Raw genomic sequence first — 57671 nt, forward strand, 5'->3', positions numbered from 1 at the left:
ATGGCTGACATCCTGATGCGGCACAAAATGGGAAAAGCATCCAAATGGATCTCACTTTACGAATCCAATACTGTCAGACGTTCTTTGATGGATACTGCCTCCGCGAATTCGTTTGTTACAGACTCCGCAGCGGCCGGTTCAGCTTGGGGAGGTGGGCATAGGGTAAATAATGGTGCACTCAACATTGGTCCTAATGGGGAAGAACACGAGCCTATTTTACAAAAATTCAAAAGCGAAGGAAAAGCAGTAGGATGTGTTACCTCTGTACAAATCACTCATGCCACTCCTGCTTCATTTTGTGTCAATCAAAATAGCAGAAGTGCTATGCCTGCAATCGCTGAGGATTACTTGAAGTTGAATTTTGATGTCATGATGGGCGGTGGTAGAGAATTTTTCGATCCGGAAAAAAGAGTAGATGGCAAAAATCTCTTTGGAGACTTTAATAAAAATGGAGTCCAAGTGGTAAAAACAAAAGAGGAAATGCTGAGTGCCGGCCTTGACAAACCTATTTTGGGTCTCTTTTCAGAAGATGGTCTTCCCTATGCTGTGGACCGGGAAAACAATGAAGAACTAAAAAAGACAGTTCCTAGCTTGGCAGAAATGACCAAAAAAGCTATAGCAGCTTTGAATCAAAACGAAAATGGTTTTGTCATGCAAGTAGAGGGCGGTAAGGTAGATTGGGCAGCACATGGTAATGATGCCGCAGCCTTATTGTATGATCAGGTTGATTTTGATGAGGCTGTTGGTGTGGCCATGGATTTCGCCATGAAAGACAAAAACACACTTGTAATCATCACTACAGATCACGGAAACTCAAACCCAGGCTTGTTCAATCCTGGACCTAAGAATGTGAAATTCGAGTCCAACTATGAAACAAAGGCATCTAATCAATGGATTCTCAATCAAATCAAGCCGGATTCATCCCCTTCTCAGATCATAGATATGATAGACCATTATCAAAAGGTAACTCTGAAAAATGAAGAGGTTGAACAATTGCTGTCAGGCTTTCAGCTCGGCTCCGATGGGCTTTATAATCCGGGGAACCTTCCCTTTGCCCTGTATGCAAAAATCTTATCAAATCATAATGCAATAAGCTGGGCACACACCAACCATTCGGGGGATTATGTAGAATTGGCCATGTATGGTCCGGGGAGTGAAAATTTATCAGGCATGGTCAAAAACTATGAATTACATAATTTTATGCTGGAAGCAGCTGGAGTAGAAAGGAAACGTTTTGCTTAAAACTTTTTTCTAATGGTAGGTCAAGGTTTAAATCAGTTTTAACCCTTGACCTACTTTATCTTTAATTGCCTTTTGGTTCAAAACAATCCACTTCAACAGAAAATTTTTTAATAAAATCAAGCTTTTGCTAACTTGTAGAGCCGGGCGATGAATTTTGACAATACGAGGATAAAGTAAAATGTTGAAGATGCTGTGTATCAAAAAGACGATAATTATTAGATGTAGCCTGGCTGTTTCTGTTTTTTTATGTCAGCTTTCAATCTTGGTGTTGGTCGCTTGTTATACTAATCCTGAATTTGATGATCCACTTTGTGGCAATATCCAGCGTTCCAAAATTCAAGATATCAAACAAGTCTTTTTTAACCCGTTCACGAATGGGCGCTTTGCAATGGAAGAGGATACTGTCAATATAGAGGCCTTCAGATACAATTTTGAACTTGAATTTGAAGCCATTCAATCTGCCCTGATTTATTTCCCTGGATTTAGTTTTGCCTTGGATTGTGAACCTAAATTCAACGTAGAAAACATTTCCAATATCAGCATTATCCTTAGGGAGAATTATGATGATTTTCCAGCAGGAACAGATATTTCCTACCTGTTTCTTTTACCAGATGGTTCTCAGTTGAGCCGTTTTAGAGATTTTTCAGCTATGCAGAAATTCTTCAGCCTCAAGTTGGACTATATCCCGGAAAAATCAGAAAGTCTTGAAACTACTTTAATCATCTTTCTGAGATCAGGTGACCAAATCAGAAAAGCATCAACTTCACCGGTCTTATCCAAGTAAAAAGATCAGTTTAAAGCTTTATCAGCCGCATCCGGATCATATTTTAGCTTGCCCAGTCCATACAAGTATAGAACCTTGGAATACCTGAGCATCAGGGGAACAAGGAGGATATTGGCTACTAAGACTGTCCACACATAAACCATAACCTCCGGGTCATCAAAAAAATACGATAATATGATAAAAACATTTACAACAAGAGCAACTGAAAATGCATAACTGATATACATCGCTCCATAAAAGAAATCAGGTTCCGGAGTAATGGTGGCATCGCAAATAGGACATTTGCCATGAATATCTGACAATTTGCGGTAGCTGAATACCGATGTAGGAAATAAATCACCTTCTCGGCATCTGGGGCACTTCGCCTGAAGCATTGCCATACTTAAACTTCTGTTTCTCATTTTCTAAATTTTACATTACCGGCCAGCATCAAGTCCAAAGATCTCTGGAAGATAAGATACGCGAACATAAGCATTTTTAATTTGCGTCCACCTTATTGGACTCTAATCCCATATCATAGTTTTCAAACCACTAAATTACTGAATAGATCATAGATTAGCGTGACAAGTGTCACAATTAAAAAACCATTAGAATAATAGATAAGTTGGCTTGACCGCATGATTTTTGCTATTTTTGTAATATGCTTCAAAGGTTGAAAGAAAATATTCTTTGTAAATTCATAGTTTACCTGCTATTGGTAAACTTTATCAACCTGTCTGCAAACTTTTACCATGCCTCTGTAATTGACTCTCCACTTTTAGAACATCATGACCCAATAGATTCCTTGGCAGAGCTAGTCCTGGAATATGTATTTGAAATGGATGACGAAACAATTCCTGACACAGAAATCCCGCATGAAAAGAAAAAATTCTCAGATATTAAACTTCATTTAGAGAAATCCGGCAATCTGCTTGACCGGGTTTACGGTGATATTAAAAGCATTAAAGGAGATTACTACTTTGAGGTTTTTGAATCTATCCCCACTGAGAAAGACTCCCCCCCTCCCCGGTTGGTTTAATTTTTATCTATAATCAGAATTCGGTTTTAACGGAATTCTATACTTCATATTCCTCAACTGAGAGGGATAAAATTATTTATATCAAAAATCCAAAACCAATGAAAAATACAATCCTCTTGGGGCTGGTTTTCTTTTGGGGACCATTTATCGTAAATGCCCAAGATAAAATCCAGTCTGAGGAAACAGAAATAAAAAATGACAGCCTTGATCAAAAAGGGCTGATAGAAGAATTGAAATACATCAAACAGCCAGGCTTAGCCAATGCTGCATCAAAAATTTATTCAGCAGATAGAAGGTATTCTATCAGTGGTTTTACGGAAATCAATTCAGTTACATACTTGGGAGAAAAAAACCGGGGAGATGACATAGAATTGTACTATACCAATCTTTATAGACTTGGGTTCTATTTCGGTTATAAGATAACTGATAAGTTCATTTTCAACTCTGAAATCCAAGCCGAATTGCTACATGATGGCTTTAGGGAAGTGGGGACTGAACTTAATTTCGAATGGATGTTCGATTATCTCTTTCACCCAAGTTTCAATGTAAGGGTAGGTAATTATCCTGTTCCTGTAGGTTACACCAATATCAATGAGGAACCCATTGCCTTCTATTCTGTAAATAGGCCTGAAGTGGAAAGAATTATCCTTCCCACACAGTGGCTGGAAACCGGTGTGATGTTCTATGGTAATTTCCTTGACAATCAATTCGAGTACAACCTTGGCCTTACCAAAGGGCTTGATGCGACAAGCATGGTAGAAGGCACTTGGATAAGAAGGGGTAGGTTTCATGGATTGGAAATACCGAAGGCTTGGGCAGGAAATGGTAAACTTGAATACGTAGGAAATGATGCAGTCAAACTTGGCTTATCCGGATACTTTGGTAATGCCAGCCGCGGAAATGAAACTCCTACAGGTGAAACCTTTTCTCCAAATGTTTCGCTTTACTCCCTGTTTGCAGGGTATGAATGGGGAGATTTCTCTGTTTTCGGATTGGCAATGAAAGGATCTACTTCGCAGACGGACAGGATATTTCAGTTTGATAACCAAGTAATTGGCGAAGAGACTTTCGGATATTACGGAGAATTCCGTTGGGACCTTTGGTCAGCTTTTGACACTATAAAAGACTGGAAGTTACCACTATGGATCCGGTACGAAAGGTTGGATACACATGCCGCTGTAGCAAGTAGTTTTGAGAATAGAGTCTTCGACCGTCAAAACCTGGAGATTATCAGTATAGGTGCCAATCTGCGTCCAAAAAGAAATTTGGTTTTTAAGGCCAATTATCAATTCAGGGAGAATCTTTCAGAAAGCATTATCCCTGAAGCCAATAGATTGGAACTAGGGATTGGGCTGATTTTCTAGATAAAATCAGCCCCTCTGAAAAAAGAGGCAGGCATAAAAAATTGATTGTAATCAGTATTTTATTTAGCCTAGAATTTATCAATTTTGCGCGATTATTTAAAAAAATAAAAATGAAGAAGTTTCTGATTGCAATGCTTGTCTTTTTAGCATTTTCGAAATTGAATGCTCAGGATTCGGATAGCTTGAGAATGGAAAGGCTACAGCTTGATAGCCTTTTCATTTCTGAAGTAGAGGAACCAAAAGATGGAAAGCTTAAGCCTAAAGTATTACATGCCGAGCCTTTATACATTGACTTGATAAGGGATTTGGGAGCAAGAAAGGGAGAAAAAGAATGGAACGTTGGGCTTGGAATGTTCAACAAGAGGGACTTCAATAAGTATGAAGCTTTGGTAGAGTATGAGTGGGCCCCCATTGATCGCTTAGGTTTTGAAATAGAAGTGCCCGTAACCATCTTTACAGCCGGTGAAGAATCAGCAACAGATATTACAAGGCCTGCAAATAGAATCGAGTCTTTAAAATTAGCTACACAATGGTCCTTTTTCGTGTCAGAGAAAGCCAAAACTACTTTGGCCTTGGGCTATATCCATGAATTTGAATTTGTGGATCTCAATCAACTTGGAAGAACCGATATTTTCCAAGGGAATATTTACAATCCATTTTTTATCGCCGCCAAGCGATGGGGCTTAAATTACCACACACTTGTTTACACTGGTCCTAGGATTGTCAAGGAATTTGATATGAAAAGGGAGTTCGCCTACGAAATTCACACCAACTTCCATTACATGATCACAGGTACCAGGAACTTTATAGGGGTAGAATTCAATAAGGAAATTCATGAAGGTAAACTTGAAGCAGTCATGCGCCCTCAAATGCGGGTCGGCCTAGCTGAAAATCTCATGGTGGGAATTGTAACCGGGATTCCTTTGAGAAAACCGGGTGAAAATCTCAGCTCATTTGTGAGAATTATCTACGAGCCAGGCTTTAGGACCTTTCACTGATGATATTTCTTAAAAACTCACCTATTCTGTTTCTTGGATCGAGTACTTCGAATATGTAGTTCCTTAGGGCAGCAATGAGGACATAGAGAAGCATTGGGATTGGCATGGATAGCCATTTGAAGTGCTTCTTTCCCACTATTAAAAGCACCTAGATACTCTCTTTGCTCAGAGTTGGGTAAATGTGGGCAATCCCTATGATGGATTTCAAACTGAGAGGCAGAATTTGCTTTTGTAGAGAGGTAATAGAACTTCATTCCTTTTATTTTAATTCTATCAAAAATACCTAGTCTCATAGTAGAAAAAAATACCCTTTACTGGGTATTTTTTTTTCTAGTTTAAGGAAAAAATTTAATGTTTTATAAAAATAAAACAAAATAAAACTCAACCTCCCCCTCTTCTGATTTCTGATTGCCTCATTGGCATGGCGTCTATCGTTTTAAAAATGTATTCCCAATCAATCTTTTCTTCTTTTCTTACTTTTGCCCCACCGTCCAATCCTATCAAAACCCAGGAATCCAGCTTTGAACCCATTTTGTACCTGATTTTCAATTTGTCGAGATAAGCTTGGGAAAATTCCATTTCAGAATTAGAAAAAGCAGTATCAGAAATTACGAAGTACTTGATTTTTCGCTCTTCTATTTCATTGCTAATGCTGTCATCAGGAAAAGTCCATGAGCTAGTATCATGAGGAAAATAAAGCACTACCCTATTTTTCCACCTTAAATCTTCAAGGGTTTTTGGCTTATCCTGGACTTGTAATATTATGAAGAGCAAGAATAAAAACATCGGATTCATAGCATGTAAACCAAATAAGACCCAAGTAAGTTTGATGAAACGCCAAAGGATTTACGAAGGACGATTGACGAGGCTTTTCCAAGTTAGAGACGTTGTTTTGTAAGTTAACACTGAATATGTAAGATATCAGTGCAAGGGGGACCTTCTAAACTCCCGGAAGTCCCACCTTTAACTTTTAACAAATTAACCTTTAACATTCTGATTTCGGTTGATCAATTAAACTTTACACAATAAACCCATTCATCAATTCGCTTTTCTCAATTCGATCACTGTAATCTCAGGCCAGATTCCTACCCTTCCCGAAAATGCATGAAAACCAAAACCCCTGTTCACATATAAAAATCTGCCTTTTTCCTCTGCCAAGCCGGCCCAATTAGGATAGCGGTACTGCACCGGACTCCATCGGACCAATGGGGTTTCAATCCCAAATTGCATCCCATGTGTATGACCAGAAAGCGTGAGGTGAACAGGATTCTGATTCTTCTTCACTTCTTCATCCCAATGGGAAGGGTCATGGGAGAGCAACACCTTAAACCCGTCTTCAGGCGTACCTTCCATTGCTTTGGACAAATCCCCTTTTTTGACAAAGCCAACACCCCAATTTTCTACTCCTATCAGTGTGATTTCCTGTCCGTCCTTTTCTATCCTGACATGCTCATCCAAAAGCAAGCGAAAACCCATTTCAGCATGCTTGGCTTTCAGGTTTTCAAGATTTTGCTCTTTATCACTTTTGCTGGGCCAACTGATATAGTCTCCGTAGTCGTGATTGCCAAGAATAGAGAATTGACCATACTTACCTTTTATCTCGGCAAATTGCTCCAAAAATGGATCTATTTCCTCTGCTTTATGATTGACAAGGTCTCCGGTGAACACCACCAAGTCGGAGTTCTGCCTTACAGCAAGATCCACTCCCTTTCGTACACCTTCCTTGTCCCTCAAACTCCCCGAATGTATGTCCGACAATTGGGTAATGGTAAATCCATCAAATGCATCAGGTAGATTTTCGAAATAAATCACTTCTTTGTGCACTTTGAAGTTGTATTTACCATAGGTGGTTCCATATATAAAACTGAAGAAAGGAAAAGCTGCAATTGCTATTGCCAAGGTACTCACATAGGCATTTCTTGTTGGGAAGGTAAAATCTTTGGATCCATTGGCTACCAAACTGAATCCTGCCTGAAGATTTCTGAATATATCCTCTCCGAACAAAATCAGTACAATTACCAATTGGGTCACCAAAACAGTAAGAAACACATTCAAGGCGGTCTGTCTGGTAGCGCTGATCTCTCCTGCTGAAAATATGCCGATAAAAGTAAGTATTACCCAAAGAGAAATCCCACTGAAAATCAACCAATAACCCACATTGATACTGTTGCGGATTTTGTCACTATCTAGGTTTGAGGTCAGGGTTTTGACTGCCTGAAACACATACCAATTCAGGAAAGTGGTAAACAATAATACAGATGCAAGAAAAATAAGACTTCCGAGGTTGTTCATAAGCTTTGAGTAATCACCTTGTCATATACAGTAATTCCTGACTTTTGGTTCTGGAATAGCATTTATATTTAAAACCAAAGTGAATTGATTATCTAACCTTCCGATTAAACACTTTAAATAAGATTAGAAATTCAACTTAGAGCTTTTGAGTTGGGCTTTTAATATCCCAATATCAATTTAGTATCCATCAATATCAAAAAGATTCAACGTCTTACTTCTTTTGCCGGTAACTTTCAATTTTTACAAATAAAATTTAAACTTCCTGAATCCTCACCTCCGTAAAAAACTCAGACTTAGCCGTACCCCCATACGTACCTGCAATGGGTAAAGTATTGGTAGGATGAAAACTGCTGGCCAATGGAATGTAATTGTGATCTGCAAAAAGTCCCAGACTGGGGTCAATACCAATCCATCCGGCCCCGGGCAAGTAAACTTCTACCCAACCGTGCAGCTCATGACCTTCTTCCAATTCAGGATTGAAAGCATAGCCACTTACAAACCTCGTCGCCAAGCCAATACCCCTCAACATCTGCATCAACATCCAGGATAAATCCCTACAAGACCCTGCCCTGCTGCTAAAAGTATCCATGGGTTCAAGCAATCCCGGTTCGTACCTCAGATCATGTGACCAATCTTGGTGAATAACTGTCAACAGTGCTACCAAAAATGAAACGATATCCATATTCTCGGACATCAGCTTCTTGGCATAATTCCTCAACTCAGGAAAACCATCAGTCTTTTGGTAAATTTTCAAAAATTCAGCTGTACTGCCTTTGTATTCAAATTTATCAAAAGGGTATTCATGTGGGGAAATGATAAACCCATAAGGATTAAAGTCAAAAGTCTCCAATTGAAAACGGAGGTCAACTTCCAGGATATCGGATTCGTTTTGAAACCAAACCTGAAAAAAAGGATTCCCCTCCGCATTGATTCTTTGACTTTTCCCACTGGGTTCGGGCCGGACGATCCATTCTGCATCCAAAATCCGAAAATAAGTCCGCTGCTGAGGAATTAAAAACAGATGATGCGGATTGAGCGGGACTTTTTCTTCGTAAGTATAGCGGGTCAAGTGTGACACTGACAACTTCATATTTGTACACCTTCCGGCATTTGCTCATCTGAAAAAGCTTTTTGTAATATCTCAGCAGGCAATTCTTTTACGGCTTCTTTAAGCCTTTCATTCCAGAAAACAGAAATATGCTCCAATTCCTTCTGGTCAAATCTTCGCTCTACTATATGATAGGCGTCATTTTTCAATACTATAGTATCAATGGGATAATCCACATCATTGGCCGAAATCCTAGTAGCATCAAATGCTAAAAATGCACACTTCAGCGCATAATCAAGTGATTCATCATAGCTCAAAGAACGCCTGAGTACCGGACTTCCCGAGCCTGAATTTCCTATAATTACAAATGGGGTTCCCCTCCTGATTTCTATCCAATTCCCTTGTGGGTATAGCAAGTACAGCTTAGGGGTTTTGTCATTTTCCAATTGCCCTCCAATGATAGAAAAAAGGTTAAAAGACAGTCCTGCTTCTTCCAAGTACTGCTTATCTTCTTTGGCTACCCTTTTGATTTGATTGCCAAATTCATTGACAGCCTTATAAAGCTTGTCGAATTCAGAATCCTGATCCTCTATTACTTCTGAAAAATAAGTGATGGCCTTATCCCTTACGGATCTGAGTCCCGAGGTCATGATAAAAAAGGAGTGTTTTTCCCTGTTGACGGTATATACTTTTTTGGATGTGGTAGTCTCAGTACCTGAAGTAATCCGGGTATCTGACAAGCCGATCAGGCCGTGTTTGGTTTTAATTCCTAAGCAGAAGGTCATTCTTGAGTTTGGTTTTGAGAAATAAAGTTATCCTTTATCTGAAAGAAATTGTCATTGATACAGTTTGAAATTGTATTTATTTTCAATTGAAGGTCATCCAGATATTCGTGAAGCCCTTCGGAAATGATCTCATTGACATCATCAAATTCCAATTTTGCACGCAAAGCTCCTATGGCTCTTTGAGCACTGTTCATCTTTCCATCTCCATTTCCGGAAATTTTATTCAGGCAAATCTCAGCTTCTGAAAGACAATAAAAGACAGATCTTGGAAAGTATTTATTCAACAAAAGTAAGCTGACTACTTTTGCAGGTTCGATATTACCATAAAGTCTCCTGTAGGTATTAAAAGCTGTAACAGACTTGAGCAAAGCTGTCCAATGTAGAAAGTCCAAAGGCGTACCTACCATAGAAGGCGAGGGTAAGAGAATATGATATTTGACATCCACTATCCTGCTGGTTTTGTCCGCCCTCTCAAGATAAAGACCCAGTTGCCGGAAATACCAGCCTTCAGTTCTGGCTACCGTGCTTTCTCCAAGTCCATACAGCAACAAAACCTGATTTTTGACATATTCAAAAAACTGATGAGGATCCTCTTTAAGCCAAGATTTTTTGGTTGCCCTTTTCTGGACAAAATGGTAAAGCTCGTTGAGTTTTTCCCAAGTTTCCTTTGTGAGATTTTCCCTGATCACCCGGGCATTTTCTCTTGCCATTGAAATTGAAGAAATGATTGAGTTTGGGTTGTCTGTATCAAATGTCAAAAAATAGATGACATCTTTTCTTTCGAAACCTTGGTACTTGGACTTATACAATTCCTGATCACCCGTGGCATACACCAAAGGTTCCCATTGTTCTTTCAGGTCAGGAGGTAAATCCAACATCAGGTTGAAATTTACATCTATAAATCTGGCATAGTTCTCAGCCCTTTCCAGGTACCTTCCCAGCCAATATATCGAATTCGCTACTCGACTTAGCATATGTATATTATTGTTTTTCCTTAATTAAAATTTATTATCTCCTTTCTTATTCTGCCCTTTAAGGTCATACTGAGATATTTGTAGATATTAAATTGATATTCTTGGATATTATATTTCTACTGAATTTCCACAATATCCCGAATCGTTTCATTCTCGGGATCTCCGCTAAAGTTCCGATTTCTATCATATTCCCCAGTATCCATCAACATCCTATAGCAACACCTATTTCCATTTATTTCAATATATTTCTACCATATTTCAATCAATAACTTGTCTGTGGAGGCGGATCCAATATCAATTAATATCCACAAGTATCCATTAATATCAATCTGTATTCCCTATTTCAATATATTTCGCGAAGCATATTTCAATTTATATCTATCAATATCCATCCCTTATTTATAAAGCACCCAAGTATCCTTACTCCCCCCACCTTGTGAACTGTTCACCACCAAAGACCCCTTTTTCAAAGCTACACGGGTCAAAGCCCCCGGTATGACATTGATATCATCTCCGTATAAAATGTATGGTCTCAGATCCACATGCCTCCCCTCCAGGCCCTCATCTGTCAGCGTAGGAACAGTTGAAAGTGAAAGTGTTGGTTGCGCAATGTAATTATTAGGATTATTCTTAATCAGATTCCGGAATTTGGCATGTTCCTCCACTGTGGCTTTAGGCCCTATCATCATTCCATATCCGCCTGCCGCATTCGTCTCCTTGATGACTAATTCTTCGATATTCTCAAGGACATATTCTCTGTCCTTTTCTTCCCTGCAAAGGTATGTCGGGACATTGTTCAGAATCGGTTTTTCATTCAAGTAATATTCAATGATTCTGGGAACATAAGCATATACAGCCTTGTCATCGGCTACACCTGTTCCAGGTGCATTGGCAATGGCAATATTCCCTGCTTTATATGCTTCAAAAAGGCCTGGAATACCCAACATGGATTCTGGATTGAAAACTTCGGGATCCATAAAGGTGTCATCGATCCTCCTATACAACACATCGATTTGCTCTAAACCTTTGGTCGTCTGCATGTAGACATTTTTGTCCTTGACAATCAGGTCAATACCGGAAACCAGCTCTACCCCCATCTGAAGAGCAAGGTAAGAATGTTCAAAATAGGCTGAATTGTAAATTCCTGGAGTAAGTACACCTATCACCGGATTTTCTTTATCTGACAGGAACTGCAACATTTTAAGCAGCTTGACAGGATAATCAGATACAGGCATTACACCCAGTTTATTGATCAATTCGGGGTAGGCTCTCTTGATGATCTCCCTACTTTCCAGCATATAGGATACACCTGAAGGACACCTCAGGTTGTCTTCAAGAATGTAATATTCCCCACTTTTGTCTCTCACCAAATCAGTTCCTGTGATATGGCACCAGATTCCTTTAGGCGGCTTAAGGCCAATACAAGGCTCTAAATAATCCTGACTTTTTAAAATAAGCTCTTCTGGAACGACTTTGTCTTTGAGGATTTTCCTTTCATTATAAATATCATCCAGAAAAAGATTCAAAGCCTTAATTCTTTGTTTCAATCCCGCCTCCAAGTGCTTCCACTCTTCGTGTGGAATAATACGGGGTACAATGTCCAAATGAAGAATTTTCTCTGTACCCTGATTGTCATGATACACATTAAAAGTCATCCCCATAGCTACCTGCGTCTTATTTGCAGAAAACTGTAACTGGGACATCTTTTTAGAACTTTTTTTTTTGATTTGTTGAAGAAATTCAGAATAATGGGCTCGACAATGACCCTCCTCGGTGAACATTTCATCAAAATTCTCACCGACATGGTAATTTTCTGTATTCATAGATTAAAAATTATGCTTGTTTTAAGGTTTCCTCTTAAGATACTGATTTTGATGGACAATCAGAAAGCATCGCTTTAAAAAATCCCAAACAAAACTATATTTATTTTTATATCAAATTAAAATCTTCCTTAATACTTGATATACTCCCTTTTATTTTATGGGCATTGGAGTTTTAATTTTTCGTAGTTTCAAGAGTTTTAAGATAAAAATTTTTCAACTTTAGAATGTTATTTAGAAAATGTTTATTTAAGTTTATTTAAATATTAAAATTAAAAATATGAGTAAAAATTTAGTTATTTCCCTTTTACTTTTCCACTGTTTATCTCCGATCTACGGCCAATCTTGCGGAAATGACGGTTTTTGGAAAATCGGAACAACTTTTGGCACTAAACGGCTATCAAGTAACTGTGGAGATTTTAACTGTCACGGCTTTGCCGCTGCATATTGGGAAAGTGGGTTGAATAATTCATTCCCAGCGTGGAATTCCGCGGTTCCAGGAAATGTAACAGTTACTACTCCTTTTCGATTATCGACTGGCGGTCCATCTGAAAACTATTTTCAAAATTCCTCAAAATATGTTCAAATCTGTAATCAAAGCCTAACGAATGTGGACGTGGTAAGTCAAAACTTCGGGACTTCTATTGGTAAACATTCACTTGTAAGAGATAAATCAACTAGCTCTTTTGGCCTGAAATTTATTTCTAAATATGGGTCAGAAAGCCCTGTAATCGGTCATGAATTTGAAGCCACTTGGTATGAGTTAAATAATGCAGTTAAAATTGAGCCTGACAAATTTTATGCTTATGTTGGGAAACTGCCACCCAATTTAATCCTGCCACAAAACCAAACAAATGCATTTTTCAATGCAACAAGGGAGTTATGTATCTTTTAAAATATTTGCCAGAAACAGCGTAAATGATACCTTGGCTATACGAAATGTTACGTATTATAATTATGGGAATTTCATGGTTTATCCAAATCCAAGTATTTCGGAGTTCAATGTTAAAACTGAATACAAAGGGAAAATGGATATTAATTTCATTTCATTGGATACTGAATATAAGAAATTAATCACTTCAATTTCAAGTGAAGAAAAAGTCAATATTGAAAATATCCCAAAGGGTAATTATTGGATTATCATTACTATCGAAGGGGATACTGTTTATAAAACTAGATGGGTAAAAAATGAATAAGTCGATCTTATTAGTTCCAATCTTTATGTCTGTAAGCTTATTTAGTTTAGGTCAGAATAAATTCATGGAAAATTTTGAAATCGGTTTTTCAGGTGGTGCAGCTATTCCTTTAGGGAATTTCAGATCTGTGAACATTGAAAATTCGCTGGACAGAAGTTCTTTGGATCAAGATTCAGAAAGGTTTCGTGGATTTCCAAAAGATAAAGGAGGGCAGGCAATATTTGGCTATGCCTTTGGCTCTCACTTAAGGTATAAAATCAATTCCTCCTTTTTCGTCAGCCTTAACTTTTTGCGTACTAATAATTCAATAGATATTAGTCCCCAACAAAGATTTTATGATGACAATTTTCGGTATCAGATAGATTTTGAAGGAAATGAATCAGAAATCCTTGGAATGCTAATGAGCGATGATTACCGGGCTGATTTATTTTTTCTTAGTTTGGGCTATACCTTTAAGGTGAAAATCTTTGACCTATCTTTTTCAGGGTTAATAGGCCAAAATTCGCTTCATTTTCCTTTTTATTCTTGGAATTACCAGTTCTCGGAAACAGGTTCTATCCTTTTCAGACCCGCGGATTTCGCAGAAATCCCTAAACCCACAAAACTGAATAATCTTCTCTATGGCTTAGAAGTAAAGGCATCATACCCCCTTGTAAATAAAATCAATTCATTTGTGTTACTTTCATACCTCCGATCAGACCATCCGCATGAATACTGGACCTTGGCAAGAGGGGCCTCCTACGCTTATTTTATTGAGGACAGGATTGATTTCAGGATTTTTTTAGCGAGCGTTGGAGTTTCATTGAGTCTGTAATTTAAACAGGCAGGAAACACAATTTTTCCTACCTGTTTAAAAAAGAATTCAAATCGTTTAGTTTAAGAAATGGTAGAACCATCAGACGTAGCTTCATGAGGCTGTAGCAATTTCAGGCTACCATCTTTATCCTCTGCCATCAAGATCATGCCTTCTGAATCTATACCCATCATCTTCCTTGGGGCAAGATTGATCAACATTACAACTTGTTTGCCTATCAAATCTTCAGGCTTGAAAAATTCAGCTACACCGGAAAGCACTGTTCTTTTTCCCAAACCTGTTTCCACAGTAAGTTTTAGTAATTTTTTGGACTTTGGCATGGCTTCAGCAGTCAAGACTTTGACTACTCTCATGTCCAGTTTCACAAAATCATCAAAAGTGATGATCTCTTTCATAGGCGCTGCTTTGGCGTTTGCCAATTCATTTTGTTTTTTCGATTCCAATAATTTATTCACTTGTGCTTCCACCACGTTGTCTTCTATTTTTTCAAACAAAAGTGCAGCAGGATTGATTTTCACTCCTGACTGAAGAATATCTATCCTTCCGGCATCAGCCCATTTCAAATCTTCCAAGCTGAACATCTCGAATATTTTCTGAGAAGTGAATGGTAAAAATGGCTCTCCTACCACTGCAAGATTAGCAGCGATGTTCAAAGCGATATTGAGAATGGTCCCGGTTCTTTCTTTATCCGTTTTGATGCTTTTCCAAGGCTCAGTATCGGCCAGGTACTTATTGCCTGTCCTGGCAAAATCCATCACAAAAGATAAAGCTTCTCTAAACCTGTACCTTTCAATCGAAGCCGCTATTTTTTCAGGAAAGGCCTTGATTTCTTCCAATACATCTTTGTCAATCCCATGAAGATCTCCTACAGCAGGCACATTTCCATCAAAAAACTTATGGGTCAAGACCACAGCCCTATTGATAAAATTACCGTATATCGCGACCAGTTCGGCATTATTTCTTGATTGAAAATCCTTCCAGGTAAAATCATTGTCTTTGGTTTCCGGAGCATTGGCTGTCAGGACATACCTCAATACATCCTGCTTGCCGGGAAACTCCTCCAAATACTCATGCAACCAAACGGCCCAGTTACGGGAAGTAGAAATTTTATCCCCTTCAAGGTTAAGAAATTCATTGGCCGGCACATTGTCAGGCAATACAAAATCTCCATGTGTTTTCAGAATGGCCGGAAATATAATGCAATGAAAAACTATATTGTCCTTACCTATAAAGTGTACCAGCTTGGTATCTTTATCTTTCCAATAAGGCTCCCAAGCTATTCCCTTTTCTGCTGCCCATTCTTTGGTAGAGGATATGTATCCAATCGGCGCATCAAACCACACATATAGCACTTTGCCCTCTCCGCCTTCTACAGGAACAGGTATTCCCCAATCCAAATCCCTGGTCATGGACCTTGCCTGCAAGCCATCTCCGGCCTCCAGCCAGGACCTGCACTGTCCAAGCACATTATTCTTCCAGTCATTTCCATGCTCTGTAAGGATCCAGTTTTTCAGAAAATCGGTATATCTGGCCAGGTCTAAAAACCAGTGCTTGGTTTCTTTCAGCACAGGAGTATTTCCCGAAAGTTTGGAAATGGGGTTGATCAGGTCGGTGGGACTTAGTGAAGAGCCACATTTCTCACATTGGTCACCATAAGCGCCTTCATGACCGCATTTGGGGCATGTTCCTTCTATGTATCTGTCTGCCAAAAACTGCCCTGCCTCCTCGTCAAAATATTGCTCTGTGGTCTGCTCTAAAAACTCACCTTTCCCGTATAAATCCTTAAAAAATTCTGAGGCGGTTTCATGATGGATCTGCGCAGAGGTTCTGGAATAATGGTCAAAGCTGATTCCGAACTCGGCAAAACTCTTCTTCATTATTTCATGATACCTGTTCACTACTTCCTGAGGAGTGATCCCCTCTTTCTTGGCTTTTATGGTGATGGCCACGCCATGCTCATCAGAACCACAGACATAGGCCACATCTCTACCCATGGATCTGAGGTATCTCACATAAATGTCTGAAGGAATATAACAGCCTGCAAGATGCCCAATATGTAAGGGGCCATTAGCATAGGGAAGTGCTGAAGTAACAGTATATCTTTTGAAGGATTTATTTTTCATGTGTTTATAATTGTTTTTTTAATGACTACATGGAAACTCGCAATCGCAATAGCTATCAGGGTCATCCCTCCGTAGGTCGGCTCCGTCATGCTCGATTTCATGTATTAAAAACTCTTAAATATCAGTATAGTTGGATGATGTAAAATCTTATGTTTGTTGATATTCTTCTTTGGCTTCATCAGTCAAAATCCCCTGGTAAATGATCTGAATGGCCTGGTCATATATCTCGGAGGTTTTTAGCCCCATACTTTCTCTCATTTCTTTTGGAAATTGTGAAAGGAATTTGGGATCAATCAGACTTTGGATAGCAGAAGCATACATAAAAACTACCAAGCTGATGTTGACATGGCTAGCGACGTATCCTTTTTCCATTCCTTCCTGAATGAGTTTTTGAAAACGCAGATAGGCTGATTCTCTGATGTAATCCTGTAGTTCTTTCCAGATTTCGGGAGCATGATCACGAAGATCCTCCAAGAGATCAGGATTGATCGGGGCCAGGTCCGTCGCCACTACTGTCAACAATGACTTCAATTTAGCTGCAAAAGGAATATATTTATTATCCAAGAGTGTCTGAACCTTTATTGCCAAACTTGTTTTAAGCCTATCAAAAGTAGCTGAAAGCAATTCCATTTTACCTGGAAAATACTTGTAAAGGGTTTTCTTGCTCATGGCAAGCTCTTGGGCAATGTCATCCATCGTGGTATTCTTGTATCCCTGTTTGAGGAAAAGAGAATAAGCCACTTCAAGGATTTTGTTTTCTATATCTGCTTTTTTACTCATAATTGCTGAATGGGAGGCAAATATAATTAATCCCAATTACAAACTGACCAAAGCATTAAAATGACTTCCAATAGAATCTTTCCTTTGTGTTTGTTTGTACAAAGCTTAATTTTGAACAATAGCCTCTAAGAATATCACGAAATTTTATGACCGCAGAACAGGCCCAAGCCAGGATACAGGAACTTACCCGAGAGATCAACTACCACAACCACCTTTATTATCAGGAGGATAAGACTGAAATATCAGACTTTGATTTTGATAAGCTGTTAGAAGAATTGATTAGATTAGAAAGTGAGTTTCCTCAATTTTTACTGCCCGACAGCCCCAGTCAAAGGGTTGGAGGCACCATCACCAAGGAGTTTGAAACGGCGCAGCATGAATACCGCATGCTTTCTTTGGGGAACACTTATTCCGAAGAGGAGCTTTTGGCTTTTGATGAAAGAGTAGCAAAAGGACTTGAACACAGGAATTATGAGTATTTCTGTGAAATGAAATTTGATGGTGTCGCAATCAGTTTGGTCTATGAGAATGGACGCCTGGTACGTGCTGTTACACGTGGGGATGGAACCAAAGGAGATGTAGTCACTGAAAACATCAAAACAATCCGAAATATCCCTCTTCATATTTCAGGAGAAAATATTCCTGAGAAGTTTGAGGTTCGGGGTGAGATTTTTCTACCTAGAAAGGAATTTGATAAAATCAATGCGGAAAGAGAAGCCAATGGGGAAGCATTGCTCGCAAACCCCAGAAACGCTGCATCGGGAACCGTCAAAATGCAGGATAGCAGCATAGTCGCCAAGAGAAGGTTGAATTGTTATTTTTATCAGCTTTTGGGTGATGATATAGGTGTAAGCACTCATCAGGAAGCCATCAAGCTCATAGAAAATTGGGGATTTAATGTTTCCCAAACCTATGCAAAATGCAGGACCATTAAGGAAGTTCTTGCTTACATAGACTACTGGAGAGAAAAGCGTTTTGAACTCCCTTTGGATACTGATGGTGTTGTGTTGAAGCTCAATGATTATGATCAAAGAGAAGAGCTAGGTTTTACTGCGAAAATACCCCGATGGGCAATCGCCTATAAATATAAAGCCGAAAGTGCAGAAAGCAGACTGCTTTCTATCACTTATCAGGTAGGAAGAACAGGGGCCATTACTCCGGTAGCCAACCTTTCTCCTGTGCACCTTGCCGGCACTACCGTAAAGAGGGCATCTCTTCACAATGCAAATGAAATCCTACGTCTGGATTTACATGAAGGAGATGCAGTACTGGTAGAAAAAGGAGGTGAAATTATACCCAAAATCACAGCAGTAGTGGAAGCTAGCCGACCTCCTGCCGCAAAACCCATTCAGTATATTGACCATTGTCCTGAATGTGGTACCGCTCTTGAAAGAAAAGAGGGAGAAGCCAAGCACTTTTGCCCAAATACCAAATCATGCCCACCGCAGGTACTTGGAAAAATCGAACATTTCCTACACAAAAGAGCCATGGACATTGACTCGCTCGGCACTGAAAGGATTAGAACCCTGATAGATCAGGGCTATATCAAAGACCCTTCGGATTTATATGATCTGCAATCCAAAGCGGATGAACTGCTTGGCTTGGAGATGAGCCAAGATCAATATCAGAAAAGTGATGATGGCATTTTATATATCTCACTGACCAAGGCTTTATTTGCATTGACTGAACAAATTGCACTAAGTGCCATCAGTAAGTTTTTGGAGCAAAATACAGACCTCCCTTTGGAAGATGTTTTGGTGCAATTTCAAAGCTTTATCAGAAAAATCAATAAAAAGACTGCTCAAAACATAGGAAGTGTCCAAAGATTGATTGACAGCCTTAAGGCAACAAACTTTCCGAAAATGGAAGAGTACATCCCCGTCCCTGTTGTCTTGCATCAATTGATCGGTAATTATGTGGACCTGGATAAGATAGCGAAAGCCTCACTTCAGGAGAATACAGTTCACCGCATTATGCTCAAACTAAACCTCCCTATAAGCGGAGAGTTAGAAGACAGAATCAAAAAACTCAAAGCAAATACCTTTCAGGAAGGCGTCATCTCCAATATGATGGAAGGCATTAAAAGCTCAAAAGAACAACCCTTCGAAAAAGTCCTTTTCGCATTGGGCATTAGAAACATCGGAGAAAATACAGCCCAGATACTTGCCCGCCACTTCAAAAGTTTGGAAAATCTTAAAAACGCAAATGGTGAACAGCTACTTGAAGTTAATGGTGTAGGTGACACGTTGGTAACCAGCATTTTTGAGTATTTTGCAGATGAGGACAACTTGAGAATGATAGAAAAGCTGAAATCCCATGGATTGAATTTTGAAATATTAGAAGAAGAGAAAGCACTACAGTCAAATGTGCTTGAAGACATGAAAATCCTCGCATCAGGAAAACTCAACAATTTTAAGCGTGATGAAATCATAGATATTGTAGAAGCTAATGGTGGACAATATGTCAAATCTGTTTCAAAAGCACTTACCTTTATTATTGAGGGAGAGGATATGGGACCTAGCAAAAAAGAGAAAGCTGAGAAACTTGGAGTAAAATTGATTTCAGAAGAAGAATTTATGCAAATGATAAGCAAAAACCAGAAATAATGAAGTGGTTAAAAGACAAGCTTATTGAATGGCAGTTGGAAAAATTGTTAAAATCCTTACCCAAAAGAGAAGTCAGAATTCCTGACCAGTTCAGATGCATTGGTATTTTAGCAAATTCAGAAGAGGATTTTTTGGTTACTAAAGAGCTGCTGCGTGATCTCTGGGGCTATAAGGTGCGCATTATCGGGCTTTTCTATTCAGAAGAAGAGTCCAGAATATTGGAAGCTGTTTCCTACAAAAATTTCACTTGGTTTGCTTTACCATCGGATTACTTTAATGAGTTTCTTTTAGAGAAAATGGATTTTATTCTCATTCCTTCTTTAAAGCTTAATCCATATTTACGTTATTTGCTGCTCCAAAATCAGACTGGTTTTACAGTAGGCCTTTATTCAGAAGAAAATAAGCCCTACCTAGACCTGATGATGAATGGTCAAAGTGATGACCTCAAAACCAACGTACATCACCTCATCGAATACCTAAAAAAAATCAAAGAAGCATGAATAGATTAAAAGGCACGGGCGTAGCCCTCATCACCCCTTTCCATGAAGACCTTACCGTAGATTTCGAAGGCCTAAAAAAGGTGATCGATCATGTCGCTGAAGGTGGTGCTGATTACTTGGTCGTATTAGGAACTACCGGAGAAAGTGCTACCATGAGCAAAGCTGAAAAGAAAACAGTTCTTGAGGCAGCTCTGAAATATAACAAAGGAAGATTGCCAATTGTATACGGAATAGGAGGTAATAATACCCAAGCAGTCTTGGAAGAAATTTCTGATACGGACTTTAGTGGAATTGACGCCATTCTTTCTGTGAGTCCTTATTACAACAAGCCTAGTCAGGCCGGCATTATTGCCCATTATACAGCTGTAGCAGACACTTCACCGGTCCCTGTAATCCTTTATAATGTACCTGGAAGAACCATGTCCAATGTTTCTTATCAAACTACACTCACTTTGGCAAAGCACGCCAATATCATAGGTATGAAAGAAGCAAGTGGTGACTTGTCCCAATGTATGAGAATTGCAGCCAAAATGCCTGAAGATTTTCTGCTGATATCAGGGGATGATATACTTACCCCATCCATGAAAGCAATTGGAGGCTCCGGAGTGATTTCGGTCTTGGCCAATGCCTACCCTACAATTTTTAAGTCCATTTGCCATGGAAATGCAGATGAGTCAAGAGAAGCTGCTTTCAAATTACTGGATATCAACCCTTACATGTATGAAGAAAGTAATCCGGTAGGATTGAAATGCCTGATGAATTTCATGGGGCTTTGTGGAGATGCGGTAAGACTACCTTTGATGAAAGCTTCCCCGCGATTGAAAGAAAATATCAAAGCTAATATGATAAAGTAAAGAACCTTTTCTCCATTAGTCTTTAACTTTAGGATTGGAGGTTTTTTATCTTTTTTTTAGTAGAATAAACTATGCAACAAGCAATTACCCTTTTAACACTCAATGAACTGATTCGGGATACGCTGGACACTCATATGGAGCCAGGGTATTGGGTGATTGCGGAAATAGCAGAATTGAAACATGCCACCCAAGGTCACGCTTATCTGGATCTTGTAGAAAAAAACGGCAATAAGATTTCTGCAAAAATGAGGGCCAATATCTGGGCTTACACTTACAGATCCATTTCGGGTAAGTTCCAAAATACAACCGGCCAATCCCTGAAATCAGGTATGAAAGTATTGGCTTTGGTGGCAGTGACTTTCCATGAACTGTATGGTTTTAGCCTAAATATCAAGGACATTGACCCTAATTTCACACTTGGGGAAAGGGCTAGACTTAGGCAAGAGGTCATAGACAGATTGACCCAAGAGGGCCATATGGAAACCAATAAAAGGTGTAAGCTTCCTGCAGTTCCACAAAAAATAGCAATTATCAGTTCTGCAACAGCTGCCGGATACGGGGATTTTATCAATCAAATCGACAAAAATAGATTTGGATACAGCATTCATAGAAAATTCTACCAAGCCACCATGCAGGGAAGCGATGCTGTCCCCTCAATTATCCAGGCATTTGATCAGATTCAAAACGATCAAATAAAAGAAAAATTTGATGGGGTCGTACTGATACGAGGGGGTGGAGCACAATTGGATTTGGATTGCTTTGATGACTATGAATTGGCCTTAAGTATTGCCAATTGCAACTTGCCAGTTCTGACAGGAATTGGACATGAAAGGGATGAAACCATTGCGGACTTAGTAGCCCATACGAGACTGAAAACACCCACCGCTGTGGCTGAGTTTATCCTCTCTGGCTTTCAGGAATTTGAGGAAAACTTGTTGTATGAAATGAAATTGATAGAACGTCATGCCCAGGCAATCTGCTCAAGTGAAAGTAAAAGTATCCAGGATCTTGAGGGAAAATTAAGAAATGTTTACAAAAATCAAATTCAACAGGGACATGAAAGCTTAAAATATAAAAAGGAGCAAATTCTTTCCTTCGTTAGGTATAGGGTATCAATTGAAAATATGAAATTAAATAATTTTCAAAAAGATATCCGGACTCTAAGCCAAAACAAGATTCAGCAAGCAAAAAACCAGTTACTTCAATTTGACAAGGAAATTAAAGTACTGAATCCGCAGACCTTTTTTGAAAAAGGCTATACAAGAACTGAGCTAAATGGGGTTCCTATCCATCTAGCTAATCCAAAAGAAGGGGATCAATTAGAGTCTTACACACAGAAGACAAAAATTTCAAGTATTATCAAAAAAATTGAAGACCATGAGTGATCAAATAAAAAGTTACGATGCAGCCATCAGCCGGATTGAAGAAATAGTCGCTTTATTGGAAAGTGGAGAAAAAGGTATGGATGAGCTTTCTGAACTGGTAAAAGAAGCTTCCAATCTGGTCAATCAGTGTAAAGAGAAGTTAAGGTCTACGGAAGAAGAAATCAATCAGGCGCTGAATAATAATTAGAATATTTCACAATAATCTATAAAATTGTCAAAGTTCACCATAATAATGAACTAAAGTACATTTTTATGTTTTATTTATCTGAAAAAGTAATTTTGGCACTTTTGTAGCGGTGCTAGGTGTATAACACATTTGGAGAAATGCAGAAATTAAAAATCACCCTTGTATCATTCTTTATTCTATTGGCTGGTTCGGTACAAGCCCAAAATTTTTACAAAGAAAAAATTCCAAAAACAGAAGTTTTATCCATTGGAATAGGTCCTTCCTTTATTTATGCAGACAATGGAGGAACATACAGAAATTTCAATTTCCCTTGGAATCCTGCAGCTTCCATCTCCTACACCAAGAGGTTTCACCCTCATTGGGGATTGAAAGCCACAGGAGGAGTACAGTGGATAGAAAGCGGCAATAGAAATCCTGCCCAAAGGGTACAGGACCATTGGAACCTGTATGGCAGTGCTTTCCAGTTTAATGGTGAGGCTTTCCACGCAGATGTGATGCCTATTTTCTACCTTTTCCCATTTATCAATCACATGAACAGGTCATGGGTCAATTTATATGCAGGATTGGGACTTGGAATCATTCATGTAGAAAGACAGGAAGCTTTTTCATTGGAACCTGACGCCCAATTTAGAAGAGCAAATATCACGACCGGATATGTTCCATTCAGGGCCGGTATTAGCTTTAGATTGGGAGACTTGTCCGACATTGCATTGGAAGGAACTATGTTGTTTACCTTTTCGGACAACTTAGATGGTAATGAAAACTTCAACAGGTTCGGAGACCATTTGGCTCAGGCACAGATCGTATATAAAAGATTTTTAGCCAAAAGGAAAAAGTAAACTTTTAACCAATCACCTCCAAATACTTCCTTGGAATATTGACCATCACATTTTGATGGATACCGGGTACACGGATGATGAAATAGTCTTTATTGCCTTTGTTGACACATTCACCTTCCATACCTTCCAAAGGACCTCCTAATATCTTAACAATTTCACCTTTTTCAATTTCGGAATTATCTGTTTCTACAGCTACTCCAGTTTCCAAAATCCGCTGAATGGTATCGATTTCCTCCTGCCTGACAGTGGCATGTTCTCCGGCAAAATGTACAAACTTGACTGCTCCAGGGACCTGCAAAGCTTCCCATAAATTTACTTTTGATGTTTTTACAAATAGGTAGCCATTAAATAAAGCTTTCTGTACTTTCTTTTTTCTATCCGACCACTGTCTTAATTCTTCTACCATCGGCAGGTACACCTCAAGGCCTTTTTCTCTCAAACGTTGCGCTACCTTCTTCTCTGCCCTAGAGGTAGTGTACATAACAAACCAATGTAATTCACTCATAATACCTTAGCAATTAAAATTCGAAATTACTAAATTATAAGCTTCTCTAAGGAAAAAAACTCAGCGAATTTAAATTCTTGGAACAACAAAAAACCCTTGAGGTAGAGCCTCAAGGGTTTATACATTTAAAAACCACCAACCTTTATTTAATCATGCTATTTCAATCTACGAATCAACATGTTTAATTTATCTGCCAATAAATACATGACAGGTACAATCACTAACGTAAGGAATGTCGCAAAGGTTAACCCAAATATTACAGTCCAGGCCATGGGCCCCCAAAACTCCGCATTGTCCCCACCGACGAAGAACTGAGGATCAAAGGAACTTAACAAAGTTCCGAAGTTGATATTCATCCCTATCGCCAATGGAATCAATCCCAGAACTGTGGTAATCGCCGTCAGCAATACCGGTCTCAACCTCGTCTTACCTCCTAAGATGATACTGTCCAGCAATTCATTGTACGGCAGGTATTCATCTTCAGGAGTATTGAGTTCTTCCCGTCTTCTCTCTCTGACCAAATTGGTATAATCGATCAATACGATGGCATTATTCACTACCACCCCTGCGAGGGAAATAATTCCGATCCCGGTCATAATGACTACAAAGTCCATGTTGAAAATCAAAAGGCCAAGGAATACGCCAATAGTACTCAGAACCACCGAAGCCATGATGATAAAAGGCGTGGTCACGGAGTTGAACTGAGCTACGATGATCAGAAATATTACGGAGACAGCTATAAACAATGCCCTCATCAGGAATGCAGTTGATTTTTCCTGCTCTTCCTGCTCTCCGGTAAACTTAACCGTGATGCCATCACTTTCCTCAAACTCAGACACTAAAGCTTTCAGCTGATCATTTATCTCAGTAGGGTTATAGCCATCTGTCACATTTGAAAACACGGTGATTACCTTATCCAAATCCTTCCTTTTGACAGATCCATAGGTAGAACCATATTCCAAATCAGCTACGGCAGAGATAGGAACTTCCTTTTTGTTGCCAAACTTGTCTCTGAAATTGATTTTTTTATTGATCAAAGAAGTAATGTCATATCGGTATTCATCCTTAAGTCTAAGCTGAATGGGGTAATCATCTTCTCCCTCTTTAAACTTGGATACTTCAAGGCCAAACAAAGCAGTTCTAAGCTCATTGGCAATGGTAGAAGTAGACAAACCAAAACGTCTTGCAGTTTCTCTGTTAATCTTCAACACCACCTCAGGGCTCCCCAATTCCAGGTCTGATTTCAGTTCCTCGATACCAGGTACATTGGCATTGGCAAGATACTCTCTAAGCCTATTGGTGTAGGTAATCAATTCCTCAAAATTTTCCCCGCTCACCTCAATATTGACAGCCTTTCCTACTGGAGGGCCATTTGTCTGTTTGTCCACAGTGGCCAGTACTCCTGGGTACTTCTCAACCAATTCACGGATTTCTTCCATGATTTTATTGGTGTTGATCCCCTGTCTAAATTGATATTCCAAGAAACTGATCGTCACTTTAGCTTTATGCGGAGTAGGTGTATTGCCCATACTTGACATCTGATCTCCGGTACCCTCTCCTACTTGCGTGATCACCGCCTCGATGATGTCTTCATAAGGCCTCAATACATCTGCGAGGTCATTTTCCATCTGCTTCATAAAAGCATTGGTAGCTTCCGTATCTGTACCGATTGGGTTTTCTATGAAAATATTGACAAGCGCAGGTTGGTTATCCGGAAAGAAAAGCACTTTTGGTGACCTAATTCCCAATAAAACCACACTCAAAACCAAAAGAAGTACAGTGCCTCCGAAAAAGAAGTATGGTTTTTTACCTATTAAAGCAAACTTCAAAGTCTTCTCGTACAACTCTTCCAGCCTTACCAAGAACACATTTTGAAACCACCTGATGGCTTTACGCATCACCAGGACATTGAATGCTGTAAGCAGAGATGCCAAGGCAAAGAGATTACCAAAAGTAATGGATCCTGCCAGATAGGAAATCCCGGCCATCACCATCAGAATGATGGCAATCATGAGAGGCTTTTTCTTAGGTCTTTCTTTTTCTACATCCTGTAACTTCATGAATAGTGATGTCAAAACAGGATTGACTACCAAGGCTACAAACAATGAGGAAGAAAGTACGATAATCAAGGTGATGGGAAGGTATTTCATAAACTCCCCGATAAGATCATCCCAGAAAGCCAGTGGCATAAATGCCGCCAATGTAGTGGCTGTAGAAGTAATGATAGGCCAAGCTACTTCTCCTACACCCTCTTTGGCTGCTCTTATCGGTGACTTGCCCTCCTGCATCAAACGGTAAATGTTCTCCACCACCACAATACCGTTGTCCACCAACATTCCCAAGGCCAAGATCAAGGCAAAAAGTACCATCAGGTTTAGCGTAATGCCAAGAGCATTGAGCACCAAGAAGGAGATGAACATAGAAAGTGGAATCGCAATACCCACAAATAGTGCATTCCTGAATCCGAGGAAAAACATCAATACCAATACCACCAGAATCACCCCGAAAATGATGGAGTTCTCCAGGTCATTCACCTGAGAACGGGTTTGCTTGGATTGGTCATTGGTAATGGAAATCTCCAAATCCTCGGGAAAACGGTTTGCTTTGGCTTCATCAATGATGACTTTGATTTTATCAGCAGCATCAAGCAGGTTTTCTCCACTTCTTTTTACCACATTGACGGTTACTACAGGTAATTTATTGCTTCTGGCATAACTGGTTCTTTCCTTGTAGGTATCTGACACTTCAGCCACATCAGAGAGGTAAACAATTTTGTTTTCCTCTGTCTTGATGATGATGTCATTGAGCTCGTCAGGATGATCAAATTCACCAGTAATTCTCAAGGACCTTCTAAACTCACCCGAAAGAAGGTTACCTCCTGAAATAGTAACATTTTCCTGTGAAACAGCATCCGAAATATCACTGAAGGCTACTCCCAGCGCTTCCATTTTGTAAATGTCTGCGTCTATCCGGATTTCTCTTTCCACTGTACCTCTCAGCTCAGCTTTGGATACTTCAGGAAGCTTTTCAATTTCATCCTCCAGGTATTCACCGAATTTCTTCAGTTCCTGCTCTGAATAATTTCCGGAAATATTGACATTCATGATCGGGAAATCAGAAGTATTGATTTCCAGGACGTCCGGATCCCGGTCTAAGTCTGTGGGTAATTCACTTTTCGATTTGTCTACTGCATCTTTGACATCCTGCAATGCTTTGGTGATTTCTACTCCTGGATTGAATTCAATGACAACAGAGGAAAAATCCTGTACCGAGGTGGATTTGATGCTTTTGACATTATTGATCGACTTCAACTCCTTTTCTATAGGTCTGGTAATAAGGTTTTCCATATCTACCGGAGAGTTGCCGGGATATGAGGTACCTACATACACAGTAGGAATGACGATTTCCGGGAAACTCTCTTTGGGCATGGTCCTGTAGGCCAACATCCCCAAGACTGAGATGATGAGTACCAAGATCACTACCGAGGTCTGGTTATTGACTGATAAAGAACTCAGTCCAAACTCCCGTATGACTCCTTTTTTATTTTCCTGTATCTGACTCATATTTATTGCTGTGCAATGTTCACATTAAATCCATCACCTACTTCTCTGAAACCTTTGTCTACCAATACTTCATTTCCGGATAGCCCATCTTTGATTTCAGTGATATCCCTGTAGGTCCTGCCTCTTTCTACATAACGCTTCACACTGTGTCCATCCTCTACGACAAAGACATAATCACCTCTTGTATCCTGCAAAATCAGGTAATTGGGGACAGTGACTGCATTTTCACTTTCGTAATCTTTTATCCTCAAAACCGATATCATGTTAGGTTTTACATTCGCCATTCTAGGCAGGAAAACCTCGACTTTAAAAGTCCTATTATTGGGATTGATGATGGCACCTACCGCAGACACTTTGGTCCTCAAGGTTTCATTGATGGAAGGGAAAGTGATTTCAACAGAATCTCCCCTGCTGACCACCCCTATATACCGTTCAGAGACATCTGCTTCTATAAACAGGTCACTGTCTCCTACAAACTGAAACATCGGAGTGCCGGGCTGAACCAACTCTCCCAATCGGATAAGTACAGTCTCCACTGTTCCGCTAAATGGTGCGCGGATAACTGTTCTTGACTCTTGGGTTTTCAGTCCAGCAAGATTTTTCTCCAAGGTTTCTTTTCTGTTTTTGGCTTCCAAAAACTGCAGCTCAGTACCTATCTGTTGATTCCAAAGCCTTTCTTGTTTTTCAAAAATGGTAGATGCCAGTTCAAGTTGCTTTTCCACTTCCTCAATGTTTCGCTGAATGGATTCCGCGTCTATTCTCGCCAAAGGCTGTCCAGCCTTTACCTGCATTCCTTCCACTGCCATTACTTCCTGTACCCTTCCTGATACCTCTCCGCTGATACTTACATTCTTTTTGGAAAGCACCGATCCTGTCACTTCCACAAAGTGATCAAACTGCCCCAGCTTTGCTTCTTTGGTAGTAATCAAAATTGATTTTCTGTTTTCTCTGGCAAAATCCGGATCCATCTCCGCGATATTCTTTTCGAGTTCTTCTATGGATACTCTCAAAGCAGCGGCTTCCTTCTTTTTGGATTCCAGTTCTTCTTTTTTGGCAGCAAGCTCATCTTTTTGCCCACAAGATGCCACCAACAAAATCAGGGCGGCTGTCAACAATTGAAAATAAGTTTTCATATATAGTCTATGTAAATTCTAAGTTGATTGATTAAAGGATACCCAATGCTTTTTCCAGTTCCACTTTGGCGATCAAAGCATCATACAGGGCAGAGAAGTAATTGGTTTCTGCTTCTTTGAGGGCAGAATCTGCTTCTACCACCTCAAGGTTGGAACCAACACCTTCCTGATACTTGATTTTGGTCATTTCGAATACTTCCAGGGCTAAGTCCATGTTTTCTTGCTGAACAACTAGAGCAGAAATACTATTTTTTAAATTTGCTTTTGCTTGAAATTTTTCAACTTCAATACTTTGATCTAGGAAAAATGATTGATTTTCCAGCTGCTTTATTTGTACTCTATTCTGCTGGATTCTTGCACTTTTTGCAAGTCCATCAAAAATTGGAATGGATAATGAACCACCAATAAAAGCACCTGTAAACCAACGATTTGCATCCATAATATCACCAAGACGCTCACTAGCTGCATTTCTCTGATAGGTAGCAAAAGCGGATAATCTTGGAATATATTGGACTAAATTATTTTTCAAGTCTAACTTGACTAAATCCAAATTTGTATTGAGTTGATCAATTTCAACCCTTCGACTTCCATCCATGATTAACAGATCTTCAACTTCAAGCCTGTCATTAAGATCTTCCAAAGTTTCGGTCAGATATACTTCTTGGTTACTAGGTAATCCAATTTGAAGTTTGAAAAGCTCAACACTGATCATAGTGGCTGCAATCACTTTATCCAACTCTGTTTTTAAATTATTCCTTTGGACTTTTACCCGGGAAACATCTAGCTTCTCAACAAAACCAGCTTCGTAGAGTGCCTCGGTCTCACCCAAAAGCATTTCAATTCTTTCCAAGTTTGCATCAATCAATTGTCTTCGTTGTTCGTTTACTAAGACCGAAAAATAAGCCTTCTTAACTGCTTCCTTGACATCGACTTCTGTCTTAAGTCTATCGTACTCTGTCAACATTTTGTAAGTTTTGGCGGCTTGAAGGCCTACAAAGTATGACCCATCAAAAATCATTTGGTTAGCCTGTACAGCTACTGCTGAACTTAGAGGCACTCCAAATCTTAGAGGTAATACATCCAGCTCTACGGATGGATCAGCAAAGGGACCTTCATTTGGAACAAAGACTACGGGAATCGCCGCATTGTAGGTTAAGTCCACACTTCCATTAATCTGAGGAAGACCTTCAGAACGCCTTTCCTTGATTGTTGCCTTGGCTATAAGTGTTTCCAATTGCGCGTTTTTTGCATCCACATTATTTTCCAATGCATAGCGAAGGCTTTCTTCTAGAGACAGTTCCACTACTTGTTGTGCATGGATAGTAAAGACTACAAAAACCGCAAGCAGGACTGCTAAAACACCTGATTTCTGTTTAATTGTGGTTTTCATGTTGTGCTGTGTTTTTTTGGTTTAGGTATGCTTCTTTTCCTTTTTCAGTAAAAATTCCATAAAGAAAATGCTCAAAGATCTCCAGCTGCAAATCGACAATATTGTACTTGGCCGGGGGAAACTTAATCGGATCAAAACTTAACATCATTTGTTCCAATCTCATCAGTCCCAAAATTTCACTGTTAATTTCTGGTCGGAAAAAACCTTGTTTTTTCCCTTCTTCCAACAACTCGATGATTTCCTGAAGAACAAAATCGCGCTTAAAATTTTCAAACAACTGCCAGCTTTGAGGGAAATACCGCTGGATTTCATTTAAAACCATGGGGTTCAGATTGGCAAATCGCTCTCTCATGTACCGGGAGAGCTGCACCAAGTGCTCAATCACTCCGATTTTGCTCTGAGGAAAACGCTCAATGTGGCATTTGTCTCCCTGAATGGCTTTTTCAAAAGTTTCATACACCAACTGGTTCTTATCCGAAAATTCCTGATAAATGGTCTTTTTTGATACTCCTGCCTGCCTGGCAATGTCATCCATGGTAACCGACCTTACCCCAAAGCGCATAAATTGCTCTGTCGCTGTTTCTATAATTTTCTCCCTGGTCTCCAATTCATCTATAATTTGGATGCAAAACTCAGGAAACTTTTCAAAAGTTCAAAGTTTCCTGAGTTTTTTAAGAAATTTTTTTAATCATTAATTCACTTCAATCAAACTAAATACCGAACCAGTGTCCGATTTCGTCCAAATCAGAATTTTATTTGTTCAATACCGAACAGCCTCAAAGATAATTGGACATCCAAAAGAATTTGTAAGATTAAAAACCATAGCTTTGTAATTAGGACAAAGCCATTTCAATCAATATGGAATTTTTGGAAACTGGATTAGGTAGGTTGGCTTATGAAAGGCATGGATCAGGGCCTGAAGTCTTTCTGTTTTTTCATGGTTTTGGTCAAAACAGGAAAATCTACTATCCCTATTTATCTTTCAGGAAAGAAAATCAAAGCTTCCTGTTTATTGATATTTTTTATCATGGTGAAAGCAGCTGGAATTCCGTTTCCAACAAGTTGACCAAAGAAGAATGGAGACTGATAATAGCCCATCTGATGGCCAAAGAATCATTCAAAGAGTTTCACTTGGTCGGCTTTTCTATGGGAGGCAAATTCAGCCTGATCTGTATGGAGCTTTTTCCCAATTATGTCAAATCTCTTTTACTCATGGCTCCAGATGGGATCAAAACCGGGTTTTGGTACAATATGGCCACTTTCCCCGGAATGCTTAACAGGCTTTTCAAACATGTGGTATTTCATCCGGAAAGATTTTTCAAGACCATTGATTTGCTTTACAAGCTCGGCCTTTTACAAAACAGCTTGGTCAAATTTGTAAAATCCCAAATGCAGACCCGCACAAAAAGGGCCCAGGTCTACTTCACCTGGAATGTGTTCAAGCCTTTACAGCCGGATTTAGGTCAAATAATCAAAATGATACGCCTTCACGAACAGCCTGTAGTATTGGTGACCGGGAAATTTGACCAAATGGTGACTTCTGAAAATCTAAAAAGGTTCAGCTCAAAGATCCCCCAACTCCAAAATATAGAATTGGAAAGTGGGCATAACACACTTGTAGAAGATACCCTTGCCTATTTGCAAAAATCAGAGAACATAGGATTTTTTAATTTGAATATGTAAATTAACTGAAGATCAACCCACTACATTATGAAATTCCTTAAAATTACCGGGATAGTCATCGCACTTCTTGTCGCTATCCCATTTATCCTTGCTTTGTTTGTGCCCAGAGATTATTCAGTAGTAAGGGAAGTAAACATAGAAAGGCCTCATCAGGAGGTATATGACTACACCAAATTGCTGAAAAACCAGGATCAATACAGCAAATGGCAACTGATGGATCCCAATATGCAAAAAGAGTACAGAGGCACTGATGGAAAAGTCGGATTTGTGTCTTTTTGGAAAAGTGACAATCCAGAAGTAGGATCAGGTGAACAGGAGATTTTGGCAATAAAAGATGGAGAAAGAATTGATTATGCACTTAGATTTTTTGAACCCTTTCAATCAGAAGATAAAGCCTATATGGAATTTGAAAAGATAGAATCAAACAAGACCAAGGTTCGATGGGGGTTTGATGGACATATGGCTTACCCTATGAATGCCATGCTATTCGTCATGGATATGGAAACAATGCTCGGGGATGATTTTGAGGTAGGACTCAGAAACCTTAAGGAAATTTTAGAAAAGAAATAAAAAACCAGCAGGAAATCTTCTGCTGGTTTTTCTGATCAAATCATGATGTGATCTTTAAATCTTCTCTATCTGAATTTACGAAATACGATTTACGAGGCTTCTTCAATTATCAAACCCTTTCTCATTTTTTCTTACGTCTTGTGTCTCAAATCTCACATCTCGTCTCTCGCTTTTCATCTCATTTTCTATTGTTAATACCTTGATTCAGACCTTCGAGGTTTTAAAAACCTCAAAGGTCACAGACACCAATCTTTTGTCTTGTGTCTAGTATCTAGTGTCTCATTTCTCTCGTCTCATCAAAACATCGGAAATTCCTTTTCCAGTCCTTCAAACTGATCTATCATCTCCCATTTTGGGCTGTAATAGTTGCTCATCATTCTTGCAGAAGTACTGCCTGAAGTGATTACATTCAATGCAGCGGCTAACCTTGCTTCATTGACATCACCCCAGTTCTTTGTCAGGTCATCACCTACCAAAGCGTCAGGTTTAAATCCCTCGAAGAAATCTGCCTCCCCCCTTACATTGGCAAGGGAGAAAGTTACAGGAACTACTTCAACATTATTTTCTACCAAAGTTCTACTGAAAGAAGATAGAGGAAACTGGCCAACCGGTTTGCCATAAGTATTGTCACCAATGATAGTTACATCCAAATAGGGTTTGAGACTATTGATGATCAATTCTGAAGCAGATGCAGATCCACGTGCAGTGATGAATACCACTTTATCCAGTGATAGGCTTCCTTCCTTGTTGAAATTAACGGTTCTGTTATTGGTAGACTGCTTTCTATTATGCCTGTAGACAAAAGCTGTTCTGTCATCAGCACTGGCAGGGATTATGTAGTTCATGACTTGTCTTGCCACATCAACAGAACCTCCCCCGTTGTACCTGAGGTCAATAATCAACTCGTCTATCCCTTCGGAAATAAAGTAATTGAATGAATTTTCCACTTCCAAACTTTTGGTGGGAGAAACGTTGGGGCTTGCCCTGAAACTCTCATAAACCCAATACCCTATTTTTTTCCCTTGAATTTCATAAACATTTTCGAATGCCACCGAATTGGCTGAAAATGCTTCTTTGGTTATGGTTCTGGTGGTTTCTGTCCCGTCAGGTAATTTAAATTTAAATGTATTTGAAATACCTATCTGGTTAGGTCCGGTATCAATACTGTAAGAGCCAGAGGAATTTCTGAATTCAGCAATCGCTTTGCCATTGATTTCAAGTATTTGCCATCCTCTTTGCCAGCCATCTTGGCCTGCAGGACCTGTTTTGAGAACAGAGGCAATGAAGAGCCTTTCATTTTGGTCCATTGCCATTCTAAATCCATGTACACCACTGACCTGACCTGTAAAAGCCGCTCTGAATGCTTCTTGTGTAGTGATGTATGTCCAGCCCTGTCTGTCTAGAGGTGTAAACCTCAATTGCTCCAAAAACTCCTGGTTGCTCATCGTGCCGCCAAAACTGACGTCTTTCGGCATTTCATCATTCCAATAATACCAATCATTCATCACATCAAAAATAGCCTTATGGACTACATTTTCAACTTTTGTAGGATCGACATTATCATCGTCAGGATTACAGGCAACCAACAAAAGCACTAAGGCTATCATCAGTCCCCATGGTTTAATTTTCAGGGTACTCATGGATAAATATTCGTTAATTTCTACTATAAACGTATTGAACCTGACTTTCAGTTCATATCAGAAAGTCATAAACTTTCACCGCAGACCATTTTGTTGAGTTTCTTTCTATAAACTTTAAGTGGTCAGGGTCAACTTGATACGCACTCTGATCTTCAAGACTGTCAAAGAAAAGAGTACAAGCTACCTGATAGCTGCTATCAACTACATCTCTTGCTTCTGTGGGCGCTGGAGTACCTATATAGAATTTATCTACTGTTTTGCATTTACCAAGGGTCGAAGCCTCTTTGATAAAATTCTGAACATCTACTCCTTCATTCAACCAAAAGTAAACTTGGTGAATCATTTTTTGTTTGTTGCTTTTTTGTGCCATTAGGTTAATAGGTAAAGTTGCTGCCACTCCTGCGACAGACATGGTTTGAATAAATTTTCTTCTTGATTTCATAGTGCTATCATTAAAGGCTTTAAATATAAAAATTTAAATTGCTTCCTGAAATTTTACTTAGCTACATAAACAATGAAATATAGAAAGTTTGGAAAAACAGGTTGGGATGTGTCCGAGGTTGCTTTGGGAACATGGCAAGTTGGAGGTGGTTGGGGTGGATCTTTTGACCACAAAGCTGCATCCCAGATCATTCACACGGCTTTGGACAGTGGTGTCAATTTTATAGATCAGCAGATGTCTATGATGCAGGGCTCAGTGAGGCAGCTGTTGGAAAAGTAGTCAAAGAAAGATCTGAAAAAATGGCAAAAGTAAAGGCTGTTTACGACAAATATTTCAGAACCGAAATCCACCCGCAGTGGTAAATCTGTTTTTACATCAGCAAAAATAAGCATTAATGGAACTTGCTTCGAAAGTGAGGAAACGTGTTCTGATCATCACCTACTACTGGCCGCCCTCGGCAGGTTCCGGTGTACAGCGATGGCTGAAATTTGCAAAATACCTTCCCGGATTTGGTTGGGAGCCTGTGATTTTCACCCCCGAAAATCCTGATTTTGATCTTCAGGATCAGAGTTTGGAACAAGAAGTCGGTCCAGAAATAGAAGTTCTGAAATTTCCCATTTGGGAACCTTATGGGGTTTTCAGGTCTCTGAAAGGAGATAAAAAAAGCCAGCCTTCAAAAATTCTTGAAAAGGAAAACCCAACATTAACAGACAAATTAGGGCTATGGGCCAGAGCCAATCTGCTTGTGCCGGATCCTAGGGTATTTTGGGTGAAACCGGCAGTCAATTTTCTGAAAGATTTAATTGACAAAAACCAGTTCCATTGCATCATTACCACAGGGCCGCCTCATAGCATGCACCTGATTGGTCTCAAGCTAAAGAAACTAACAGGTATTCCCTGGTTTGCCGATTTCAGAGATCCTTGGAGCAAATGGGAGTTTCTTGACACCCTCCCGATGACAGATTTTGTCAGAAAAAAACACGAGCAATTGGAATTGAATGTATTAAAGGAAGCAGATGAAATATTGACCATCTCCCCTACTTTCCAAAATGAGTTCATCCAGATACACAATCGGAAGATCCAATTGCTGACCAATGGCTTTGACTCTTCGGATTTTCCTGTTGATTTTTTCAAAAATCAGGATTTGAAAAGTGATGCACTGGAGATCCTTTACACAGGTGTCATTGATTCCATACGGAACCCAAGCCCATTTCTTCAGGCATTGAAACAATGCTTTGAAACATCAACTGATGAGGTAAAATTGCGTTTTGTGGGTAAGGTTTCCAATGAGGTAGTCAAATACGTAGAATCTGACTCCTGGCTCAGTAAACATGTAATTTTTGAAGGCTATGTCAATCACAAAGAAGTCTTTGACTTTTATAAGCGATCACACCTGCTTTTGCTGATTTTGACAGATAGCAAAAACGCCAAAGGTAACATTCCCGGAAAATTATTTGAATATATGGCAACAGGTAGACCCATTATTGGCTTAGGAGATCCTACGGGGGACAGTGCGGAAATTCTGCAAAAAGCAGGTTCAGGCAGAGTATTTAAGCACCATGATTCAAAGGGAATCCGGGAATTTTTGGAGGAATTCAGATCCAAAAGTTCATTCGAACGATCTGATAAAATCAATTCCTACTCCAGAAAAAATCTCACAGCTGTTTTGGCAAAACTTCTTGATAATTATGAACATCCCATTTCTTGATCTTCAAAGAATCCCTGTAGATGTAAAAATAAAGCTGGAGAATAAATTCAGCTCCATGCTCCACACCGGGTTTTTTTCGGGAGGAAAAGAAGTAGAAAATTTTGAAAAAAAGATGGCCCAAAGGTTAAACTGTTCTGATTTCCTTGCCTGTTCCAATGGAACAGATGCATTGGAAATAGCCTTAAGACTTTTGCAGATCGGGCCTGGTGATAAGGTTGCAGTTCCTGCATTGACCTGGGTCTCTACAGCCGAAGTAGTCAAAATATTAGGCGCTGATATAGTTTTTGTCGATACGGACCCAGATGGCCTAATGGATTTAGAAAAGCTTCAAAAGGCCACTTCAGACCGATTAAAAGCTGTAATCCCAGTCCATCTTTACGGGCAAATGGTAGATATGGAAAAGCTATGTTCATGGGCCAATAAAAACTCTGTCAAGGTTATTGAGGACAATGCCCAAGGATTCGGTTCTACTCTGTACGGAAAAGCTGCCGGCGCTTGGGGAGATGTTGGCTGTTTTAGTTTTTACCCTACCAAAAATCTTGGGGCCTTGGGTGAGGCAGGAGGTTTGGTCCTAAAAGATCAAAATCTGCTGGAGCAGGCAAAGAGAATGATCAATCATGGCCAAAGTTCAAGAGATGTGCATGAAATCATTGGTAAAAATGCCAGAATCGACAGTTTACAGGCGGCATTTTTAAATATATTTCTAGACCATTTTGATCATTGGCAAAATTTGCGAAAAAACTATGCCCTAATCTATTTGGATAAATTATCAGGTCTTAGCGACTTGGCCTTGCCCAGTACTTACCATGAAAGAAGTCATAATCTTCATCTCTTCACCATTCAAACTTCGGAAAGAGACAAACTCAAATCTTTGCTAAAACAAAAAGGGATAGGAACCGCAGTTCACTATCCCAATATTATTCCGGAAATGGATCCTTATAAAGATAATGGAGATTACCCCGTTGCCAAAAGGATCAGTCAGCAAACGCTTTCACTTCCCTTGAATCCATTTTTAGATGAAAAAGAAGTAGTCTTTGTGGCCAATACAATCCGGCAGTTTTTCAATTACTAGAAAACCTCTTTAGCAATTTTGTAAGTGGCATCAGCTTTACTCATGGTATAATAATGCAATACAGGAGCTCCATTCGCAATCAACTCCTTGCTCTGCTGAATGGCCCACTCTATTCCCACTTGCTTGACATCTGCATTGTTCTTACACTTTTCCAGTTCATCCAACAAAGGGTCTGGCAGATCCAGGAAAAACGTTCTCGGAAGCATGGTAATCTGGCCTAAAGTGGTGATGGGCTTCAAGCCTGGGATAATAGGCACATTGATTCCTGCATCTCTTACTTTCTTGACAAAATCAAAATATTTCTCATTATCAAAGAACATCTGTGTTACGATATATTCCGCACCCGCATCAATTTTTTCTTTCAAAAATTTCAGGTCGAACCTCATGCTTGGTGCCTCAAAATGCTTTTCCGGATAACCTGCCACGCCTACACAAAAGTCTGTATGGAAACTTGCCTCTGTTTCTTCATGAAGGTATTTCCCATTGTTCATACCCACTATTTGCTTAACCAAACCGGTTGTAAACTCATGTCCATTTGGTTCAGGTACAAACTTCCCTTCGTTTTTTGGAGCATCTCCCCTCAAAGCCAAGACATTCTGAACGCCGATAAAATTTAGGTCAATGAGCGCATTTTCAGTCTCTTCTTTTGAAAATCCTCCACATAGTAAATGAGGAACAGCCTCTACCTGAAACCTGTTCATGATAGCAGCGCATATCCCTACAGTACCAGGACGCTTTTTGGTACTGACTTTTTCCAAAAGCCCATTGGGATGTTTTTTATAAATAAATTCCTCCCTGTGGTAAGTCACATCGACAAAGGGTGGTTCAAATTCCATCAAAGGTGAAATACCTTCCAAAAGATCATTCAAACTTTGTCCTTTAAGCGGAGGAAGGATTTCAAAGGAAAACAGGGGTTTTTTGGCCTGTTGAATATATTCTGTGATTTTCATGTTTAATTTTCTTGAACTTCTAAAGTTGGATTATATGCAAGGTTTGGAGAAAGCCATCTTTCTGCCTGAGCCATTGAAACTCCCTTTCTTCTGGCATAATCTTTTACCTGATCCTCTCCTATTTTTCCCAGCCCAAAGTATTTGCTTTCAGGATGCGCAAAATAAAACCCGCTTACAGAGGAGGTAGGGTACATGGCAAAGCTATCTGTCAAAGTAATGCCTGTATGGCTTTCAACCTGTAACAGTTCAAACAAAGTTTTCTTTTCAGAATGCTCAGGACAAGCAGGGTAACCTGGTGCAGGTCTGATTCCAGTATATGCTTCACGGATCAAATCATCATTTTCAAGATTTTCCTCCTTGGAGTAAGCCCAAATTTCCTTTCTGACCAATTCGTGGAGGTATTCAGCTCCTGCCTCAGCCAATCGGTCTGCCAATGCTTTGAGCATTATATCCTGGTAATCATCAAAAGTCTCCTGAAATTCCTTGAGTTTTTCCTCAATTCCCCAGCCTGCTGTGACCGCAAAGCCACCCATATAATCTATCTGGTTCGGGTGAAGATAATCAACCAATGAGCGGTTGGGCACACCCTTTCCTTTTTTCCCCTGCTGACGAAGAAAATGAAAAGAAAATTCTGTGGAATTGTTTTCCAAGTCCAACACTTCCACATCTTCCCCATTTCTTTGAACCGGAAATAATCCCACAATGGCTTTGGCTTGAAGCCAGTTTTCAGCAATGATTTTATCCAGCATTTGGTTGGCTTCCGCATAAAGGCGCTTAGCCTCCTGACCTACTACTGGGTCTTCCATAATTTTGGGATACTTACCGCTAAGCATCCAAGTACTGAAAAAAGGAGTCCAGTCAATGTACTTTCGGAGAATTGAAAGGTCCAGTTCCTCAATGCTTGTCAATCCCAGCTTTTCGGGTTGGATCGGCTTGTAATTTTCCCAGTCTATATAAACTGGGTTGGATTTGGCCTCCTCAAAAGTTGCCATCAATTTCACCTGTTGTTTGGCTTCATGTTCAACCCTCAATTGTAAATAGGTTTCCTTGATTCGCTTGTGGTAAGCAGCCTTGGTTTCTTCACTGATGGATTCGCCCGCAATGGGCACTGACTTCGAAGCATCGGTTACATGGATAACCGTTCCTGAATATACCGGGTCTATTTTTACAGCTGTATGGATTCTTGAAGTGGTTGCCCCTCCTATTAAAAGAGGGATTTTTAAACCTTGTCTTTCCATTTCTGAAGCTACATAGACCATCTCATCCAGGGAGGGAGTAATCAAGCCACTGAGTCCGATGATATCGACCTTATTTTTGACCGCCTCATCAATAATAGTCTGTGCATCTACCATAACTCCTAGGTCAATAATCTGATAGCTGTTGCAGGCCAAAACCACCCCAACTATATTTTTCCCTATATCATGCACATCCCCTTTTACAGTTGCCAAAAGAATTTTTTTGATGCTGCTTTGTTCCGCATTGAAATCCAAGTCTCCTGCTTTGGGCATAAAAGGTTCCAGATAAGCCACGGCCTTTTTCATGACCCTTGCTGATTTCACTACCTGTGGAAGAAACATTTTCCCTTCTCCAAAAAGATCACCAACTACATTCATCCCATCCATCAAAGGCCCTTCAATCACTTTCAATGGACTTTTGTAGGATATTCTGGCGGCTTCGGTATCTTCTATGATGTAGTCAATGATACCTTTGACTAAGGCATGCTCAATCCGCTTTTCCACAGGATCTTCCCTCCAAGCTTCTGAGGCAACTTCCTTTTTTCCAGTTTGCTTTACAGTTTCTGCAAAATCTAAAAGTGCTTCTGTAGCATTTTCATTCCTGTCAAAAAACACATCCTCCACTTTCTCCAAAAGGTCTTTGGGAATGTCATCGTATATTTCAAGCATGGTAGGATTGACTATTCCCAAATCCATTCCATGCTTGATTGCATGGTACAAAAATGCTGCATGCATCGCCTCCCTAACTGTATTATTGCCACGAAAAGAAAAACTCACATTACTGACTCCTCCGCTGACTTTAGCCCCCGGAAGGTTTTGTTTGATCCATTGGGTAGCATGAAAAAAGTCAAGTGCATTTTTCCTATGTTCTTCCATCCCTGTAGCGACGGGAAAAATATTAGGGTCAAAGATGATGTCTTGGGGATTAAATTTTACCTGATTGACCAAAATATCGTAGGAACGCTTACAGATATCCACTCTTCTTTGGTAAGTGTCCGCCTGACCGTTTTCATCAAATGCCATTACAACCACGGCAGCTCCAAATTTCTTGATGGTTTTGGCCTGAAATATGAATTCATCCTCTCCGTTTTTCAAGCTGATGGAGTTCACTATTCCTTTTCCCTGTACACACTTCAAGCCTGCCAATATGATTTCCCAACGGGAGCTGTCTATCATGATCGGGATCCTGCTGATTTCCGGTTCTGATGCAATCAAATTAAGAAATTTGGTCATGGCTGCCACCCCATCCAACATACCTTCATCCATACAGACATCCAGTATCTGAGCGCCTCCCCTCACCTGATCCAATGCCACTTCCAATGCTTCATCATATTGACCATTGAGAATCAACCGGGCAAATTTCTTTGATCCTGTGACATTGGTCCTCTCACCTACATTGACAAAATTGATTTCCGGTGTAAAAACCAATGGCTCCAAACCGGATAGTTTCAAGGTGTTATGTTTTTGGATATTACTCATCTATTGTACTTTCAATTTCTACTTTTCTAGGACTGTATTTTTCAGCAACTTCAGCTATTGCCGAAATATGCTCCGGTGTAGTCCCACAGCATCCCCCTAAAATATTTACATAGCCTTCTTTCAAAAACTCTTCTATTTGCCTGGACATCTCTTCTGCCCCCTGGTCGTATTGTCCAAATTCATTGGGAAGTCCGGCATTGGGATAAGCTGAAACCAGAAATGGAGCATTTTCTGCCAAAACTTTCAGGTAAGGTCTCAATTCTTTTGCTCCCAAGGCGCAATTCAATCCTATACTATACAATGGCACATGGGACACTGAAATCAAAAAAGCCTCAGTAGTCTGCCCGGAGAGCGTTCTCCCTGATGCATCTGTGATAGTTCCTGAAATCATCACAGGAATCCCTCCATCTTCTGGACTTAAAGGAATTCCTTTTTCTTCAAAAACTTCCTGAATAGCAAAAAGTGCGGCTTTGGCATTCAGGGTGTCAAATATGGTCTCAACCAAAAGAATATCCGCCCCCCCCTCAAGCAAGCCCTTAACCTGTTCCTGATAGGCTTCAGACAATTGGTCAAAGGTAATTGCTCTATAGCCAGGATCGTTCACATCTGGAGAGATGGATGCTGTTCTGTTTGTAGGCCCTAAAGCACCTGCTACAAATCTGGGCTTCTTGGGGTTTTTGGCTGTAAACTCTGCTGCTACCGTTCTGGCAATTTTTGCTGAATGAAAATTGATATCATAGGCCAAATGAGAAAGACCATAGTCTTCCTGAGCGATAGAAGTTCCACTGAAGGTGTTGGTTTCTATGATATCCGCACCTGCTTCCAAATAAGCGGCATGAATATCTCTGATGATTTCAGGTCTGGAAAGGGAAAGCAGGTCATTGTTTCCTTTCAGTGCTTTGGGGTGATTTTTCAGTGCATCTGTACGAAAATCTTCTTCGGTAAGCTTATACCTCTGAATCATGGTACCCATCGCCCCGTCAAGGATGAGAATTTTTTGCTTGGAAATATGTAATAATTGCTCGCTTCTGTTCATCTGATGAAATATTAAAAAGCTTATGCGAGAAACTGGTCGAAAAAGGAAAACTCTTTCGCTCATCTTTTTCCGGCTTTTCCGGAATGGGAGTTAGCACCTTGATCTCAGGTTGCTAAGACTTCACAGGGCCCTTCCCTCAGTCTTTCTCGATAAGCAGCTTCAAATGTAAGGTATTGATGGGGATTTTGTAAACTTTTTCCAAAAATCTTCAGAAATTACTGACAGATTACCATTTTTCAAGGCTTTATATTAAGGATTTTCTATTTACACATTCAATTGTTTGATTTCATAAATACCTACACTACTTTAAGAATCATTTCAAAAAAAACACTCAAATCACATGAAAAAAATTATCCCATCTTTAGGCTTGTTGCTTTGCCTGGCCTGCAACACAGGCTCATCCCAAATAGAAAATAAAATAAAATCTGATTCTTGGGATGCTGAAAAAAAACTGACTGAACTGAACATTGAGCTTCCCAGCCCCAGTTCTCCCGCTGCGAATTATGTCAATGCCGTTCAATCAGGGAATCTTTTGTTTCTGGCGGGGAAAGGCCCCGGGCAGCAGGACGGTTCATACATTACCGGAAAAGTAGGAAAAGAGCTGACTGTGGAAGAAGGCAGAGATGCAGCACGCCTTGTCGGACTGGCCCAATTGGCTGTTTTAAAAGCAGAACTAGGAGATCTGAATAGAGTCAAGAGAATCGTAAAAGTCTTGGGAATGGTCAATTGTGAGGCTGATTTTATAGAGCAGCCTCAGGTCATCAATGGATTTTCGGACCTGATGGTAGAGGTTTTTGGTGAAAAAGGAAAACATGCCAGATCCGCTGTCGGGATGAATGCACTTCCTATGGACATTGCCGTGGAAATAGAGCTGATTGTAGAAATAGAGGAAGAATAAACTAGGGCCTGATTCCTACACTGAATTGCAAATAGGGATTGGCCATATATTTGAACATTGGCAAGTCGAAAAACCTGTAGGAAGTCAAAGGAAGTTCATACCCACCATGCACTGCAAAAATCAAATCATAGAAATTCCCACGGTTGGTAGGCAAGGCATAACTGATGAACAATTCAGGTTTGCCCATCAATCCAGCTGACCTTACATAACCATCAAAATCAGGCTCTTCAAATAAGCGTGGAAAGTCAGGTTTGCTCGTAGAATACAGCGTGTATCTCAAATTTCCAAAACCCAAACCTCCCATTGCTCCTATCTCCAGATTTCGGAGGTCAAACAATACCTTACCAAGGTTTCCGTAGACGCGGACGCTATTAAGGTTGTGCTTCATGCGCTCGTTGGCCTGTCCATCCAGCCCGAGATTATAAATATCCACACCGTATAGGGTGCTTCTATTAAAGCCTAAGATTTTCAGCCCCCAATTATTTGGCCTTCCAGAGAAAGGTTGCAAGCCATTTTCAACCAGATTGTCATTCAAAGCATCCGGTGTTGTAAAATTCAGACCATAAATCAAATGAGCTCCAATGGAAGCATCTCTATAAAAGAAGTTATGATCCGGCAAAGTGATTCCAGCACCGACTCTAATAAATGCCCCGGCTTGGGTTGCTCCAAAGTTGATCCCGTTCAGTTCCCATGAATCCTCAAAAGGACTAAATGCATATCCAAACCTTGCCAATATTTCTAAGGATTCATCTCTTCCCGGAATTGGTAAATCGTAGCTGGTTTGAAAACCGATTTCAGTGAGAAACCCGGTCATATTAAGTGAGCTTTTTTGAATGTTTCCATCCCTTAGGATGTAACCGCTTTCAGGATTTTGTAAAAACTGATCAATTGTATTGGCATTATTCTCTCTAAGCATTTGAAAATTCAGGGAACCTGCTCCAATGGCCATGTAATGAATCAGCTGAAAAGGACCTTCTTCTGTAAATGAAAATCCAACATTTAACAAAAACCTTGTCGTGCGATAATCAATTTCGTAATCATTAAATAAAGAAGTAGGCCCAGAATTTTGCAGTACCTCCAAACCCAATACAAAGTCATTAAACCTTGTTTGATAGCCAAAACCGAAATTCCCATAACTCTTTCGCATTGGACTCAACCCTTTGTTTTCTAGCATTTGGTTGAATTCACGGACATTGGCACCTGTTCTACCGTAGTTCAGGTACATAGAAGACCTAGTCGCTCTTTCGAGCTGGGCAGACAAAGTCTGAAAAGTCATCAAGAAAATAAGAATCAGTACCGGGGTTTTCATAGTCTGCATTGCGGACTCAAAAATAAGGCTAAACCTTATATTGTAAGACGGTTTTTTGAAAATTATAATTTAAGGTGCTTGATGATTTTGGAATAGAGGTTATCCGGATTAAATGGTTTGGAAATAAAATCATCCATTCCCACCTCTTCCAGTTGATCCTTGACATCTATCAGAGAAGATGCTGTAAGGGCAATTACAGGAGTAGATTTTTTCTTAGGTTCATTTGAATTCCTAATGTGCTCTGCCACCTCAAAACCATCTACATGCGGCATCTGTAAGTCAAGCAGAACCAGGTGAAACTGTCCTCTGTCAAATTCCGAAATGGCCTGAAGTCCATCTTCGGCAATGACAATTTCTCCAACTCCCCACTTTTTTAGGAATTTTTTGATCATAATTTGATTGACCAAATTATCCTCAGCAACTAGGATACTTGCTCTTTCAAGATTTTTGCTCAAACCATTTCCAGGCTTGAGAACCTCAGATCTATTATGATCTATTTTATCAAAATCAATTGCAAAAGTAAAAATACTCCCGCCACCTTCTCTCTTTAAGGCATAGATTTCCGAATCAAAAAGATTGACTAAACGCTTGACTATAGCAAGCCCCAAGCCTGTGCCCCCAAATTTCCGGGTTGTTTCTGCACTGGCTTGCGTAAAAGCCTCAAAGATAGAGTCCAATTTTTCTTTCGGAATGCCTATCCCTGTATCTTCAAACTTAAAATTCAACTTAATCTTTTTTGAAGAATCTTCAAGCAATTCTACCCCAATTCTTACAAAACCCTTCTCTGTAAATTTAACAGCATTGGAAATCAGGTTATTGATCACTTGCCCCAGGCGGACAGGATCTCCAAGAATTTTATCAGGTATCCGCTCATCATAGACAAATTGAATATCAAGGGACTTTTCTCTGGCCTGATACGAATAAGAGTGAATAATTCTATTTACAACGGTTTTGAGCTCAAAAGCGACACTTTCCAACTCCACTTTACCGGAATCAATCTTGGTATAGTCGAGAATATCATTGATCAATCCCAGTAAATTTTCTGCAGAAAACTGAAGGGTCTTGAGGTTTTCCATTTGATCAGGTCGGGGGTTTTCCTCAAGAAGCAAATGTGACATCCCGATCACAGCATTCATCGGAGTTCTGATCTCATGACTCATGATGGATAAAAACTGGGACTTCACCATAGAAGCCTGCTCTGCCTTTTCCTTGGCAAGCAAGAGCTCTTTTTGAGCCCTTCTCAACTTGGTAATATCTCTAGCAATCCCGTTGTAGTAAACCTCCCCCTCTTCCGACCGGATCAATCTGCCATTGGAGCTGAAAACCCTGCTTTCACCATCTTTTCGTCTAAGCTTAAATTCCAAGTATTGGTTTTCTTCCAGAAATTTAATCTTGTCTCTTTCAAACTCGGCAAGAGCCTTCGAATCGTCATGAAACACAAACTCCTGCAAATTGCGCTGGATTACTTCTTCTACTTCATAGCCTAAAAACTGCTTTACATTGGGAGAGACATAAGTAAACTCCAAATCAAGATTCATAGAGTAAATGATTTCCGTGGACTCTTCTACCAATTTTCTGTATTTCTCCTCGTTCTTTTTTAGGTTTACTTTTGCTTCATATTCTTCATTGATATCCCTTAGTATTCCGAGTGCGTACTCCACCTCTCCCCCATAAAAAATAGGGCGAATTGTCATTTCGTAGACCCTCCTTTTGTAAACCATGTTTTTTTGGACGATCTCCTTCAAAAGTAAAGCCCTGGTCACTGCAGGTTGGATTTCTTTAAGATTGGTTTTATGAACTTCTTTTAAGGTCTTTCCTTCAAAATCCTTAGAAGTCATACCCCAAGCAGAAAGTGTGGTACCTTCAGCTACAATATATTTCAAATCCCTGTCAATCAGAAAAACAGAAGTCAGAGGGATATTGGAGGCCAGTACCCTGTACCTATTTTGGCTACGTATGATTTCTTCTCTCGTTCTCTTTCTTTCAGTAACATCCTGGATCAAACCTTCGTGAAGCAGAATATTACCACTTTCATCCAAAATTTCGCTGGACTTATCCTCAACCCACCTGTAGGTACCATCTTTTTTCTTCAATCTGTACTCACCCGAATAAGCGGGAATCCCTTCTTTCTTCCTATTGCTGAAATGCTCCTCTATCAAATCCTCCGCATCATCAGGGTGTATCAAATCCATAATGCTAGTTCCCTTTTGGGTAAGTTCATCCGCATCATAGCCAAACTGCCTGATATTTTCAGAAACATAAACGAACTTGAAATTGTCGTTGGGATCAACTGTAAACAAAACAGCTGGGCTATTTTCAACCACCATTTTAGCCCGCTTAGCCAATGCTTCTTGTCTATGCAGAAAAGAGAGGTTCCGGATTACAAAGGAATAACCAATCTTAATTTGCTCATCATTCATAAAAGCCTGTACCGACACCTCATATGGCTGTACCAGGCCATCCCTTGATTTTAGGTTAAGCTCTTTTTTGTAAACTTTGGTAAGTTTCAGTTTTTCAAGTGATTTTTTGACATTGACATTTTCAGAGCTCAAAAACTCAAATAGGTCAAATATCTTCCCATTGAAGAATTCGGTATTTTTGATTTTACATTCATTTTTAGCAGCCCTGTTCATATACAGGATATTCCAATTGTTGTCCGTTACAAAAATCGGATCATCTACCTGGGCCAAAATCTGAGACTGTAATTTTAGATAATTCTCCGCATCCCGCTTGTGCGTAATGTCAGAACAATATCCATAGACTTCCAGTTTACCGAGGGAATCAGATTCTTTGACATGTATGCTATAATCAATATGCTTTTCCTTCCCCTCAGCAGTGACTATACTAAACTCTCCGGATGTGGTAGTTTTTTTGGCTTTCGCAAGTTTGGCATTTTGCAAAATCTCCTGTATGTGATCATCTTTGAGCCTTTTCAGTAATTCTTTTGGGTTGGCTGAACTCTCTCCTTCATTTATATCAAAAATCTTATTGAATCCTTTGGAGAAATAAATCCTGTTTTTGGATTCACTTAAACGCCATGAACCTGACTTGGCCAGTATTTCCGTACTTTCCAAAAGACGCTCATTTCTTTCCAGGCTTTTACGGATGGCCCTGTTGATAAGGCTACCTGCATAAATATCTCCCAATTGACGAAGAACATACTCATCCTTTTCAAACCAGTCTCTTTTTTGTTTGACTGCATCCAGCCCAAAGAATCCTATCAGTCTGTTTTCAGAAAAAATAGGAATCAGAATAACGGATTTGATACCTTGTTGTTGGTAGACTTCCTTTTCCAGAGAAAAGCGCTCTTCCATCAAATCCACGTCAGGTATAATGAGGATTTCTCCCTTTCTCAACTCCTGCATGGTCATCGCATCCTCATCTATGGGGATGGTCTTTACATAGGGCATTTGTGGATCTATTCCATCGTTGGTCCACTCATAAGCATATTCTAAGATCTGAAGATCGTCATGGACAAGAAAAAGATAGGCCCTGTCAGCTTTCTCAAAATCCCCCAGCATTTTTAAGGAGAGATTGAAAATCGCATCTAACCTATGAATGTCTGCATTGACAAACCTTGCGGAGATTTGATTAATGAGGATTTCAAGCTCATACCTTTTCTGAAGGGATTTTTTAGCCAAGTAATAGTCAGTCACTTCCCTGGCACTGATCAGATACCCTTCTATACTTGGTTCATTGACCAGGTTTTTGGCATAGCTTTCTAAAAAAATCCGATTTCCATCTGCCTTGGTGATCCAAAGGTCGATCTGAACTTCATCCTCCGCTTGTTTGAGCGATTCAAAATCCCCATTGACAAACTCAATTACGCCTTCAGCAATAAAATCCTCCAGGGATTTGCCTATCACACGTTCAGGCTTGGTTCCCAACTTGTCAATTGCTGCTGAACTTACGGATTTAAAAACCCCCTCTTCATCAATGATCACCAGAATATCATGGCTATTGCGCATAATGGTCTTGACAAATCCCAATTCCTGTTGGGATTCCAGCATCAGAGACTGCTGGGCATTGGTCCCCATGAAAGCACTTAGAGAAATTTGCTGCTTACCTTTAGCCAGGCAATACCTGATATCCGTATTGGAGGAGAGATTGACAAAAGACCAATGAAACTTCTGTAAAATCCCATCTTTATTTTTGAGTGTTCTCAGAAAATCCAACTTGGGCATTTCCCCCGAAAGAAAAAACCTGTACAATTCATTCTGGCTTGCACCACTGTTAACAAATTCCTGCCACCTATTGAATCCAAAGAAAAAATTGTCCAACCAGTATTTATTTACAAAAACTATCTGATCTTCACCAAAAACCATCATAGGTTCTTGTACTTCATCAAAAAAACTGAAAACAGAAATGTCTAATTTCTCAAAATAAGCCATGCAGTCCTGTAAAACTAAGTGGGGATTAAAATAATTATGGTTTTATTTAAGGGTTAAGTTGGTTTAGCAATCTAAAAATATTCATTGGATTTCCATAATACTAAAATAAATTAAAATGTTAAGAACAAAGCTGACACTACTCGTATTGTCATTGTTTTTCAGCCAGGCAATATTGGCTCAAAAACCTGACCGGGTCAATATCACTGATCTGACCAAAATTGTAAGCACCACCTCACATGAGATACTTCCCGATGGGAGGCAAGCAGTATTTGTAAAAAACAATATTGACGAAAAAGGCAATGAAGATTACAGCTACAAATCCCAACTTTGGATAGTGGATCTTGTGGCACCCTATGAAATGAGGGCTTTGACTTCTTCGGAATACAACATTTCCTCATTTTCGATCTCACCAGAAGGAAATAAAATAGCATTTGTTAGGCCTAAGGACGGCAAGGCACAAATCTGGATCCTTCCTCTTCGTGGCGGTGAAAGCCAAGTAGTCACTGAGGAGAAAAACGGCGCATCAAACCCGGTTTGGTCGCCAGACGGTAAAAAAATCCTATTTTCAAGCAGCCATCCTATTTGGCAGCTAGATGGAGAACCTACCTGGGAAGTACAAAGACCCGGCAGGTCACACAATGATGAACCTAACTACAAAGCAATCAATGCCGGTTCAGCGAAAGAAGAGGTAAAACCAAACCCGGACGGAAGTATTGAGGAGTTGAGGGCTTACTTAGCAAAAAACAATGCCAAAGGTGACCCAAAAGTTATTGATAGATTAAACTTTCTTGGAGAAAGAGACCTTAATCCAGAACTGAGTTTTGCTCATTTGAACATCCTTGATTTGGAATCCGGCAAAACGGAGAGAATTACAGATGGTTTTCAAAGCTATTTTGGAGGAAGCTGGTCTCCTGATGGAAACTACATTTTGGCTTCCAGTCTGTTGAATGAAGAACATCCAGACCTTACTCGCTTAACAGAGATCTGGAAAATAAACCTATCTGACAAATCCACGGAGATATTTTTTGCGCTTGAGGACCATAGTGTGGGGGCTCCTGTTTTTTCACCAGACGGGAAATGGATACTCTTCAGAGGTATGAACATGGATGAACCTTCCTATAATATGTCTATGCTTGGAGCCATAAAGCCTGATGGAAGCGGTTTCAAATGGCTTACTGAGCCATTAGATAGAAGCATTGGTTCAGGAAAATGGGGAACCAACAGCCAAGATATATTCTTTACAGGCTCTAATGAAGGTGGTGTTTCCCTATGGAAAGTCAATGTAAACTCAGGTAAAACCGATCCTATTATCACAGGACCTAAGGGAGTAACAAGCTTCGATATCAAAGGACAAAACTTAATATATGCCCTTACTCAAATAGAGAATCCTTCTGAAGTATACCTAGCTGACTTATCCAACAAAAATCCAAAGCAGCTTACCAGATTCAATGAATCTTGGCTTGCGGGAAAAAAAATATCAAAGCCTACTGCTCATAAGCTTCAGACAGAGGATGGGTTTACAGTCGATTACTGGGTAATGGAACCGATAGATAAAAAAGAAGGTGTAAAATATCCGACTATATTAAATATGCATGGAGGGCCCTCGGCCATGTGGGGACCTGGCGAAGCGTCCATGTGGCATGAATTTCAGGTAATGGCAGCCAAAGGTTACGGCGTAGTCTATGCCAACCCTAGAGGCAGTGGAGGTTACGGTAAAACCTTCCAAAAAGGCAATTTCCAGAACTGGGGGGATGGTCCAGCTGCTGATGTCTTAGGCTCTTTGGATGCTGCCATGGCTCAGTATAATTGGATAGATGGAGAAAATTTAGCACTAACAGGCGGCTCTTATGCAGGTTACCTGACCGCTTGGATAGTTGGACACGACCACAGGTTCAAGGCAGCATTTTCACAAAGAGGTGTTTACGAACTGACATTCTTCTTAGGAGAAGGCAATGCCTGGAGATTGGTACCCAATCATTTTGGCTATCCCTGGGAGGAAGGAGTAAAAGAAATCCTGGATTACAATAGTCCTCAAACCTATGTTCAAAATATCCAAACCCCACTTTTGATCAAACATGGTGACCAAGACCTTAGAACAGGAGTAAGACAATCAGAGCTGCTCTACAAAAGCCTGAAAATACTTGGCAAGCCTGTAGAGTATGTCAGGTATCCAGAAGAAGGTCATGAACTTTCAAGATCAGGAGCCGTGCATAGAAGGATAGATAGAATGGCAAGAATCATTGAATTCTTTGAAAGATATGTTGAACACCCTAACCAATAATTATGAATTGTAAAAATGCTTTAAGAGGACTGCTTTGTTTGTTTTTCCTCTTAATGGTTTCGATACCTGAAAACTTCGCACAGGACAAAAAAGCGATTTCCTGGAAAGATGTTCCTTCTTGGAAATCTATTTCACCAGGTTCTGTACAATACTCTCCAGATGGACAATGGATAGCCTATGGAATGGTCCCGGTAGAGGGAGACGGTGAAGTAATCATCCAGCATACTTCAGACCCAAGTAAGAAAAAAGTGTTCCCCGTAGGATCGTCGAGTAACCCGACTATTTCATTTTCTGAAAACGGAAGATGGGTTGCATTTAAGGAATATCCCAAAGAAAAAGACAGGAAAGCTGCTTCAAAAAATGGAGGAAAAAGTTTAAAAGAAAAACTAATTCTCTTGGACCTACAGAGTGAATTCAAAAAAACTGAATACGATAATATCGCTTCGTTTGCTTTCAATGGCACATCTTCCAGTCATTTGGCCATTAACTTGAGTAAGGAAGGTGCAAATGGTGATGCCAAAGGAGCTGACCTTTTGATCATCGACCTATCTGACATGAAGCCCCACAATATTGGGAATGTTCTGGAATTTGCCTTCAATAAAAAAGGAGATTACCTGGCTTACACCATTGACGCTGCAAACAAAAGCGGAAATGGAGTGCACCTGTACCAGCCTACACAGAGAATCACAAGGATCCTGGAGTCTGACAAGGCAACTTACCGCTCCATCAAATGGACTGAAAAAGGTGATGCCTTTGCTTTGCTTAAAATGATGGAAGACAAAGCCTACAAGCAGGATCAAGGAAAGGTAATCGGAGTAAAAAATCTCCCGAACCCTGAATTGGTACTTTATGATCCAAAAGCAGATTCTTCTGCTTTCCCAAAAGATTTTACAATCAGTCCAAACCGTCAGCCTATGTGGTCGGAAGATCTGACCAGATTGTTCTATGGCATCCATCCATTGGTAGCTGCCAAAAAGGATGAAAAAAATGAGGAAAAGAAAGAGGAGGAGGAAAAAAAGGAAATTTCTGAAGAAGAAAAGTTGGAGAGAATAAAGTCTGATTCCACGATCAAGTCACTCTCTGATCTTCAATCAGCCATTGCCAAACTGGACAGTACTAAAAAGAAAAGTACTGATAATAAAAATGATGCTACCAAGCCCGATATGACGATCTGGCACTGGAAAGACAGCAGGTTGCAATCCAGGCAGCAAGTCCTGGAAAACCAGGATAAAAACTACAGTTTCTGGGCCATGTATGATGTTGCCAAAGCACAGCATATCAGCCTGCAGGACAGCAGTATGAAAGAGCTGAGTATACTCCCAAAGCAAAAGTATGCTCTTGGTTCTGACATCAAAACATACGAACTGGATATCAACTTGGATGGTCAAAACTATCTGGATTTCTACGTGGTGGATCTCAGCAATGGAGAAAGAAAAGAGCTTTTCAAAAAATTCTATCAGCCTAACTACAATTCCAGGCCCCGTGCCTCTGAAGACGGCACCAAGTTACTGTATGCAGAGGATGGGCATTTCTATATTTATGACCTGAGGACAGGACAAAAAACAAATATCACAGCAAATATTCCTACCTCGTTTGTCAATGAAGAAGATGATAGAAATGTAGAAAAACCTATGAATGCTCCTTTGGGTTGGAGTTCTGATAGCAAATATGTCCTGCTCAGAGACAATTGGGATATCTGGCAGGTACCTGTAGTCGGCAAAGGTACGGCAGTTAACCTTACCCAAAATGGCAAAAAGGATAAAATCCGCTACCAATCCAGATACTCGCTTGATCCGGAGGAAAAAGGTATAGACCTAGGCAAAGCAGTTTATATTCGCATGTATGGTGAAAACACCAAAAAAAGTGGGATAGCTATATTAAAGCCTTCAAAATCAGGTCTAAATGCAGGTGCAGAGGTTTTGATTTGGAAAGACATGAATGTAGGGAGACTCTCCAAAGCTAAGAATGCAGACACTTACTTTATCACCATGGAGAATTTCAGCACCCCCACAGATTATTTTGTAACCAATGCAAATTTGGATTCTCCTAAAAAACTGACCGCAAATGCACCTGAGTCAGATAAATATGCTTGGTCTCCTGGAGTGAGATTGGTGGATTATGTATCTGACAAAGGCGACAGCTTGCAGGCCGCTCTCTTCCTACCTGCAGGATATGAGGAAGGAAAGAAGTACCCTACACTTGTTTATTATTATGAAAAACTATCCCAGACACTTCACAATTATTCCAACCCGGGATTCTCGGGTACAGGTTGGAACCCGGGGGTTTACACCAGTAATGGATATGCTGTTTTGATTCCGGATATCGTCTATACCTTGGATGATCCTGGTATGTCTGCAGTATGGTGTGTGCTTCCAGCTGTCAAAGAAGCTTTAAAAACCGGAGTGATAGACGAGGGAAAAATGGGACTTCATGGACATTCGTGGGGTGGATACCAGACTTCCTTCTTGATTACCCAAACAGACATGTTCAAGGCAGCAGCAGCAGGTGCTCCATTAACCAATATGGTCTCCATGTATGACCTGATTTATTGGAATACAGGTGGAGGTAACATGGCCATTTTTGAAGCTTCTCAGGGAAGATTCAGGGGTGGACCTTGGGAAAACTGGGATTCCTATCTTCGAAACTCACCTGTGTACCATGTGAAAAATGTACAGACTCCGCTCTTGATGTTACACAATGACAAAGACGGCGCAGTGGATTTTACGCAGGGTATTGAGTATTACAATGCACTGAGAAGACTCAAAAAACCTGTAATCATGGTACAATACAAAGGTGAAAACCATGGTCTAGGGAAATTGGAAAATAGGAAAGATTACAGTGTAAGGATGATGGAGTTTTTTGATCACCACCTCAAAGGAAACGAAGCTCCAAGGTGGATTTCCGATGGTATTGAAAGGCTTAAATTAGAGACACACTTGGAAAAAAGAGCTTTCTAAAACTCTTTCAAAACCATGCTAATACAACTAATTTAATTAAAAATTAAATTATTTCGATATATAATCAATAAAAATACCCAAAACTGGGTATTTTTTTCACCAATTAAATTCATTATAATTGATGATCTTTTTGGGTTAACTCAAAAAGGTGTTTAAGTTCAAAAAGGGTTATCCCCGAAAAAACAAAAGCCTCTGTATGTTACAGGGGCTTTTTTTTGGAGTGGTGGAGCCATCTAGAATGAAAACATGGGAAAGATCAGGGAAAGTTGTCCCACTCAACATTTTTTGCTTTCCAGCCGCCACTTTTGATAAAAATCATGGGTAGCAAACAGATAAAAAAGCCTCTGTCAAAAACAGAGGTCTTTTTACAATTACCGAAAACAAAATCTTTCTTTCAGATTATATCCACCCTCCACCAAGGGCCAAGTAAAGTCTGACATTTGTTTGAAGCTGAGACTTTTTGAGCTCTATCAATTCGATTTCTGACTGCAAAGCCCTGCTTTGCGCGTTGAGTACTTCCAGGTAATCCGCATAACCAACTCTAAACATGATATTGGAATTATCCACAGATCTTTTCTGCACCTCGACCTCGTAAGATTTGAGCTGCAATTGCTCATCATATGTCCTAAACTCATTGATCAAATTCAGAATTTCGAGATAGCTTTTGAAAACAGTTTGTTCGTATTCCAAAATGGCTATTTTCTGAGAAGCTTTAGCAGTTTCCATTTCCATTCTGATCTTGTTCCTATTAAAAACCGGTGCTGTCAACCCTGCCCCTAGTTGATAAACCATGGATGCAGGGCTGAAGAACAATTTTCCAAAATCAAAAGCATTAAAGCCTGCCATTCCACCTAAATTTATACTGGGGAAAAAAGCCGCCCTGGCAGCGTTCAAATCTGCCTTGGATGCTATAAGTTCTCTTTCGGCCATTCGGATATCAGGCCTCATCCGGAGAAGGTCAGCAGGTACTCCAAAAGCTACCAACTCAGTATTTTCAAAAGCAGTATCCAGTACAGTCCTTTCATGCTCCATCACATAGCCGCCCAACAAGCGCGTGAGCTGAAGTTCCGTGGTTCTCATTTCCCTTTGTCTTTCAATCAATAAGGCTTTGGAATTGAGCATCAATGCCTCAAATTGATCTACAGCCAATTGGTTTTCTTTACCAGACTCCTTCAGGTCTTTAGATAAATTCACCGCTTTTTCCTGCAGCTCTATATTTGAGGTTAAAATCCTAAGCTCCTCATCCAAAGCCACAAGCTGGTAATAATGCAAAACAACCTCTCCTATCAACCAGGTTTTGACATGATTGGCCATTTCTTCAGAGGCTAAATACCTTTCAAATGCAGCCCTTTTTCTGTTTTTTAATTTTCCCCAAACATCAATTTCCCAATTGAATTGGGCACCGAGAATAAAATCTCTGTAAGGATCAGGTATCAACTTGTCTTCTGGTACGGTAGGGGAAAGATTGGAATCAGTATTCCCTACTCCATCCATGGTATACTCTCCAAATCTCCTCGACATTGCACCTGCAATACCATTGATTTCAGGTAGTAAACTTCCCCTTGCTATACCTAAGTTTGCCCGTGCAATTCTGATTTTTTCCAGAGTTTTCAGGTTATCCTGGTTATTTTCTAAAGCTACCCTGATCAAAGATTTTAAGTTTGGATCTTCAAAGTAGTTCTCCCAATTGATCATGGCTACATTTAGACTTGACTCTGCTTCAAGGGATTCATTTAGGTAATTTCCCGGAAGGTCTTCCAAATGCGGTGTGGACACTTCAGCTACCTTGCAGGATGCAAACAAATGAACCAACACCAATGCAATACCTAATTTTGATTGAAATAATGTTTTCATGATGCTGTAACTGGTTTTGATTTCTCGACTGATTTTTCTTTAATCTTGGATCCAATGGTTTCAAATACCACAAACAATCCAGGGATCAAAAACACCCCTATTAAAGTCCCTATCAACATTCCCCCAGCGGCGGCAGTACCTATGGTCCTATTCCCTATCGCTCCTGCACCACTAGCGATTGTCAAAGGAATCAAGCCAGAAATAAACGCAAAAGAAGTCATCAAAATAGGTCTAAGCCTTTCCACTCCCCCATTGACGGCTGACTTCAAAATTGAGTAACCCCTTTTCCTATTTTGTAAAGCAATCTCAATGATCAGGATGGCATTTTTTCCCAATAGTCCAATGAGCATGACCAAGGACACCTGAGCATAAATATTATTTTCCAATCCGGTAATTTTGAGAAATAGAAAAGAACCGAAAATCCCTGCCGGTAGGGATAGTATTACTGGTAGGGGAAGGAAATAACTTTCATACTGAGCAGCCAAAAGTAGATAAACGAAAACCAAACATATCAGGAAGATGTAAACTGCCTGATTTCCTGAAGCAATCTGCTCTCTGGTAATTCCAGACCAATCTATATCATATCCTCTCGGGAGAGTTTTCAAGGCCACATCCTCCACGGCTTTAATTGCATCACCCGAGGAATAGCCTTCAGCAGCATCACCATTGACCATTGCCGAGGTAAACATGTTGTATCTGGTAATTTGCTCAGGACCATAAACCCTTTCCATGCTGAGAAAATTGGAATACGGTACCATTTGTCCCCTGGAGTTTTTGGTGTACATATTCAGAATGGATTCTGGCGACGTCCTGAATTCAGGAGATGCTTGTATCATGATTTTATACATCTGCCCATACCTGATAAAATTACTGGAATAGTAACTTCCTACGTAGCTCTGAAGGGTTTCCATCGCATCCACCACAGACACCCCAAGTTTTGCTGCCTTGTCGTGGTCTACGAGCAATTGATATTGGGGAAAATTGGCTTCAAAACTGGTAAATACCTCTTTCAGCTCCGGTCTGTTATTGAGCTCTTCCACAAAAGACTGGGATATTTCAGCAGTTTTTTCAAGGGAACCACCTGTTTTGTCCTGAAGTCTCAGTTCAAATCCTGATGCATTTCCAAAGCCTGGAACCGGAGGGGGAGCAAAAAACTGAATTTCAGCTCCTTTGATATGTGCAACTCTTTTCTGGTAATCTCCGATCAATTGATTTACGCTTCTGTCCCTATCTCCCCAATCTACCAAATTGACCATCCCCATTCCATAGGAAGCTCCGGCAGTTTCTGTTAGCAAACTATAACCTGCAAGTGTGGAAATTGTCTCCACCTCCTCCAAAGGTAGAAGGCTGGCCTGAACCTGATCCATGATTTCTGAAGTCCTTTCCACAGTGGCACCGGGAGGGGTAGTCACGTTTACATAAATCATCCCTTGGTCTTCATTTGGAATAAAACCAGTGGGAACTACGGCCATACCCCCATAAGTCAAGACCAAAAACAAAAACAAAACTCCAAGAGTAACAGTCCTTCTGTGGGCAATAAGGTTTAATATATTTGAATATTTGCGTGAAAGGAGATCATATTTTTGGTTGAATTGATAAAAGAACTTCTGGAGCAAGCCTTTCTTGGGGTTATGTTCTACATCTGATGGCTTCAGCAACATGGCACATAATGCAGGTGATAAGGTCAATGCATTGATTCCTGAGATCACGATAGCGATGGCCAATGTCAATGAAAACTGCCTGTAAAAGATCCCCACAGGACCGGACAAAAAGCTCACCGGTACAAACACAGCTGACATCACCAAGGTAATTGCTACTATGGCCCCGCCAATTTCTTTCATGGCGGCAATGGTCGCATCCATGGCGTTCATCTTGAGTTCATGCATTTTCACATGGACTGCTTCCACTACCACTATGGCATTGTCCACCACAATCCCAATGGCCAATACCAAGGCAAACAAGGTCA

Annotated in this window: 45 protein-coding genes, 1 pseudogene and 1 riboswitch (2 of these 47 cut by a window edge); of the genes and pseudogenes, 22 read left to right on the forward strand and 24 right to left on the reverse strand. The window is 40.0% G+C overall.

Annotated elements, in window-relative coordinates:
* Both A33Q_RS13020 and A33Q_RS13025 read left to right on the forward strand, forming a co-directional pair.
* Window positions 1-1242, forward strand: the 3' portion of a protein-coding gene (locus tag A33Q_RS13020; RefSeq protein ID WP_009033290.1) for an alkaline phosphatase. Its footprint begins 165 nt before the window's first position; the window shows 1242 of its 1407 coding nt (coding positions 166-1407); the start codon falls outside the window, past its left edge; its stop codon occupies window positions 1240-1242.
* A 178-nt stretch (window positions 1243-1420) separates the two neighbouring features.
* Complete coding sequence (locus tag A33Q_RS13025; protein WP_009033291.1) at window positions 1421-2026, forward strand: hypothetical protein; 606 nt, start codon at window positions 1421-1423, stop codon at window positions 2024-2026.
* A gap of 5 nt (window positions 2027-2031) precedes the next feature.
* Here the strand turns inward: A33Q_RS13025 and A33Q_RS13030 are convergent, their stop codons facing one another.
* Complete coding sequence (locus A33Q_RS13030) at window positions 2032-2427, reverse strand: DUF983 domain-containing protein (RefSeq protein ID WP_009033292.1); 396 nt, start codon at window positions 2425-2427, stop codon at window positions 2032-2034.
* A 239-nt stretch (window positions 2428-2666) separates the two neighbouring features.
* Between A33Q_RS13030 and A33Q_RS13035 the strand changes: the two genes are divergently transcribed.
* The 3 genes from A33Q_RS13035 (at window position 2667) to A33Q_RS13045 (ending at window position 5406) form a co-directional block, all read left to right on the forward strand.
* Window positions 2667-3044, forward strand: a complete 378-nt coding sequence (locus A33Q_RS13035) for a hypothetical protein (RefSeq protein ID WP_009033293.1) — start codon at window positions 2667-2669, stop codon at window positions 3042-3044.
* Window positions 3045-3142: 98 nt separating this feature from the next.
* Entirely contained in the window at window positions 3143-4408 is a 1266-nt protein-coding gene (locus A33Q_RS13040; RefSeq protein ID WP_009033294.1) for a hypothetical protein, read from the forward strand.
* A gap of 110 nt (window positions 4409-4518) precedes the next feature.
* Window positions 4519-5406: an HAEPLYID family protein gene (locus tag A33Q_RS13045; protein ID WP_009033295.1), complete on the forward strand. Its 888-nt coding sequence runs from the start codon at window positions 4519-4521 to the stop codon at window positions 5404-5406.
* Between the two features lie 17 nt (window positions 5407-5423).
* Here the strand turns inward: A33Q_RS13045 and A33Q_RS13050 are convergent, their stop codons facing one another.
* From A33Q_RS13050 to A33Q_RS13080, 7 genes are all read right to left on the reverse strand, one after another.
* Entirely contained in the window at window positions 5424-5660 is a 237-nt protein-coding gene (locus tag A33Q_RS13050) for a hypothetical protein (RefSeq protein ID WP_040490489.1), read from the reverse strand.
* 127 nt (window positions 5661-5787) lie between these two features.
* Window positions 5788-6180 carry a DUF4174 domain-containing protein gene (locus A33Q_RS13055; protein WP_235062802.1) on the reverse strand — a complete coding sequence of 131 codons (393 nt, stop codon included), beginning with the start codon at window positions 6178-6180 and terminating at the stop codon, window positions 5788-5790.
* Between the two features lie 264 nt (window positions 6181-6444).
* Window positions 6445-7698: a metallophosphoesterase gene (locus A33Q_RS13060; protein ID WP_009033297.1), complete on the reverse strand. Its 1254-nt coding sequence runs from the start codon at window positions 7696-7698 to the stop codon at window positions 6445-6447.
* Between the two features lie 253 nt (window positions 7699-7951).
* Entirely contained in the window at window positions 7952-8788 is an 837-nt protein-coding gene (locus A33Q_RS13065; RefSeq protein WP_009033298.1) for a transglutaminase family protein, read from the reverse strand.
* On the reverse strand, window positions 8785-9531 hold the full coding sequence (locus tag A33Q_RS13070) for a peptidase (protein ID WP_009033299.1): 747 nt from the start codon (window positions 9529-9531) through the stop codon (window positions 8785-8787). Before A33Q_RS13070 ends, A33Q_RS13065 begins: the two co-directional genes overlap by 4 nt.
* Window positions 9528-10505 (reverse strand): alpha-E domain-containing protein, encoded by a 978-nt coding sequence (locus A33Q_RS13075; RefSeq protein WP_009033300.1) that lies wholly within the window; start codon window positions 10503-10505, stop codon window positions 9528-9530. The genes A33Q_RS13070 and A33Q_RS13075 overlap by 4 nt, the downstream gene beginning before the upstream one ends.
* 395 nt (window positions 10506-10900) lie before the next feature.
* Window positions 10901-12328, reverse strand: a complete 1428-nt coding sequence (locus A33Q_RS13080; RefSeq protein ID WP_009033301.1) for a circularly permuted type 2 ATP-grasp protein — start codon at window positions 12326-12328, stop codon at window positions 10901-10903.
* Between the two features lie 277 nt (window positions 12329-12605).
* Between A33Q_RS13080 and A33Q_RS13085 the strand changes: the two genes are divergently transcribed.
* The 3 genes from A33Q_RS13085 (at window position 12606) to A33Q_RS13095 (ending at window position 14335) form a co-directional block, all read left to right on the forward strand.
* A complete protein-coding gene (locus tag A33Q_RS13085) occupies window positions 12606-13220 on the forward strand; it encodes a hypothetical protein (RefSeq protein WP_016255236.1) in 615 nt (204 codons plus the stop codon).
* Complete coding sequence (locus tag A33Q_RS13090) at window positions 13180-13521, forward strand: T9SS type A sorting domain-containing protein (RefSeq protein ID WP_152527411.1); 342 nt, start codon at window positions 13180-13182, stop codon at window positions 13519-13521. The genes A33Q_RS13085 and A33Q_RS13090 overlap by 41 nt, the downstream gene beginning before the upstream one ends.
* A gap of 64 nt (window positions 13522-13585) precedes the next feature.
* Window positions 13586-14335: a hypothetical protein gene (locus tag A33Q_RS13095; protein WP_016255238.1), complete on the forward strand. Its 750-nt coding sequence runs from the start codon at window positions 13586-13588 to the stop codon at window positions 14333-14335.
* Window positions 14336-14397: 62 nt separating this feature from the next.
* Here the strand turns inward: A33Q_RS13095 and metG are convergent, their stop codons facing one another.
* On the reverse strand, window positions 14398-16458 hold the full coding sequence (gene metG / locus A33Q_RS13100) for a methionine--tRNA ligase (RefSeq protein ID WP_009033305.1): 2061 nt from the start codon (window positions 16456-16458) through the stop codon (window positions 14398-14400).
* Window positions 16459-16605: 147 nt separating this feature from the next.
* On the reverse strand, window positions 16606-17238 hold the full coding sequence (locus A33Q_RS13105; RefSeq protein ID WP_009033306.1) for a TetR/AcrR family transcriptional regulator: 633 nt from the start codon (window positions 17236-17238) through the stop codon (window positions 16606-16608).
* 146 nt (window positions 17239-17384) lie between these two features.
* Between A33Q_RS13105 and ligA the strand changes: the two genes are divergently transcribed.
* The 6 genes from ligA to A33Q_RS13135 all read left to right on the forward strand — a co-directional run bounded on the left by ligA (window position 17385) and on the right by A33Q_RS13135 (window position 23609).
* Window positions 17385-19844 carry an NAD-dependent DNA ligase LigA gene (ligA, locus tag A33Q_RS13110; RefSeq protein ID WP_009033307.1) on the forward strand — a complete coding sequence of 820 codons (2460 nt, stop codon included), beginning with the start codon at window positions 17385-17387 and terminating at the stop codon, window positions 19842-19844.
* Complete coding sequence (locus A33Q_RS13115) at window positions 19844-20344, forward strand: DUF6913 domain-containing protein (protein ID WP_009033308.1); 501 nt, start codon at window positions 19844-19846, stop codon at window positions 20342-20344. Before ligA ends, A33Q_RS13115 begins: the two co-directional genes overlap by 1 nt.
* Window positions 20341-21198: a 4-hydroxy-tetrahydrodipicolinate synthase gene (gene dapA / locus A33Q_RS13120; protein WP_009033309.1), complete on the forward strand. Its 858-nt coding sequence runs from the start codon at window positions 20341-20343 to the stop codon at window positions 21196-21198. Before A33Q_RS13115 ends, dapA begins: the two co-directional genes overlap by 4 nt.
* A gap of 71 nt (window positions 21199-21269) precedes the next feature.
* The gene (xseA, locus tag A33Q_RS13125; protein ID WP_009033310.1) at window positions 21270-22583 is read left to right on the forward strand and encodes an exodeoxyribonuclease VII large subunit; all 1314 of its coding nucleotides are present in this window, start codon (window positions 21270-21272) and stop codon (window positions 22581-22583) included.
* Window positions 22576-22770, forward strand: coding sequence for an exodeoxyribonuclease VII small subunit (gene xseB / locus A33Q_RS13130; protein WP_009033311.1), 195 nt, complete (start codon window positions 22576-22578; stop codon window positions 22768-22770). The genes xseA and xseB overlap by 8 nt, the downstream gene beginning before the upstream one ends.
* A gap of 137 nt (window positions 22771-22907) precedes the next feature.
* Complete coding sequence (locus tag A33Q_RS13135) at window positions 22908-23609, forward strand: hypothetical protein (RefSeq protein WP_009033312.1); 702 nt, start codon at window positions 22908-22910, stop codon at window positions 23607-23609.
* Window positions 23610-23613: 4 nt separating this feature from the next.
* Here the strand turns inward: A33Q_RS13135 and A33Q_RS13140 are convergent, their stop codons facing one another.
* The 5 genes from A33Q_RS13140 to A33Q_RS13160 form a co-directional block, all read right to left on the reverse strand.
* Complete coding sequence (locus A33Q_RS13140; RefSeq protein ID WP_009033313.1) at window positions 23614-24114, reverse strand: UpxY family transcription antiterminator; 501 nt, start codon at window positions 24112-24114, stop codon at window positions 23614-23616.
* 155 nt (window positions 24115-24269) lie between these two features.
* A complete protein-coding gene (locus tag A33Q_RS13145) occupies window positions 24270-27677 on the reverse strand; it encodes an efflux RND transporter permease subunit (RefSeq protein ID WP_009033314.1) in 3408 nt (1135 codons plus the stop codon).
* A 2-nt stretch (window positions 27678-27679) separates the two neighbouring features.
* Window positions 27680-28810 carry an efflux RND transporter periplasmic adaptor subunit gene (locus A33Q_RS13150; protein WP_009033315.1) on the reverse strand — a complete coding sequence of 377 codons (1131 nt, stop codon included), beginning with the start codon at window positions 28808-28810 and terminating at the stop codon, window positions 27680-27682.
* 31 nt (window positions 28811-28841) lie between these two features.
* Window positions 28842-30200, reverse strand: a complete 1359-nt coding sequence (locus A33Q_RS13155) for a TolC family protein (RefSeq protein ID WP_009033316.1) — start codon at window positions 30198-30200, stop codon at window positions 28842-28844.
* A complete protein-coding gene (locus A33Q_RS13160; RefSeq protein ID WP_009033317.1) occupies window positions 30184-30807 on the reverse strand; it encodes a TetR/AcrR family transcriptional regulator in 624 nt (207 codons plus the stop codon). The genes A33Q_RS13155 and A33Q_RS13160 overlap by 17 nt, the downstream gene beginning before the upstream one ends.
* 251 nt (window positions 30808-31058) lie before the next feature.
* On the opposite strand from A33Q_RS13160, the gene A33Q_RS13165 reads away from it, so the two are divergent.
* Window positions 31059-31883 carry an alpha/beta fold hydrolase gene (locus A33Q_RS13165; protein WP_009033318.1) on the forward strand — a complete coding sequence of 275 codons (825 nt, stop codon included), beginning with the start codon at window positions 31059-31061 and terminating at the stop codon, window positions 31881-31883.
* A gap of 27 nt (window positions 31884-31910) precedes the next feature.
* Complete coding sequence (locus A33Q_RS13170) at window positions 31911-32453, forward strand: SRPBCC family protein (protein ID WP_009033319.1); 543 nt, start codon at window positions 31911-31913, stop codon at window positions 32451-32453.
* Between the two features lie 296 nt (window positions 32454-32749).
* On the opposite strand, the gene A33Q_RS13175 is transcribed toward A33Q_RS13170, so the two are convergent.
* Together A33Q_RS13175 and A33Q_RS13180 are read right to left on the reverse strand one after the other, a co-directional pair.
* Window positions 32750-34093, reverse strand: coding sequence for a S41 family peptidase (locus tag A33Q_RS13175; RefSeq protein WP_040490454.1), 1344 nt, complete (start codon window positions 34091-34093; stop codon window positions 32750-32752).
* A 52-nt stretch (window positions 34094-34145) separates the two neighbouring features.
* Window positions 34146-34535 carry a Dabb family protein gene (locus A33Q_RS13180; RefSeq protein ID WP_009033321.1) on the reverse strand — a complete coding sequence of 130 codons (390 nt, stop codon included), beginning with the start codon at window positions 34533-34535 and terminating at the stop codon, window positions 34146-34148.
* A 72-nt stretch (window positions 34536-34607) separates the two neighbouring features.
* Here A33Q_RS13180 and A33Q_RS13185 point away from each other — a divergent pair.
* The 3 genes and pseudogenes from A33Q_RS13185 to A33Q_RS13195 all read left to right on the forward strand — a co-directional run.
* Window positions 34608-34837, forward strand: a pseudogene (locus A33Q_RS13185) (aldo/keto reductase); the annotation flags it as partial.
* A 92-nt stretch (window positions 34838-34929) separates the two neighbouring features.
* On the forward strand, window positions 34930-36243 hold the full coding sequence (locus tag A33Q_RS13190) for a glycosyltransferase family 4 protein (RefSeq protein ID WP_009033323.1): 1314 nt from the start codon (window positions 34930-34932) through the stop codon (window positions 36241-36243).
* Window positions 36224-37315: a DegT/DnrJ/EryC1/StrS family aminotransferase gene (locus tag A33Q_RS13195; protein WP_009033324.1), complete on the forward strand. Its 1092-nt coding sequence runs from the start codon at window positions 36224-36226 to the stop codon at window positions 37313-37315. Before A33Q_RS13190 ends, A33Q_RS13195 begins: the two co-directional genes overlap by 20 nt.
* Here A33Q_RS13195 and metF read toward each other — a convergent pair.
* The 3 genes from metF to A33Q_RS13210 are packed head-to-tail and all read right to left on the reverse strand — an operon-like array spanning window position 37312 to window position 42015.
* On the reverse strand, window positions 37312-38265 hold the full coding sequence (metF, locus tag A33Q_RS13200; RefSeq protein ID WP_009033325.1) for a methylenetetrahydrofolate reductase [NAD(P)H]: 954 nt from the start codon (window positions 38263-38265) through the stop codon (window positions 37312-37314). The two genes, A33Q_RS13195 and metF, sit on opposite strands and share 4 nt — an antisense overlap.
* 2 nt (window positions 38266-38267) lie before the next feature.
* The gene (gene metH / locus A33Q_RS13205; protein WP_009033326.1) at window positions 38268-40979 is read right to left on the reverse strand and encodes a methionine synthase; all 2712 of its coding nucleotides are present in this window, start codon (window positions 40977-40979) and stop codon (window positions 38268-38270) included.
* Window positions 40972-42015, reverse strand: a complete 1044-nt coding sequence (locus A33Q_RS13210; RefSeq protein ID WP_009033327.1) for a homocysteine S-methyltransferase family protein — start codon at window positions 42013-42015, stop codon at window positions 40972-40974. Before A33Q_RS13210 ends, metH begins: the two co-directional genes overlap by 8 nt.
* A gap of 56 nt (window positions 42016-42071) precedes the next feature.
* Window positions 42072-42171, reverse strand: a riboswitch (SAM riboswitch).
* Between the two features lie 184 nt (window positions 42172-42355).
* Here A33Q_RS13210 and A33Q_RS13215 point away from each other — a divergent pair.
* Window positions 42356-42913, forward strand: coding sequence for a RidA family protein (locus tag A33Q_RS13215; RefSeq protein WP_009033328.1), 558 nt, complete (start codon window positions 42356-42358; stop codon window positions 42911-42913).
* A gap of 1 nt (window position 42914) precedes the next feature.
* On the opposite strand, the gene A33Q_RS13220 is transcribed toward A33Q_RS13215, so the two are convergent.
* Both A33Q_RS13220 and A33Q_RS13225 read right to left on the reverse strand, forming a co-directional pair.
* A complete protein-coding gene (locus A33Q_RS13220; RefSeq protein WP_009033329.1) occupies window positions 42915-44222 on the reverse strand; it encodes a hypothetical protein in 1308 nt (435 codons plus the stop codon).
* Between the two features lie 62 nt (window positions 44223-44284).
* Window positions 44285-48613, reverse strand: a complete 4329-nt coding sequence (locus tag A33Q_RS13225) for a PAS domain S-box protein (RefSeq protein WP_009033330.1) — start codon at window positions 48611-48613, stop codon at window positions 44285-44287.
* A gap of 115 nt (window positions 48614-48728) precedes the next feature.
* Between A33Q_RS13225 and A33Q_RS13230 the strand changes: the two genes are divergently transcribed.
* The gene (locus tag A33Q_RS13230; protein ID WP_016255243.1) at window positions 48729-50894 is read left to right on the forward strand and encodes a S9 family peptidase; all 2166 of its coding nucleotides are present in this window, start codon (window positions 48729-48731) and stop codon (window positions 50892-50894) included.
* Between the two features lie 2 nt (window positions 50895-50896).
* Window positions 50897-53851 (forward strand): S9 family peptidase, encoded by a 2955-nt coding sequence (locus A33Q_RS13235; protein ID WP_009033332.1) that lies wholly within the window; start codon window positions 50897-50899, stop codon window positions 53849-53851.
* Between the two features lie 399 nt (window positions 53852-54250).
* Here the strand turns inward: A33Q_RS13235 and A33Q_RS13240 are convergent, their stop codons facing one another.
* Entirely contained in the window at window positions 54251-55705 is a 1455-nt protein-coding gene (locus tag A33Q_RS13240; protein WP_009033333.1) for a TolC family protein, read from the reverse strand.
* Window positions 55702-57671: the 3' portion of an efflux RND transporter permease subunit gene (locus A33Q_RS13245; RefSeq protein ID WP_009033334.1), read on the reverse strand. It continues 1183 nt past the right edge of the window; the window shows 1970 of its 3153 coding nt (coding positions 1184-3153); the start codon falls outside the window, past its right edge; its stop codon occupies window positions 55702-55704. The genes A33Q_RS13240 and A33Q_RS13245 overlap by 4 nt, the downstream gene beginning before the upstream one ends.

Origin of the sequence: Indibacter alkaliphilus LW1, assembly GCF_000295935.2 — a bacterium.
Lineage (GTDB): Bacteria > Bacteroidota > Bacteroidia > Cytophagales > Cyclobacteriaceae > Indibacter > Indibacter alkaliphilus.

Bases quoted from the DNA above. Each gene is read 5' to 3' on its own strand.
- A33Q_RS13090 (WP_152527411.1), top strand. From the start codon at position 13,180: ATGCATTTTTCAATGCAACAAGGGAGTTATGTATCTTTTAAAATATTT.
- ligA (WP_009033307.1), top strand. From the start codon at position 17,385: ATGACCGCAGAACAGGCCCAAGCCAGGATACAGGAACTTACCCGAGAG.
- A33Q_RS13095 (WP_016255238.1), top strand. From the start codon at position 13,586: ATGGAAAATTTTGAAATCGGTTTTTCAGGTGGTGCAGCTATTCCTTTA.
- A33Q_RS13210 (WP_009033327.1), bottom strand. From the start codon at position 42,015: ATGAACAGAAGCGAGCAATTATTACATATTTCCAAGCAAAAAATTCTC.
- A33Q_RS13180 (WP_009033321.1), bottom strand. From the start codon at position 34,535: ATGAAATCAAGAAGAAAATTTATTCAAACCATGTCTGTCGCAGGAGTG.
- A33Q_RS13220 (WP_009033329.1), bottom strand. From the start codon at position 44,222: ATGAAAACCCCGGTACTGATTCTTATTTTCTTGATGACTTTTCAGACT.
- A33Q_RS13115 (WP_009033308.1), top strand. From the start codon at position 19,844: ATGAAGTGGTTAAAAGACAAGCTTATTGAATGGCAGTTGGAAAAATTG.
- A33Q_RS13135 (WP_009033312.1), top strand. From the start codon at position 22,908: ATGCAGAAATTAAAAATCACCCTTGTATCATTCTTTATTCTATTGGCT.
- A33Q_RS13225 (WP_009033330.1), bottom strand. From the start codon at position 48,613: ATGGCTTATTTTGAGAAATTAGACATTTCTGTTTTCAGTTTTTTTGAT.
- A33Q_RS13190 (WP_009033323.1), top strand. From the start codon at position 34,930: ATGGAACTTGCTTCGAAAGTGAGGAAACGTGTTCTGATCATCACCTAC.
- A33Q_RS13165 (WP_009033318.1), top strand. From the start codon at position 31,059: ATGGAATTTTTGGAAACTGGATTAGGTAGGTTGGCTTATGAAAGGCAT.
- A33Q_RS13175 (WP_040490454.1), bottom strand. From the start codon at position 34,093: ATGAGTACCCTGAAAATTAAACCATGGGGACTGATGATAGCCTTAGTG.
- A33Q_RS13085 (WP_016255236.1), top strand. From the start codon at position 12,606: ATGAGTAAAAATTTAGTTATTTCCCTTTTACTTTTCCACTGTTTATCT.
- A33Q_RS13215 (WP_009033328.1), top strand. From the start codon at position 42,356: ATGAAAAAAATTATCCCATCTTTAGGCTTGTTGCTTTGCCTGGCCTGC.
- metH (WP_009033326.1), bottom strand. From the start codon at position 40,979: ATGAGTAATATCCAAAAACATAACACCTTGAAACTATCCGGTTTGGAG.
- A33Q_RS13050 (WP_040490489.1), bottom strand. From the start codon at position 5,660: ATGAAGTTCTATTACCTCTCTACAAAAGCAAATTCTGCCTCTCAGTTT.
- A33Q_RS13145 (WP_009033314.1), bottom strand. From the start codon at position 27,677: ATGAGTCAGATACAGGAAAATAAAAAAGGAGTCATACGGGAGTTTGGA.
- A33Q_RS13045 (WP_009033295.1), top strand. From the start codon at position 4,519: ATGAAGAAGTTTCTGATTGCAATGCTTGTCTTTTTAGCATTTTCGAAA.
- A33Q_RS13170 (WP_009033319.1), top strand. From the start codon at position 31,911: ATGAAATTCCTTAAAATTACCGGGATAGTCATCGCACTTCTTGTCGCT.
- A33Q_RS13105 (WP_009033306.1), bottom strand. From the start codon at position 17,238: ATGAGTAAAAAAGCAGATATAGAAAACAAAATCCTTGAAGTGGCTTAT.
- A33Q_RS13075 (WP_009033300.1), bottom strand. From the start codon at position 10,505: ATGCTAAGTCGAGTAGCGAATTCGATATATTGGCTGGGAAGGTACCTG.
- A33Q_RS13240 (WP_009033333.1), bottom strand. From the start codon at position 55,705: ATGAAAACATTATTTCAATCAAAATTAGGTATTGCATTGGTGTTGGTT.
- xseB (WP_009033311.1), top strand. From the start codon at position 22,576: ATGAGTGATCAAATAAAAAGTTACGATGCAGCCATCAGCCGGATTGAA.
- A33Q_RS13155 (WP_009033316.1), bottom strand. From the start codon at position 30,200: ATGAAAACCACAATTAAACAGAAATCAGGTGTTTTAGCAGTCCTGCTT.
- A33Q_RS13040 (WP_009033294.1), top strand. From the start codon at position 3,143: ATGAAAAATACAATCCTCTTGGGGCTGGTTTTCTTTTGGGGACCATTT.
- dapA (WP_009033309.1), top strand. From the start codon at position 20,341: ATGAATAGATTAAAAGGCACGGGCGTAGCCCTCATCACCCCTTTCCAT.
- metG (WP_009033305.1), bottom strand. From the start codon at position 16,458: ATGAAAAATAAATCCTTCAAAAGATATACTGTTACTTCAGCACTTCCC.
- A33Q_RS13035 (WP_009033293.1), top strand. From the start codon at position 2,667: ATGCTTCAAAGGTTGAAAGAAAATATTCTTTGTAAATTCATAGTTTAC.
- A33Q_RS13025 (WP_009033291.1), top strand. From the start codon at position 1,421: ATGTTGAAGATGCTGTGTATCAAAAAGACGATAATTATTAGATGTAGC.
- xseA (WP_009033310.1), top strand. From the start codon at position 21,270: ATGCAACAAGCAATTACCCTTTTAACACTCAATGAACTGATTCGGGAT.
- A33Q_RS13235 (WP_009033332.1), top strand. From the start codon at position 50,897: ATGAATTGTAAAAATGCTTTAAGAGGACTGCTTTGTTTGTTTTTCCTC.
- A33Q_RS13065 (WP_009033298.1), bottom strand. From the start codon at position 8,788: ATGAAGTTGTCAGTGTCACACTTGACCCGCTATACTTACGAAGAAAAA.
- A33Q_RS13140 (WP_009033313.1), bottom strand. From the start codon at position 24,114: ATGAGTGAATTACATTGGTTTGTTATGTACACTACCTCTAGGGCAGAG.
- metF (WP_009033325.1), bottom strand. From the start codon at position 38,265: ATGAAAATCACAGAATATATTCAACAGGCCAAAAAACCCCTGTTTTCC.
- A33Q_RS13195 (WP_009033324.1), top strand. From the start codon at position 36,224: ATGAACATCCCATTTCTTGATCTTCAAAGAATCCCTGTAGATGTAAAA.
- A33Q_RS13030 (WP_009033292.1), bottom strand. From the start codon at position 2,427: ATGAGAAACAGAAGTTTAAGTATGGCAATGCTTCAGGCGAAGTGCCCC.
- A33Q_RS13070 (WP_009033299.1), bottom strand. From the start codon at position 9,531: ATGACCTTCTGCTTAGGAATTAAAACCAAACACGGCCTGATCGGCTTG.
- A33Q_RS13060 (WP_009033297.1), bottom strand. From the start codon at position 7,698: ATGAACAACCTCGGAAGTCTTATTTTTCTTGCATCTGTATTATTGTTT.
- A33Q_RS13150 (WP_009033315.1), bottom strand. From the start codon at position 28,810: ATGAAAACTTATTTTCAATTGTTGACAGCCGCCCTGATTTTGTTGGTG.
- A33Q_RS13080 (WP_009033301.1), bottom strand. From the start codon at position 12,328: ATGAATACAGAAAATTACCATGTCGGTGAGAATTTTGATGAAATGTTC.
- A33Q_RS13230 (WP_016255243.1), top strand. From the start codon at position 48,729: ATGTTAAGAACAAAGCTGACACTACTCGTATTGTCATTGTTTTTCAGC.